The sequence below is a fragment of the Streptomyces sp. NPDC028635 genome (genome assembly GCF_040637635.1).
Taxonomy (GTDB): domain Bacteria; phylum Actinomycetota; class Actinomycetes; order Streptomycetales; family Streptomycetaceae; genus Streptomyces.
The window spans coordinates 1-42,355 of the sequence record NZ_JBEZWX010000049.1; the positions used below are offsets into that span (position 1 = coordinate 1).

Below are 42,355 nucleotides of genomic sequence, written 5' to 3' on the forward strand. Positions count from 1 at the left end.
GGCCACGGATGCGGCTCCCGCGCGCGCCACGGACGGGCGGAGGTCAGGCGGTGGCGCGCCGGCGGCCGGCGAACACGCCGTACGCCACACCCGCCGCGCCGACGACGATGCCCACGATGCCGAGCACGCGGGCGGTGGTGTCGGTGCCGGAGCCGTCGGACGCCTTGGTCTCGGCGGCGGTCTTCTCGGCGCCCGCGGCACTGTCGTCGGAGGCCTTGGAGGCACCGGACGCGCCGTGCTCGTCGTCCGCGGCGGCGGTGAGCTTCAGCACCGGCGCGGGGTTCTCGGGCTCGGCCTGGCCGTCCTGCGGCACCTCGATCCAGCGCACGACTTCCTTGTTGGAGTACGTCTGGATCGCCTTGAAGACGAGCTTGTCGGCGTCCTCGGGCAGTTGGCCGACGGAGAGCGGGAACTTCTGGAAGTAGCCCGGCTTGATGCCCTCGCCCTCGGCGGTCCAGGTGACCTTCGAGACCGCTTCGGTGATCTTCTCGCCGTGCATCGTGAGCGGCTTGGCCAGCGTCGCCTTGGTGACGTCGATCTTCCAGCCGGGGATCGCCTGCGGTGCCACGGAGGCCAGCGGGTGGTCGGCGGGCAGGGTGACCTCGACCTTGGTGGTCGAGGCGTTGTCGCGCTCGTTGGGCACCTTGAAGTCGACGACGGCGTAACCGCCCTTGGCGGCGGCGCCCTCGGGCTGCACGGAGACGTGCGCGAAGGCGGGCGTCGACAGGACGGTCAGACCGGCCACGGCGAGAACGACGGGGACGGCTGCACGGGAAACCTTCATGGAAGGGTGCACTCCACTTCGAGTGAGTCCGGCGGTTCGGAGAACCGGCCGGTGAGGAAGAGGGATCCGCACGCGCACGCGTGCGTGATGCGCCGCACGACGGCGCCGGCCTCTCGTCCTCTTGTGGAGTGGCGGTCGCGTCGCGCTAGGCGGCGAGGGTGAGTGCGGCGGCGGGCGGACCCCGCCGGATCACCGTGTGCTGGAGTGCGGTGGTGTGCGGGGCGGGCGGCGCGAACAGTGCGGTGCGCACCGGGCGCGGGCCCGTGGCGGGCGCCGTCGGCAGCCCCGCGAGCAGGGCGCGCACCAGCGCGAGCGCCGCGCGCAGGGACCGGATGAGCGCCCCTTCCGCGACCTCGTGCGCCGACAGCGCGGCCAGTTCCATGATCCGCAGCAGGGCGGTGTCGCCGCGGCGCAGCAGCCAGCCCGCGGCGAGCGCCGCGAGGACGTGCCCGAGCAGCATCGGCAGCGACGGCAGCAGGGCGGCGGGGGAGCCGGCGGCCGTGGACAGGGCATCGGCCGGATGGTGCGCGGGAGCGCCCTGCACGCGCGCGGTCGCGAGGATGCGCTGGGCCTGGACGGGGCTGAGCGGAGCCGCACCGGCCCCGCACACCAGCCGCGCGGCCTGCGCCACCAGCGACGCGTCCGAGGCCGGCGAGGAGCCCGCGGCACCCGGCACGGTCGCGGCCGCGTGCTGGCCCAGCCCGAACAGTGTGTGCAGCACGGTCTGCCCGGCCCCGAGCAGCGCGGCGATCCCCCACGCGGAACGCTCCCGGCCGGCCAGCGGCGCGGCGACGAGGAACACTCCCAGGAAACCCGCGCCCAGCGTCCACAGCGGGACCGTGGCGCAGGACGCGAGCGCGTGCCCACCGGCGGCCAGCACGACGCAGACCGCGGCGAACACCGCGGCCCGCAGAAGCCGGACGTCACGTCCGGCGCGCACTGAGCGCGGGGGGAGGGCAGTCATGGCGGGCCCATCATCGCACTGCTCCCACCGCCGCCGTACGGCAGGTCCACAAGATGCCGATTGCGCACTCGGGCCCCACATACACCGATTGCCGTCGTCCGCGCATCCCCCATATGGGCGGCATCACGTCAATTCCTGGCTTACTTCCCGGCACGGGCGGCAATACGTAACGGTATGTCGAGCCGCGGCCAGGAGGCTGGAGCATGAGCATCTGGTGGTCACTCCATCTGCGGCGCGAAGCTGCGAGCGTCCCCCTGGCCCGGCGCCTGCTGCTCGGGACGATGGAGACGGCGGGTGTCGACCCCGACATCTCCTACGACCTGTCCGTCGCCCTGAGCGAGGCCTGCGCCAACGCCGTGGAGCACGGCGGGCACCGGGGCCCCGGCGACTGCGCGGAGGCCTACCGCGTCACCGCCTACCTCGACGGGCAGATGTGCCGCATCGAGGTCGCCGACGCCGGTCCGGGTTTCACCGCCGCAGACCCGCCCCGCCCCGCGCACGACGACGCCGAGCACGGCCGGGGCCTGTTCCTCATCCGCGAACTCGCCGACCACGTCCACGTCGGCAACAAGCCCGGACGCGGCGGCGCGGTGGTGAGCTTCGACAAGATCCTCAAATGGCGCGAGGACGCGCCGCTGGTGGCCGTCTGACCCCGGCGGCGCGCCCTTCGCGAGAACGCCCGGCGCGTCAGCCCTTGAGCCGGGCCATCCAGGACTCCACCTCGTCCGAGCGGCGCGGCAGCGCGGCGGACAGGTTCCGGTTGCCGTCCTCGGTGACCAGGATGTCGTCCTCGATACGGACACCGATGCCGCGGTACTCCTCGGGCACCGTCAGGTCGTCGGCCTGGAAGTACAGCCCCGGCTCGACGGTGAGGACCATGCCCGGCTCCAGCGTGCCCTCGACGTAGGTCTCGGTACGGGCGGCGGCGCAGTCGTGCACGTCCATGCCGAGCATGTGACCCGTGCCGTGCAGCGTCCAGCGGCGCTGCAGACCGAGCTCCAGCACCCGCTCCACCGGGCCCTCCACCAGCCCCCACTCGACGAGCTTCTCGGTGAGCACGCGCTGCGCGGCGTCGTGGAAGTCGCGGAACTTGGCGCCCGGCTTGACCGCCGCGATGCCGGCCTCCTGGGCCTCGTAGACGGCGTCGTAGATCTTCTTCTGCAGCTCCGAGAAGCGGCCGCCGACCGGCAGCGTGCGCGTGACGTCGGCGGTGTAGTACGTGTGCGTCTCGACGCCGGCGTCCAGCAGGAGCAGGTCGCCGGAGCGGACCGGGCCGTCGTTGCGCACCCAGTGCAGGGTGCAGGCGTGCGGGCCGGCCGCGGCGATGGTGCCGTAGCCGACGTCGTTGCCCTCGACGCGGGCGCGCAGGAAGAACGTGCCCTCGATGTAGCGCTCGGACGTGGCCTCGGCCTTGTCGAGGACCCTGACGACGTCCTCGAAGCCGCGGACCGTCGAGTCGACGGCCTTCTGCAGTTCGCCGACCTCGAAGTCGTCCTTGACCAGCCGGGCCTCGGAGAGGAAGACGCGCAGTTCCTCGTCGCGCTCGGCGGTGACCTTGTCGGTCAGCGCCTCCTCGATGCCGGCGTCGTGGCCGCGCACGACGCGGACCGGGCCGGTGGCCTCGCGCAGCGCGTCGGCCAGCTCGCGGACGTCGGCGACCGGGAGGCCGTACAGCTTCTCGGACTCGGTCAGGGAGTGGCGGCGGCCGACCCACAGCTCGCCCTGGCCGGAGAGCCAGAACTCGCCGTTCTCGCGGTCGGAGCGCGGCAGTAGGTAGAGCGTCGCCTCGTGGCCCTCGCCGCGCGGCTCCAGGACCAGGACGCCGTCCTCGGTCTGGTTGCCGGTGAGGTAGGCGTACTCGACGGACGCCCGGAAGGGGTAGTCCGTGTCGTTGGAGCGGACCTTCAGGTTGCCCGCGGGGATCACCAGGCGCTCGCCGGGGAAACGGGCGGACAGCTGCGCGCGGCGCGCGGCCGTCTCGGCGGCCTGGGCGATCGGCCGCAGGTCGCGCAGCTCGGTGTCGGCCCAGCCGGACTTCATGTTCTCCGCCAGCTCGTCGGAGACGCCCGGGTAGAGGCCGTTCTTCCGCTGCTTGATCGGCTCGTCGGTCTCCGGGGTCTCCGGAAGCTCCTCCGCCACGGTCATCCTCCTTGGGTACGGCACTGGACCGCCTCCATCGTACGGTCGTACGGAAGGGGGCCCAGGGCGCTATGACCCATTACACGAGGTGACCTGCCGGCCTGCCCGGGGCGGCTACTCGAACCGCGCCGCCAGCAGCACCACGTCCTCCTCCGAATCGGCCGAGTCCAGCCCGTCCGGCAGGACCGTGCGCAGCACGTGGTCCACGAGCGCGTCCGGATCGCGCCGCAGCGAGCGGGGCACCCCGGCGGCGGCCGCGTGCAGCCGGGCGAAGGCACGGTCGACCGGGTCGCCGGTGCGGTGCAGCAGGCCGTCGGTGTAGAGCAGCACCGTCTCGCCGGGCTCGGCCTGCAGCTCCACGCTGGGCGCCTCCCAGCAGGCGAGCATGCCGAGCGGCGCGGAGACGGACGTCTCGACGAACTCGGTGCGGCGCTGGCCGACCAGCAGCGGCGGGCAGTGCCCGGCCCCGGCGAGGGTGATCTTGCGCAGGGCGGGCTCGCAGTACGCGAACAGGGCGGTGGCCGAGCGGGCGGGCTCGGTGAGACGCAGGAGCAGTTCCAGGTCGGACAGGACGGCGACCGGGTCCTCGCCCTCCATCACGGCGTACGCCCGCAAGCTGGCCCGCAGCCGGCCCATCGCGGCGACGGCGCTCGGCCCGGAGCCCGTGACCGCGCCGACCGCGAGGCCGAGGGCGGCGTCCGGCAGCGGCAGCGCGTCGTACCAGTCGCCGCCGCCGCGCGGACCGGTGCGGTGCCGGGCGGCGAGCTGGACCCCGGCGACGCGGGGGAGGCGGGACGGCAGCAGTTCCTCGGCGATGGTCGCCATGCACGCGCGCGTGCGCTCCACCTCCAGCAGCCGGGCGAGGTGTTCGGCGGCGCAGCGGGCGTACAGGCCGATCAGATGGCGCTGGCGCTCGACCGGTTCGGCCGGCTCGTCGTACAGCCAGACGGCGGCGCCGAGTCGGCCGCCGGTCTCGGCGGACAGGGGGAGGGCGTAGCTGGCGGCGTATCCGAGGCGGGCGGCGACCTCGCGGTGGCGGGGGTCGGGGCCGTCCCCGGCGAACAGGTCCGGCTCGGTGATCTCGTGGTCCCCGCCGGGCAGTCCGTCGAGGATGCGGCCGAAGGAGGTGGCGCTGCGCGGCACGGTCTCGATGTGGCCGAGGTCGGCGCGTCCGAGCCCGAGACCGATGGTGGTGTCGGGGCCCTGCCGGTCGGCGGGTTCGAGGACGACCAGTCCGCGCCGGGCGCCGACCAGGGCGGCTCCGGCGCGCAGCAGTTCCTGCAGGGCCTCGTCCAGGGAGGTCGTGCGGGCCAGGCGCTCGGTGAGTTCGTGCAGGGTCGTCAGATCGGAGACCCAGCCGGCGAGCCGGTCCTGGAGCAGGGCGCCGGGAGCGTGCGGCGGCGGCACAGGGGCGGTGCCCGCCGTGACGGGCGCGGGCGCGGCAGTGTGCGCGGGGGCCGGAACCGCTGCATCGATTCCAGCCACTTTCTGAGGATGAGGGGCGTTCATGGCAACCGGCTTTCCGACCGGTGCGTACTGCTGAAAAGCATCGCAAACCCCCATGTCTTCTGCGCCGCTAGCAGTGTCTCCACATGTACACGCACTCGTGAGGGGATGTCCAGCATTGTCCTGCTGGGATTACTGGTGTCCGTGGTGTTCACGGGCTTTGCGGGGCTCCCGGCGGTAACCCCTTGCGCAAGAGCGAAGTTGGCTGAAAACTGCCTCAGGTATCGGGTGATTGCGGTCGACTGGCCTTGCTCCACGGAGCGTCACAGCGGTCGTGATGGGTACGTACTCGGTATGGGCCGGGGTGGTGGGGGCCACCCGGAACCTGTTGTCCGGACCGGGCGTCTTAGCCACCGACGACCCAGCCCCATCCTCCCGTGGCGGAGGCGAAGCGAACAACGCGAGACGGCAAACGCCATACTTCGCCACCCCACGCCACGCCCATGCTTGTGCTGAACGCGGTATGGACGTCAGCGGCCGCACGAAAGCCGCCGAAGCTCGGCCCAGAGGGGTTCCCCGCGCGTCAGGCCGGGGTGTGATGCGCCAGCAGGTACGCACAGTGCAGAGATCGACACATGGTGTGACAAGGTCCTCGGTGTTGCCAGGCGTGCAACGGAAAGGAACGAGCGCTCATGCGCGAGATCCCCGGAAGGCGACGCAGGCTCCTGTCCCGTCTGTCCCGTCTGTCCCGGCGGAAGGGCGGGGGGCCTGAGTTGATCGGCGCGGCCCTGACATTCGCCACCCAGTGGGGGTGGCCCGTGCTGCCCGGTGTGGCGGCCGACCCCGAGGGGCGCTCGCGCTGCGCCTGCCCCGACCCGGAGTGCACGGTGCCCGGCGCGCACCCCTTCGACCCCGGCCTGCTCGCCGCGACCACCGACGAGCGCATGGTGCGCTGGTGGTGGACCAACCGGCCGACCGCGCCGATCATCCTGGCCACCGGCGGCAGCGCGCCGTGCGCGGTGAGCCTGCCCGCCCTGCCGGCCGCCCGGGCGCTCGCCGCACTCGACCGCGAGGGCATGCGCCTCGGACCGGTGGTCGCCTCGGACACCCGCTGGTCGATCCTCGTCCGCCCCTACTCCATGGAGCAGTTGGGCGAACTGCTGTACGCCAAGGACTTCGTGCCCGGCTCGCTGCGCTTCCACGGCGAGGGCGGCTACATCGCCCTGCCGCCCTCCGTCACCGGGCGTGGCCCCGTCCGCTGGGAGCGTGCCCCGCTGCCCGGCTCGGCCGCCCCCTGGGTGCCCGACGTCGAGGCCGTGGTGGACGCGGTGGTCGACGCCCTCACTCGTACGGGTGTGAGCGCGCCCGAGTTGTAGGGGTGTCGGACGCGACCGGATCCGTGCGCCCGGTCGCTGTCGTTATCGTCCCTTTCATGAACCTCCGCCTTGCAGCCCTCGCGGGCGTCGTGGCGTGCGCGGTCGCCCTGCCGCTGGCCGTGGCGTCGGCGGGCGGCGTGGGCGACGCCCAGCACTCGGTCGTACGCTCGCCGTCGTACGCCGGTGTCACCTACGACGACGAGAAAGCGACCGGTGCCGGTGCCTCCGGCGGCGCGGGCGCTTCCGCTCCCGGCGGCCCTTCCGCTCGCGGCTCCTCCGCCCGTGCCGGCGCCGGATCCGCCGAGGGGCAGGCGCCCTCCGCCGCGCCCACCCGGTCCCCGCTCCTGCTGGGCCTCGGCCTGGCCACCGCCGCCCGCTGCGGCCCCGAGGTCACCTCGCCCGACGGCATCGAGGCGCAGACCTGCGTGCTGACCCAGGGCGGGCAGACCTGGGCGCGCACCTACTACCGCAACACCACCGGCCGGGTGCTGGAGTCGGTGCTGAGTCTGATGGGGCCGGGCGGGCGCACGGTGCAACTGCGCTGCCCGGTGGGCGCCGAGGACGAGCCGGGGACCTGCGAGACGCCCCGGGAGCCGGTCCATGGCACCCCGGACACCTACACGGCCGTCGCGGAGTTCGCGCGGGCGGGGGGAGGCGGGTCGCTGCTGCTGCGGGCCGGAAGCAACGCGCCGCAGGACACGGGGAGTTGAGGAGCGACGCCGGACGGTGCACGGCGTCGCGTATGAAAAGACCCGGTTGCTGGCGACGGGGGATGCACCAGCAACCGGGCTACTCAGACCGTAACAAGAGATCGGCCCCAAGCAAATTCGATCTCGCGTTTCCCTGGGGTATTCGGACACTCACCGACGGGCCGCGACCGGGCCAATCGGACATCTGCGAGGCCCGGCCGCCGCCGCGCTCTGTGACGGGTGTCACCCCCACGGGGGTGCATGGGTCAACTGAGCGTGACCTGCCGGTTGGTCAGGCCCCCGCGGGCCCGGCGCTCCTGCGCGGTCAGCGGCTCCTGCACGGCCAGCGCCTCGGCCAGGCGCTCGGCGAACTCGGCGGCCGGCTTCTCCACGTCCGCCGCGGTGACCGACGACGGCAGGTCCCACACCGGCACGGTCAGACCGTGGGCGCGGAAGGAGCCGACCAGGCGCGTGCCCTCGCCGAGGCTGGAACCGCCCGCAGCGTGCAGCCGCGCCAGCGCGTCCAGAAGCTGCTCCTCCGGGTGGGGCATGACCCAGCGCAGGTGGTTCTTGTCGGGGGTCTCGCACCAGTACGCCGCGTCCACACCGGTCAGCCGCACGGTCGGGATCGCCGCGGCGTTCGCCCGCTCCAGGGAGGCGGCGACCTCCGGCGTGGCGTTCTCCGCGTCCGGCACCCAGAACTCGAAGCCGCTGTGCACCACCGGCTCGAACGCGCCCTTCGCGTCGAGCAGATCCTGCAGCCGCGGACCGTCGGCCGGGGCGCGGCGGCCCTGCACCGGCGTGCCCGGCTCCGCCTCGAGGGCGCGCAGCAGCGTGTCGGCCAGATCGCGGCTGATGTCGCCGGACGCCGTGTCGTTCTGCAGGCCGAGCAGGACCGAGCCGTCGTCGCGGCGCAGCGCGGGCCAGGCCATCGGCAGCACGGTGGCCAGGGTGACCGACGGGACACCCTCGGGCAGGGCGTCCTTCAGGGGCAGCTCGACGGTGGCCGCCGGGACGAGTTCGCGCAGCGCCACCCAGTCGCACTCGCCGGGCAGGCCCTCGAAGGGGCGGTGCACCAGCTCGGTCTCGGCCTGTGCCGCCGCCCGGCCGTGGCAGGCCTTGTAGCGCCGGCCGCTGCCGCAGGGGCAGGGCTCGCGGGCGCCGACAACCGGGATCTCTCCCTCGCTCAGCTGAGGGCGCGCGGCCTTCGTCTGGGGTCGCTTCTTGGCCATGTGGGTGTCTCCCGGATACGGCTCGTCTGGTACGGCGCGAGCCTAGCCGTTCACGCCATGACCGACGCGGCCCTGTGGACAACGCGGCGCGGACGGCCACGGACGGCGTGGACCCGGACGACGTGGGCCCGGACCGGGACGGCCGCGGGCGGCTCGGCGGACCCGGAGTCCCGCAGCCGTCGTGGGTCAGTCCAGGTCGTCGAAGGCGTCGGTGAAGTCGAGATCGGCCATCGCGGCCACCGGCGGCGCCGCCACGCGCGTGGCGAAGTCCTCGCGGCGGCGCCCGGCGTCCGGGTCGTACACGTCGTCGTGGACGACGACCCACACCGTGACCTCGCCGCGTACGCCGTCCCGGACACCCCAGTCGTCGGCGAGCGCGGTGATGATGTTCAGGCCGCGACCGCCGTGCGCGGTCACCGAGGGCGTGGCCGGGGCCGGACGGGTCGGTCCGCCGCCGTCGGTCACCTCGACCAGCAGCCGGCCGCCCGGGTCCACCCGCCACGCGGCCCGCACATCGCCGTCCCCGGCCAGCGCGTCACCCAGGGGGCGGCCGTGTTTGCACGCGTTGCTCAAGAGTTCCGAAAGGATCAGTACGGCATCGTCGATGACCGAATCGGCAACACCGCTGCTGCGCAACTGGTCACGCATCCGGTGCCGTGCCTTCCCCACGCCCGCAGGGCCATGGGGTACGGCCATGCTCGACGACGTGGGCACCTCCTGTGCCACCACCAACGCCACCCCCGAGACCTCCTTCGCCCCACGCCACGGTGTGTTTGCCCCATTGGCCTGTACCGGAAACCGGCCAATCATCGTCCGTGGACGCATTCACCACCGTCGAACACGGACCGAACGCGCCGGAGCACTCCCCGTAATCAAGTGGCTGGATTTCTTCGGTGTGGCCGAGAGGTGAGGATGGGACAGCAAGCGCGTGAGGGTCAAGAGGCATGGGTGACTGCTGAGACTGTCGTTACCGCCGTGTAGCCGACCGGATGCCGGGGGCGGGCCGGCGCGGGACTCCGGTGGATCAACGCCCCAGCTGGTCCAGCACCGCGCGCGGGCGGTTGGTGATGATGGCGTCCACCCCGAGGCGGGCGCACAGCTCCACGTCCTCCGGCTCGTTCACCGTCCACACGTGCACCTGCCGGCCGGCCTGCTTCCACCGCTCGACGTACCCGGGATGGCCGCGCACGATCCGGATCGAGGGGCCCGCGACGCCCACGCCCGCCGGCAGCCGTCCGTCGCGCAACCGCGGTGAGACGAACTGCATCAGATACACCGTCGGCAGCGTCGGCGAGGCGGCACGCACGCGGTGCAGCGAACGCGCGGAGAAGCTCATGACACGGATCCGTGACTCCTCGGGTGAGGCCGGCGCGTCCAGGCCGTACCGCTTGAGCAGGTGCAGCAGCCGCTCCTCGACCTGTCCGGCCCAGCGTGTGGGGTGCTTGGTCTCGATGGCCAGTTCCACTCGCCGTCCGGCGTCGGCCACGAGCTCCAGCAGCCGTTCCAGGGTCAGTACGGACGTCGCCTCGCGGTCCTCCGGCCGGAACTCCCAGTCCGGCTCCTCGTCCCGCCCGCGCCAGGCCTCGCGGGTCTTCCAGGAGCCGAAGTCCAGCGCGGCCAGGTCGGCGAGCTCCAGGGCGGAGACCGCGCCGCGGCCGTTGGACGTACGGTTGACGCGGCGGTCGTGCACGCAGACGAGGTGCCCGTCGGCGGTGAGGCGGACATCGCACTCGAGGGCGTCCGCGCCGTCCTCGATGGCCTTGCGGTAGGCGGCGAGCGTGTGCTCCGGCGCGTCCTCGGAAGCCCCGCGGTGGGCGACGACTTGGATGTGGTGGGGTCGTGCGTGGGTCACCGCGTCATGGTGCCACCGGGACGGGGTAGGCGGGGGACCGCGGGCGCGGTGAAAGCACGGTAAGCATATCGGTGATACACCCCTTTAGTCGGACAGGTCCTATATAAAGGGTGGTCAAAGGGTTGCCGGGAACCCACAGGCACCGCTTATGGCCCCCTGACGCCTCGTGGGAAAAGCTGACGGCATACAAATGCACATGCACAGCGGCCCGCGTGTGCCCAGGCCCGTGACCTGTGACCGTGACCGACAACGACAGCCGTGGATCGAGGAGAAGAGCTGTGAGCACCGAGAACGAGGGCACTGAGGTACCCCCGGCCCCGTCAGCACCTCCCGTGCCGGTGGAATCTCCCGCAGCCTCCGCCCACCCGCCCGCCCCGGCCCCCCAGGGCGACGCACCGGCGCACCCGGTTCCGCCGCGGACCGGCGCCACGGCGTCGTCGGAGCAGCCGCCGGCGGGCGCCGTTCCGACGGCGGAGCACCCCTCGGCAGGCGCCGCGGCGTCGCCCGAGCACTCCCCGACCCAGACAACCCAGTCACCTCAGGTGCCCCAGGCACCACAGATGCCCCCTGCCGCACCTCCGGCACCGGCGACCGCCCCCGCCGGCGCCGCGCCGCACCCCGGCACCCCCGGCTCCGCGCCGGAGGCCGGCTGGCCGCCCCCGCCCCCCGCCACCCCGGCGTACGCCGGTGGCGGCAGCGGCGGCGGTGACCCGGCGGCCGGGCACGGCTGGGGCGCGCCGTACCCGCAGCCCGCCCCGAAGGCCAGGTCCGGCCGCGGCGGCATGCTGGCCGCGGTCCTGGTGGCCGCGCTGGTCGCCGGCGGCCTGGGCGGCGGCCTCGGCTACACCCTGGCCAAGGACAACGACAGCACCGGCTCCACCACGGTCTCCGCGGCCACCAGCGGCGGTGACGTCAAGCGTGACCCGGGCACGGTCGCGGGCGTGGCCGCCAAGGCGCTGCCGAGCACGGTCACCATCCAGGCCGAGTCCACCAACGGCGAGGGCGGCACCGGCACCGGGTTCGTCTTCGACACCCAGGGCCACATCGTCACCAACAACCACGTCGTCGCCGACGCCGTGAACGGCGGCAAGCTGACGGCGACCTTCCCCAACGGCAAGAAGTACGACGCCGAGGTGGTGGGCCACGCGCAGGGCTACGACGTCGCCGTCATCAAGCTCAAGAACGCGCCGTCGGACCTCAAGCCGCTCCCGCTGGGCAACTCCGACCAGGTCGCCGTCGGCGACGCGACGATCGCGATCGGCGCGCCCTTCGGCCTGTCCAACACGGTGACGACCGGCATCATCAGTGCCAAGAACCGCCCGGTGGCCTCCAGTGACGGCTCCGGCAGCCAGGCGTCGTACATGAGCGCCCTGCAGACGGACGCCTCGATCAACCCGGGCAACTCCGGCGGCCCGCTGCTGGACGCGGGCGGCAACGTCATCGGCATCAACTCCGCGATCCAGTCCACCGGCAGCGGCGGCCTCGGCGGCTCCGGCCAGTCCGGCTCCATCGGCCTGGGCTTCGCCATCCCGGTCAACCAGGCGAAGTACGTCGCCCAGCAGCTGATCAAGACGGGCAAGCCGGTGTACGCGAAGATCGGCGCCTCGGTCTCGCTGGAGGAGTCCAGCGGCGGCGCCACGATCACCTCGCAGGGCGCGGGCGGCTCCTCGTCGGTGGAGCCGGGCGGTCCCGCCGCCAAGGCCGGCCTCAAGGCGGGCGACGTGATCACCAAGCTGGACGACCGGGTGATCGACTCCGGGCCCACCCTGATCGGCGAGATCTGGACCCACAAGCCCGGCGACCAGGTGACGATCACCTACGAGCGGGACGGCAAGTCCCACACGGTCGAACTGACCCTGGGCTCCCGCGTCGGCGACAGCTGACCCGCCCACGGCGCCTGCCGACCCGTTAGTCTTGTCCCGCGCCGCCCCCACCGGGCGGTGCGGGGAGGCGTGCCCGAGCGGCCTAAGGGAACGGTCTTGAAAACCGTCGTGGCAGCGATGTCACCGTGGGTTCAAATCCCACCGCCTCCGCGTGCTGCACACGCAGAACGGCCCCCGACCCGGGTAGTGGGTCGGGGGCCGTTCCCTTGTCCGGTGCGGTGGCCGACCGGCTGTCCGGGCGGGAGGCCGACCGCCTGTCCGGGCCGGCGGCCGGGCGGCGTTCCCGCGTACGGGGGCCTCCGTCACGGCGCATGGCCCGTCAGGCGGGCTGCCGAGGCGATGGTCGCTCTGGCCTCGCGTTCGGTCAGGCCCGTGTCGCGGGCCGCGGCGATCAGGGGGGTCAGCAGGGTGGGGCCGAGGCCGTTCTCGTAGGCGCGGCAGGCGGCCCAGAACAGGCGGGTGTTGCGCTGGCCCTCGTGTGCGGCGAGGACGAAGTGGACCAGGCCCTGGCCGTGCGTGCCGGCCGGCCGGCGGGGCGGGTGGTCGTCGCGAGGGGGCAGCAGCAGGCGCAGCAGCGACGGCGGGCAGGGGGCCGGTGTCAGGTGGGCGCTGCCGGGGGCGACGGTGTACTCCCCGTGCTCGGTACGGGAGCCGGGACCGACCAGATAGCCGCCGGCGCCGCGGATGTCGATGCCGGGGGCGAGACGGCTCGCGGAGTTGGGGACCGCGGTGTCCGGGGGGCCGGTGAGCCAGAGGTGGCGTCCGCCCGAGGGGGTCAGGACGACGACCGTGGGCGGGATCGTGAACAGATGGCGCAGGGCCAGCTCGCGCAGGGCGGTGGTGGAGTCGGTGCCGGTCTTGGTGTCGAGGTCGATGCCGACCAGATGGTGCGGGGGCAGTCCGCAGGCGATGCCGTACCCCGTGGCCCAGGGGGCGGCGGCGAACAGTTCGCGGATGCGGCCGGGGTCGGTGGAGGCGTCGTACACGCCGTGGCCGAAGCGGCCGCACTCGCCGTGGCAGGGCGGCGTGCCGGCGGGGTCGTCGCGGTGGGGGGAGCGCAGGGCCGGGAGTTTCGTCCGGGACAGGGGGATGACGGCCAGGCCGCGTTCGGCGGCTGACAGCGCGTGGGCGAGGGCCAGCGTCCTGGCCTGCCGGTCGGTGGGGGCCATGGATTCATTTTCGTACGTGTGTTCGAGAATGGGAAGAGGGGGCCGGTTCCCCGGGCCGGCGACACGCCGAAGGCCGATGGAACGGCCGGAAGGGTGGCGGAACGGTTCACCTCTTGGGGTGCTTGGGGTGGGCCTGTCCGAGGTGTCTGACCTGTGAGTGAAGGGGCGGTGAAAGGTGGTGATAGGGGTTTATCGACTTGTCATCACGCTTGAGGGCGAATAGCGCCTTCCGGGCTGGTTCGCCGGGGATTCGGTGGGCAACTCTGATCTCGCGACGTCGTGCACAACCCTCGGGGCGGATGGCCAACTGCCCCGTGAACAGCCGTACTTGACGCGTTGCCGGCCGCCCGGCCGGTGCGTGGGTCCCGATGGAGGAACACACATGGCAAGCATCCGTACCGCCCGCGTTCTCGCCGCTGTCTCCGCCCTCCCGCTGGCCGCCGCCCTCTTCGCCGGCGTCGCGACGGCCGACAACGGTGCCATCGCGGACGACGGATCGAGCGCGGCCGTCACCAACGCCGTCCAGGGCATCGTGGGCAGCGGGGTCGGCGGCCACAACACCGGCAACTCCTCGACCACACAGCAGCAGGCGATCGGCTCCGGCGCCTCCAACCAGAGCAACACGGCCCAGGTGAACGGCTCGGCGTTCACCGCGGTCAACCAGGGCAACGAGAACGTCGCCGTCAGCTTCTCCCCGCTGTGGTGGTGAGCTGAGGGGGGCCGGCGCGTCAGCCGCCGGCCCCCCTCGGTGCCCGTTCGAGGTGTGCTCTGTGGGTGGTTCACAAGGTCCTGCGCGGCGGTGCTCCGGCACCGCCGCGCAGGCGTGCGTGCGGACAGGCCGACGCGGGCACCCCGCGCGAGGACCGGCAACCGCCGCGCAGGCGTGGAGGGCGCCGGCGGCCCGACCCTGGCGGCGGGGGGGGGGTCGTCCCTGGCGGCGGTGGGGGGTCGACCCTGGTGGCGGCGGGGGGCCGACCCTGGTGGCGGCGGGAGGCCGCCGTACCCGCATCGGGGCTGGTCCGGAGCCGTGGGGGCAGGACGTTCTCGGGGTTCGTCCCGCAGCCGCGTCCACCCGCGGGTCCACCTCTGGGAGGTGGGGTGAGCCCCACCCCTACAACCTGAGGGGGACTCGGCTTCGGGACCTGCGGGTGATCCCCGGCCACGCCGCCCGCTTCTAGCGTGGAGACATGACCACACCCGTCTGCACCAGCGCTTCGACGGCCGCGACGTGGGCGCCGCCGTACCCGTCCTTCTCGGCGTACGTCCGGGCCCGCCAGTCCGTGCTGCTGCGCGCCGCCCGCTCGCTCACCGCGAACCCGAGCGACGCGGAGGACCTGCTGCAGACCGCGCTCACCAAGACGTACGTCGCCTGGGAGCGCATCGAGGACCACCGCGCACTGGACGGCTATGTGCGCCGGGCGCTGGTGAACACGCGGACCTCGCAGTGGCGCAAGCGCAAGGTCGACGAGTTCGCGACCGACGAGCTGCCCGAGCCCGAAGCCTTCCCCGGGGACGACGACCCGGCCGAGCGGCAGGCACTGCACGACGCGATGTGGCGGGCGGTCATGAAGCTCCCGGCGCGCCAGCGGGCGATGGTCGTCCTCAGGTACTACGAGGATCTCAGCGAGGCCCAGACGGCGGAGGTGCTCGGCGTGTCGGTGGGTACGGTGAAGTCGGCGGTCTCGCGGGCGCTGGGCAAACTGCGCGAGGACCCGGAGCTGATACCGGCGCGCTGAGCCGGCCGGAGTCGCCGCTCACACCGGTGCCGTGACCCGCGACGCAGTGATCGATCACCGCTCCCTAGTGACATACCGCGTGGTATGTGCGCAGAATCAGCGCAACCGTTACCACCGCGTAGGCGACGTCGCCCGGGAGGACGCCGTGCAGAGCACGATGCAGGACGTACCGCTGCTGATCTCGAGGATCCTGACCCACGGGTCGGCGGTCCACGGCACCTCGCAGGTGATCACCTGGACGGGCGAAGGGGCACCGCAGCGTCGCTCCTACGCCGAGATCGGCGCCCGCGCCGCCCAGCTGGCGCACGCCCTGCGCGAGGACCTGGGCGTACGCGACGACGACCGCGTCGCGACCCTCATGTGGAACAACGCCGAGCACGTGGAGGCGTACTTCGCCATCCCCTCCATGGGCGCGGTCCTGCACACGCTCAATCTGCGCCTGCCCGCCGAGCAGCTGACCTGGATCGTCGGCCACGCCGCGGACAAGGTCGTCGTGGTCAACGGTTCCCTGCTGCCGCTGCTGGCCCCGCTGCTGCCGCACCTGAAGACCGTCGAGCACATCGTGGTCACCGGCCCGGGCGACCGCACGCTGCTCGCGGACGCCGCGCCGCAGGTCCACGAGTACGAGGAGCTGCTCGCCGGGAAGCCGACGGTCTACGACTGGCCGGAGCTGGACGAGCGGCAGGCCGCCGCCATGTGCTACACCTCCGGCACCACCGGCGATCCCAAGGGCGTGGTCTACAGCCACCGTTCGATCTACCTGCACTCCATGCAGGTCAACATGGCCCAGTCGATGGGCCTGACCGACCAGGACACCTCCCTGGTCGTGGTGCCCCAGTTCCATGTGAACGCCTGGGGCCTGCCGCACGCCACCTTCATGACCGGCGTCAACATGCTGATGCCCGACCGGTTCCTGCAGCCGGCTCCGCTCGCCGAGATGATCGAGAGCGTGAAGCCGACCCACGCGGCCGCCGTACCGACCATCTGGCAGGGCCTGCTCGCCGAACTGCACGCCAGGCCGCGTGATGTGTCGTCCCTGCACCAGGTCACCATCGGCGGCTCGGCCTGCCCGCCCTCCCTCATGGAGGCCTTCGACCAGCTCGGCATGCGGGTCTGCCACGCCTGGGGCATGACGGAGACCTCGCCGCTCGGCACGGTGGCCCGCCCGCCGGCCCACGCGGTCGGCACCGACGAGGAGTTCGGCTACCGGCTCACCCAGGGCCGCTTCCCCGCCTCCGTCGAGGCCCGCCTCACCGGCCCCGGCGGGGAGCGGCTGCCCTGGGACGGCGAGTCGGCGGGCGAGCTGGAGGTGCGCGGCCCGTGGATCGCCGGCGCGTACTACAACGGCCCCGACGCCGAAGCGCTGCGCCCCGCGGACAAGTTCAGTGAGGACGGCTGGCTGAAGACCGGTGACGTCGGCACCATCTCCCCCGACGGCTTCCTCACCCTCACCGACCGGGCCAAGGACGTCATCAAGTCCGGCGGCGAGTGGATCTCCTCGGTCGAGCTGGAGAACGCGCTGATGTCCCACCCGGACGTCGCCGAGGCCGCCGTCGTCGCCGTCCCGGACGAGAAGTGGGGTGAGCGCCCGCTGGCCACGGTCGTCCTCAAGGAGGGCTCGACGGCCGACTTCGAGTCGCTGCGCTCCTTCCTCGCCGAGGAGGGCCACATCGCCAAGTGGCAGCTCCCGGAGCGCTGGACCATCGTCGAGGCGGTCCCGAAGACGAGCGTCGGCAAGTTCGACAAGAAGGTCCTCCGCAGGAAGTACGCGCAGGGCGAGCTGGACGTCACGCAGCTCTGACGCCGGCGGCGTCCCCGGGGGAGGGGCCACCGGCCGCCTCCCCGGGAAGGGCACGCCACCGTCGTACGACGATGACGTGCCCTGCGCGCGGGCGGACGGCGGGTGAGTGCCCCGTCGGCCGTCCCCCGCTCGCTCGCTCGGCGGCGGAGTTCCCCGCCGGTGTCTTTCGCCGGCTCGGCGGGTGGGGTCCGGGGGCCCCGCCGTGGGGTGTCTTCCGTTCGGCCGCGCGGCGGGCGAGTCCCCCGCCGTCGGGCGTCCCTCGCTCGTCCGGCGGGCGGGTCCCCCGCTGCCGGGGCGTCCTCAGCCAAGGGCGCTCGGCGGCCGAGTCCCCTGCCGTCGGGCGCCCTTCACTCGCTCGCTCGATGGTGAGACCCCGCCCGGTGGCGAGACGCTCGCCCGGTGGCGGGACCTCGCCCGGTGGCGAGGCGCCCGCCCGGTGGCGGGACCTCGCCCGGTGGCGAGGCGCCCGCCCGCGGGAACCTCACCGGCGTACGGCCGTGGCGCTCCAGCCGAGTGTCAGCCAGGCCGCCGCCACCGCGCAGACGCCGCCCCAGCCGAAGTGGCCGAAGGCCGGGCCCGCCAGCGCCGAGGCGAGCGCGCCGCCGGCGAAGCCGCTGACCACGTAGGCGGTGTTGGCGGCGGCCGGGGTGGTCGTCGTGGTCAGCGCCAGGGTCTGGTTGGCGACGTGCGAGGCGACCAGGGCGGCGTGGATCGCGATCGCGGCAGCGAAGAGCGCGGCGATGAGCTGCCCGCCCAGCCAGAACAGCGGCACCGACACCGCGGCGACCAGATAGGCGGTACGGACGACCTTGCCCGCGCCGAACCGGTCGACCAGGCCGCCGGCCAGCGGAGCGACCACGCTGGCCGCGAGCCCGAAGAGACCGAACAGCCCGGCCGTCGCGGTCGACAGGCCGTACTCGGGACCGGTCAGCAGCAGGGCGAGCGAGGTCCACAGGGCGCTCCACGCCCCGAACATCCCCGCCTGCCGCACGCACGCCCGCCACAGGTCGGGCGAACGGCGCACCAGAGCGGGCAGTGCGGCGATCCCGGCGAGGAAGCCGGCACCGCCCTTGCGGGTCGACGGCAGGACGACCGCGGTCGCCAGGCCCAGCGCGAGCGTCAGCACGCCCGAACCCGCGAACACCCAGCGCCAGCCGAACGCCTGCCCGGCCAGACCGCCGACCACGCGGGCGGCGACGATGCCCGTGAACAGGCCCGCGATGACCGCGGCGACATGGAACGCCCGGCGGTCGGCGGGCGCGCGTTCGGCGACCAGCGGCACCAGCAGCTGCGGGATGACGGTCGCCGCGGAGGCGACGAACACGGCGGCCGCGAGCGCCCCGGTGCCGGGAGCGGCGGCTCCGGCGGCCAGCGCGAGGGTGGTCAGGACGGTGAGGGCGGTGACCAGCCGGCGCCGGTTGGCGGTGTCGCCGAGCGGGGCGAAGAACAGCAGGCCGACGGCGTAGCCGAGCTGGGCGACCGAGGCGACCCAGGCGATCGCCGGCGGGGTGGAGCCGAAGTCGCGGGCGATCAGCGGGAGCAGCGGCGCGGCGAGGTAGATGTTGGCGGCCGTCACCGCGGTGCAGACGGCGATCAGGACCAGGAAGAGCGCGGAGGAAGGGGGACGGGGGCCCGCGTCGCGCACCACGGGGCGGCTGACGTCGGTGGAGATCGAGGACATGGGGAGGGACTCCTTCGAGCCGGCTCTCACAACTAACTGGTTGGTTGGATGATGGGGCAACAGTCTGGAGGGCCGCTCGATTCCCTGTCAACCAAACAGTTGGTTACCCGAGGGGCTACCCTGTCGCCCATGGCAGCAAGGGACCCGGAGGCCACCAAGGCCCGCATCTTCGAGGCAGCCGTCGCCGAGTTCGCCCGGCACGGCATCGCGGGCGCCCGCATCGACCGCATCGCGAGCGAGGCGAAGGCCAACAAGCAGCTGATCTACGCCTACTTCGGCAACAAGGCGGAGCTGTTCTCGCAGGTCCTCGGCCGCTCCATGGTCGACCTCGCCGCCGCAGTGCCCGTCGACCCGGACGACATCGAGGGCTGGCTGGACCGCCTCATGGACTACCACGCCGCCCACCCGGAACTCCTGCGCCTCCTCTACTGGGAGGGCATCGAGTACGGCACCGCCGAGCTGCCCGACGAGGCCGAGCGCCAGGACCACTACGCCGCCAAGGTCGCCGCGATGCGCGACGGCCAGGAACGCGGCGTGATCAGCGACGCCATCCCGCCCGCCGACCTGCTGTTCCTGCTCATCGCCCTGGCGAACTGGGTCACCGTCGTCCCGCAGATGAGCCGCATCCTCGTCGGCGCCGACGGACCCGACCGGACCCGCCTGCGCGCCTCGGTCAAGGCGGCGGCGCGCAGGCTGATCGCGCCGTAGACCGTCCGGAGACGGGCCCACCGCGCCGTGGACCGTCCGGAGACGGGCTCACCGCGCCGTGGACCGTCCGGAGACGGCAGGTCAGTTGGTGCCGATGCGGGCCAGCAGGTCGACGATCCGCGTCTGCACCTCCGTGCTGGTGGACCGCTCCGCCAGGAACAGCACCGTCTCACCGGACGCCAGACGCGGCAGGTCCGCCTGGTCGACGGCGGCGGTGTAGACGACCAGCGGGGTGCGGTTGAGCTGCCCGTTGGCGCGCAGCCAGTCCACGATCCCGGCCCGCCGGCGGTGCACCTGGAGCAGGTCCATCACCACCAGGTTCGGCCGGAACTGCCCCGCCAGCGCCACCGCGTCCGCGTCGCTCGCGGCCCGCGCGACCTGCATCCCGCGCCGTTCCAGCGTCGCGGTCAGCGCCAGCGCGATCTCCGCGTGCTCCTCGATGAGCATCACCCGCGGCGGATGCTGCTCACTGTCCCGCGGCGCGAGCGCCTTCAGCAGGACGGCCGGGTCGGCGCCGTACGCGGCCTCCCGCGAGGCCTGTCCGAGGCCCGCGGTCACCATCACCGGCACCTGAGCGGCCACGGCGGCCTGCCGCAGCTGCTGCAGCGCGGTCCGGGTGATCGGCCCGGTCAGCGGATCCACGAACAGCGCGGCCGGGAACGCCGCGATCTGCGCGTCGACCTCCTCGCGCGAGTGCACGATCACCGGCCGGTAGCCGCGGTCGCTGAGCGCCTGCTGGGTGCTCATGTCCGGCGCCGGCCACACCAGCAGCCGGCGCGGGTTGTCCAGCGGCTCCGGCGGCAGCTCGTCGTCCATCGGCAGCGGCGGGGGCGCGTCCGCGACCTCCACCGCGCCGCCCGGACCGTCCAGCGGCTCGGGACCCTCGGCGGCGTTCTCGTCCGGCGCCCCTATGGCGTACGACCGTCCCGCGCCCTCGGTGCCCGGCGGCACAAGGCGCGCCTGCCCGGCGAGAGACGGCTGCGGCACCGGGGTGCCGGGGCCCACGGGACCGGCGGGGGCCGGCCGCTGGGCGGGTGCGCCCGGCGGGGTGGGTGTGGCGGGTGCCGGACGCGCGGCCGGCGCGGACGGGTCGGCCGCCGGATGCGGACGGGCCGGCTGCTCGGCGGCGCCGGTGCGGGTGGCGGGGTCGGGCGGCGTGCCGAGCTTGCGGCGCCGGCCGTTGCCGCCCGGCGCGTGCGGCGGAGGGGTGGCCGTGCCGGGACGCATGGGCTGCGCGGCACCCGGGACCTGCGCCTGGGCGGCCTGCCGGGTGAACGGCACGCCCTGTCCCAGCGTGCGCACGCTGATCGCCCGGCCCTGCGTGGAGTTCGGATCCACCTGGCCGGGAGCCTCGGCGGGCAACGGCTGCGCGGCCCGGGAGGCGGGGGTGCCGGCGGGGGGTGTGGGGGCGCCCGTGGCAGGTACGGCGGTGGCGTCCGCCGGGGGCACGGGGGCGCCCGTGGCAGGTACGGCGGTGGCGTCCGCCGGGGGCACGGGGGCGCCCGCGTTCGGCGGCACCGGGGCCGTGCCGGGGGCGGGCACCGGTCCGGTGGCGTGCGGGGGTACGGCGGCGGGCGCGGCCGGGGGTACGGCGGTCCCGGCGCCCGGCGTGGCGTGGGCGCCCGGGGCGGCGTCGGCGGCCGGCCACTGCTGCGGGGCGGGAGTGCCCTGCGGCGGGGTGCTCTGACCGGGGGCGGCCTCGGCGGGGAGCGGCTGGTGGGCTGCGTCCGGCACGGCGAGCGGGTGCGGAAGGCCGTGCGCCGGGACGGGCTGGGCCGGTGCCGCCCCGCCGGTGGCCTGCGCGGGGATCGGCCGGCCCGGGCCGGTCTGACCGCCCGGCCGGCCGGGGTCCGGCTGCTCGGCCGGGCCGGGCACGGGGTGCGGCGGGGCGACGGCGGCCTGCGGCGGGACCGCGGCCTGGGAGACGGCGGCCTGCGGGGCGACGGGCATGCCGGGGGCGCCGTGTGCCGGGGCCGGGTGTCCCGGGGTGCCGGGCACGGGGAGGGGTCCGGCCGGAGCGGCGGCCTGCACCGGAGCGGCCTGCACCGGAGCGGGCTGACCGGGCTGACCGGGCGTGGACTGAGCGGGGATCGGCCGGGCCGGGTTCGGTTGTCCGGGGGTCGGCTGTCCCGGGGGCGCGGGGGCGGGGAGCGGCTGCGCGGCGGCGTCCTGGGTGCCGGGCTGCCCTGCGCTCTGGGGTGGAACGGGGGCGCTCTGGGGCGGAACGGCCGGGGCGCCGGGAGCTGCGGGTCCGGCGGGGACCGGCGCCGCGGGGCCGACCGGGGTCGCCGAGACCGCCGCCTCCGCCGTACCGGCCGGAGCCCCTGGAGCCACCGGAGCGCCGGACGCGACACCGGGACCGGCGGGACCGGCGGGGGGCGCCGCCGTACCGGAGGCGTCGGTGCCTCCACCGGTGCCCGGGGCTCCCGGGGTGTCGGTCGGCTGGGCGGCCGCGCGGCGGCGTCGGCCGGTCGGAGCGGTCGTCGGGTGCGGCTGCGGCGGCGTGTGGTCACCGGAGCCGTCCTGCGGCGCTCCGTCGTGGCGCCCATGGGCGACGAGGACGTCCGCGGGCACACCGGGCCCCGGAACCGGAACCGGAACGGCCTGCGCGGCACCGGGCTGGACACCGGCGCCCGGCGCGTCGGGACCGGCGAGCGGCACGGCGGCACTGCCCGCCGGGGCCACCGGATGGCCGGCCGGGGGGACGGGAGCCTCGGCCGGGGCGAGGGGGCTGTCCACCGCCGCAGCGGGACCGCCCGCGGGTCCCTCCGCGGGAGCGTCCGGCGCGGCGTCGGCCGGGCGGTCGGCGTCGGCGGGCGGAAGCGCGAAGACGGTGCGTGGCGCGGCCTCCTGCGCCGCGGCGCGTTCCTGGGCGGCCGCGAGCGCACGGCGGCGCCGCCCGGTCGGCTGCGGCGCGTCCCCAGCGTCCCCCGGGCCCCCGGCGTCGCCCGCCTCCCCCGCGTCTGCGGTGGCCGCGGGCAGCGCGGGCGGCAGGGCGTTCCGCTCACCCTCGACGGCACGCCGGGCACGCCGTCCGGACGGCGCGGGCACACCCTGCGGGGGCACGGTCCCGCCCAGCCCGGTGCCGACGGCCGCGGTCCCGGCGGCATGCTCGTCGGCGGTCATCACAGCGCCCTCGGCCGGCGCCCCCGCCGCGTCCGGGGCCGAGGCGGCGCGGCGTCGCCGCCCCGTGCCGCCGCCGGCCGGCTCCAGGGCCGCGCCCGCGTCCGGTGCCGGCTCCTCCTGGGGCGGTGCGGCCGCACGCCGGCGCCGCCGCCCGGTGCCGCCCGAGCCCTCGGCGGCGGAGCCGGACGGCTCCTCGGCGCCCTCGAGTTCCAGGAACGCGTCGGTCGACGAACGCCGGGCCCGCCGCCGCCCGCCCCCGGCAGTCTGGCCGTCGGCGGGGAACTCCTGCGAGACCGGGGCGCCGGGCTCGGCCATCCCGGCCGGGTCGGCCGTGACGGCTCCGGCGCCGCCGCCGAGCGGTACCTCGAGGACGTACGCGCTGCCGCTCATGCCCGGCACCTCGTGCGTCTGCAGCACGCCGCCGTGGGCGCGCACGATCCCGCGCACGATCGGCTCGTGCACCGGATCGCCCCCGGCGTACGGCCCGCGTACCTCGATCCGCGCGACCTCGCCGCGCTGCGCCGCCGCGACGACGACGGTGTTGTCCATGTAACCGCCCGCCGAGACGGGCGCGTTGCCGGTGGCGTCGACCCCGGCGACGTCCGCGACGAGATGCGCGAGGGCCGTCGCGAGCAGCCGCGGGTCGACCTCGGCCTCGATGGGCGGGGCGTGCACGGCGAACTGCACCCGGCCCGGACCGATCAGCTCCACCGCCCCGTCCACCCCGGAGGCGACGACGGCGTCGAGCATGACCTTGGTCCGCGTGATCTGCTGCCCCGCGGCGTCGAGCCGCTGGTAGCCGAGGACGTTGTCGATGAGGGTGGTGATCCGCGCGTAGCCGGCGCTGAGATGGTGGAGCACCTGGTTGGCCTCGGGCCACAGTTGCCCGGCGTCGTCCGCGGCGAGCGCCGACAGCTCGCGGCGCAGCTCTTCCAGCGGTCCGCGCAGCGAGGTGCCCAGGAGGGTCACCAGCTGGTCGTAGCGCGCGTGCAGCGCCTCGTAACGATCCTTCTCGCGCTCCCCGAGGGACGCGTAGCGCTCCTCGCCGGCCGCCAGTTCCTCGGCGTGCTTCTCGCGCAGCTCCTCCAGCTCCGTGACATGGCTCTGGCGCAGCGCGGTCAGGTCGGAGGCGTGCTCCTCCGAGAGCCGCTCCAGTTCCTCGGCGTGCGCCTTCTCCAGCGCCGCCTTCGCCTCCACCAGGGCCTCGTAGGGCCGCCGGTCGGTGAAGGTCATGACGGCGCCGACGAGCTGGTCGCCGTCGCGCACCGGCGCGGTGGTCAGGTCGACCGAGACCTGCTCCCCGCCCTTGGACCACAGCACCTGCCCGCGCACCCGGTGCTTGCGCCCCGAGCGCAGGGTGTCGGCGAGCGGCGACTCGTCGTACGGGAAGGGGGTGCCGTCGGCGCGCGAGTGCAGGACGAGGTCGTGCAGTTCCTTGCCGCCGAGGTCGCTGGCCCGGTACCCGAGGATCTGCGCGGCGGCCGGGTTGACGAGCACGATCCGCCCGTCGGTGTCCGTGCCGACGACGCCCTCCGCGGCGGCCCGCAGGATCATCTCCGTCTGCCGCTGCGAGCGCGCCAGTTCCGCCTCGGTGTCGATGGTCCCGGACAGATCGCGTACGACGAGCATCAGCAGCTCGTCGCCGGTGTAGCCGTAACCGTCGTAGGCCTGCTGGCCGTTCTCCAGATTCGCGCTGGTGACCTCGACCGGGAACTCGGTGCCGTCGGTGCGCCGGGCCATCATCCGGGTCGGCTTGGTCCGGGCCCGCGGGTCGATGTGGTCGGGCCGGCGCATCGAGCCGGGGATCAGCTTGGAGTCGAAGCCGGGCAGCAGGTCGAGCAGCCCGCGTCCGACGAGGGCGGTGCCCGGGGTCTCGAACGCCTCCAGCGCGATGGTGTTGGCGTTGACGACGGTGCCGTTGGCGTTGACCAGGACCAACGCGTCGGGCAGCGCGTCCAGTATGGCTGCGAGGCGAGCAGCGCCTCGGGATGGCCTGCTGCTCACGAGACGCTTCCTCCCTGTTACCGCACCTTGCCGACCGCTCGGGCCATCTTGCCAACCACCCCGCGGCGTGTCACGCCGGGGAGTCTACGGGGAGCCGTTGCGTCTGCGACGCGGGATGAGACGGTTGCCCGGCCGCCCCGGGGGCGGCCACCCCGCGGCCGGCCGCCGGGCCCGGCCACACCCGTGTGCCGGTGCCCTGCCGGGCCAGTGACGCCCACCTGCCGGTCCGGTGCCGGTTCTGTGTGCGTCGCGTGTGAGCCCGGGTGACTCCCGCGGGACCGCGGCGCGAGTCCTTCCTCGGTGCTGCTTCCCGCGCCGCCTTCAGCGCCGCTTCCGGTAGTGCTCCGGTGCCGCTTCCGTGCCGCTTCCGTGCCGCTTCCCTGCCGCGTCAGTCCCGCAGGTCGGGCAGCAGGGGTACGAACCGGTCCCACCGCCCGATCTCGCACCCGTCACCGCGGTCGAACCGGGCGTCGACCGGGCGCCCGGCCCAGGTGCCGGTCACATGGGCCGTGGCCGGGCCGCCGTACTGCATGGTGCACATCGTGCCCTCGGGCACGGGCGCGAAGGTCTCCTGGCCCCACCGGGTGTTGCGGTCCAGCGCCTGGCAGGCCCCGGCCGCGTCCGGATGGGTGCCGCCGTCCGGGTGGCAGAACACCTCGTACGTCCCGTCCCGCCCCTGGCCCGCGCCCTGGACGGTGACGACGAGGTGATCACCGCTGGCGGGCCGGTCCTCGTCCCGTACCGGGGGAGGCATCAGCGAGTCGCTGCCGGTCCGGCCGTACGCGAGCGAGGGCGCCGCGGACAGCGAGCCGGCCGCGACGGTGACGGCGGTGAGGACGAGGAGGCGGCGCAGTACGCGGGGTACCGACTGGGTGACGTGTGACATGACCTGTCTAACGCGTCCCGCGACGGGACGTTGCGCCGCGCGGCAAGGGCTTTGCCCTCCGGCCCGACTGCCTAGTACCGTGGGAGCCGATTGGTGGCACGACGCTCGACTGTGTCATCATCTGCACGCACCACTCGCGCTCGCGCGGGCGGCTGTGCTGGAGGCGTCGCCTAGTCCGGTCTATGGCGCCGCACTGCTAATGCGGTTTGGGCCTTAAAGCCCATCGAGGGTTCAAATCCCTCCGCCTCCGCGCTCGATCACCGAAGCCCCGGTCCCCAAGGACCGGGGCTTCGTCGTTCCCGGGCGCAGCGCTCCTGCCCAGCCGAACCTGCGTATTGGGCGTTTCCGCAGGTCAGGCAGGGTCTGCCTAACGGATTTCACATGTCGGCGGCAGTCATGTAATGTTCTTCCTGTCGCCGCGAGCGGGCCGAAAGGAACGGGAGCGGGGGCAAAACAAAAGAACAAGCACTCGTAGCTTAACGGATAGAGCATCTGACTACGGATCAGAAGGTTGCAGGTTCGAATCCTGCCGAGTGCACACAGACCGAAGGCCCCGGATCACTCCGGGGCCTTCGGCGTTCCCGGACCGGGCTTCCCGGAGCACCCTGGCCGAGGTCACGAGTGCTCCCAGCAGTGGTGACGAGCGCTGGGCAGAGGTGACGAGCGCCCCGCTGATTGCAGGGCACATGACAAACTCGGCGCCGTCACCGCCTCCGTCTGCGTCTTCCGTGACGTGGAGCGCGGCAGAACGCTGATCCTGCCGCCCTGCGGTGTCTCCCAGGAACGGCTCGCGCTCTGGGGGCCGTCCGTCGAAGTCGCCGTTCCGAGGGAAGACGACCCGACCCGATGGCAGGCGCGCACCCTCGCGGAGGTGAACCCCTACTACTGGGGTCTGCAGTTCGCCGGGGGCCACTGGCCTTCCCCCGCCCAGCATTCCTGACGAGCGCTCCGCCGCCGCGGCTCCGGTCGCCTGCCCGTGAGGTACGGGCGTGAGGTACGGGTCAGTCGCGGCGGATGTCCAGGGTGCGGGCGATGACCGCCCGGGCGATCTCGGTCGTGGTGCGGTCCTGGGCGAACGCCCGGGCGCGCAGCAGGAGGGCCGCCTCCTCGGCGCCGACGCCGAGCTGCACCATGAGCATCCCGGTGGCCTGGTGGACCTCCTCGTGGTCGGACTCCGCGCCGTCCAGCCAGGTCCCGGCACCGTCGGCACCGGCGGAACGGTGGCCGAGCGCGACGACGGCCACGGTCACCGCGTCGGCGACCATCAGCGCCGTGCCCACCTGATCCTCACTGGGCGCGCCCGGCGAACGCCGGTAGAGGTCCAGGGTGCCGAGTGCGGCGCCGGTGACCGTCAGCGGCAGGGAGAAGACGGCGCGCACGCCCGCCTCGGCGGCCTGGTCGCAGAACAGGGGCCACCGGCGGGTGTCCGGGACACCCGCCAGGTCGGTCGCGAAGACGGGGGCGCGCAGCCGGACGGCCTCCGCGCAGGGGCCCTCGCCCAGGGTGTACTGGATCTCCGCCACCCGGGTGGCCACGGCGTCGCTCGCGCACAGGACGACGCCGGTGTCCGCGTCCCGCCCGAGGACGGACACCGACACACCCGACACCCACGGCAGCAGCTCCGTGCAGGTCCGGCACAGCGCGTCCGGCACCTCGGCGGGCGGCAGGCCCCGGACGCCGGCGACGAGTGCCCGGGCGACACGGCCACGGGACGCGGTCCGCTGTTCGCGATCGTCGTCCTCGTCCGCGCCGTCACCGGTCACCGCCACCGCCCTCACCTCCCCGCGGCCCTGTCCACCACCGGTCCCACCGATCGACCGGTTCCACCGATCGCGCCGCACGGACCGGACGCCTGCGGTGGCGGCGACCGGCACGGGGAAGCGGGCGGCGGTTCACGCCGTCCGGGTCTCCTGCGGCCGAGTGCGGGAAACCTGCGGGGCCCGGGCGACGGCGGTGGCGTTGTCAGTGGCTGCCTCTACGCTCGGCGGTGATGGCACAGGTGTGGCGATGCACGGGGATGCGGTGGGCGGACCGCGGCCCCGAGCTGGTGTGGGACGGGGACCGGCGCTCCGCGCTGACCTGGGACAAGACGGTGGCCTTCGGTGTGGAGGACGGGGGTGGGCGGACCTGCGTGGGGGCGCGGGGGCATCCGTGTCCGGGGCGGACGCGGGTTCCGGCGCGCAGTACGGGCGCGCGGTGCGAGGAGTGCGCGCGACTGGAGCGGGCGCACTCCGTGGCGGCGGACACCCTGGCCGGCGACCCGCGGCCGTATCACGTGTATCTGGCCTGGTTCGGCCCCGGCCTGGTCAAGGTCGGGATCACCGCGGTCGAGCGCGGGGCCGCCCGGCTGCTGGAGCAGGGGGCCGTCTGTTTCAGCTGGCTGGGGGCGGGGCCGCTGATGGCGGCGCGGCGGACGGAGGAACTGCTGCGCTCCGCGCTCGGTGTCCCCGACCGGATCGCCTACGCCGAGAAGCGGGCCGTGCGGGCGTGGCTGCCGCGCGCCGAGGAGGAGCGGGCCGCCGAGGTCGTGGCCCTGCACGCGCGGGCGGTGGCGCTCGGCGGGTGGCCGGAGTCGCTGGCGCGCGAGCCGTGCCGGGTCACCGATCACGCGGAGGCGTTCGGGCTGGGCCGGCTGTCGGCGCCCCTCGGGGAGGTGCGCGGGCTGGTCGCGGGAGGCGTGGTGCGCGGGGAGCTGGTCGGGGCGGCCGGACCGGACCTGCATCTGCGCACGCCGCGCGGCGACGTCGTCCTCGACACGCGGCTGCTGCCGGGGTGGGGGCTGGTTCCGGCGCCGGGACGCGAACTGTCGGTGCCGGTCGTGGCGTTGCGGGGGGAGACGCCCGCGCAGGACGGGCTGTTCTGACCGGGCTGTTCGACCGTGGCGCAAGGTCTGTTCGACCGTTGGGTAAAAGGTCTGGTGGACGCCGTCGGGAGCGATCACGCTGAGCGCATGAGTGATCCTCAGACTGTCTCCCGACCTCTTCCCGAGTCTCCCGCCCGGTCCGTCCCGCAGCCCGGTCCCGGTCCCGTCCCCGGTCCCGTCCCCGTGCCCGCCCACGAACCGCCCTACTACGCCGTCGTCTTCACCTCGGTCCGCACGGCGGACGAGGAGGGGTACGCCGAGACCTCCGAGCGGATGGAGGAACTCGTCGGCAAGGTGCCCGGCTATCTCGGGATGGACCACGCCCGCAGCGTCGGCGGGCTGTCGATCACCGTCGGCTACTTCCGGGACGGCGCCGCCCTGGAGGCCTGGCGCGGCGACCTCGAACACCAGCGGGCCCAGCGGCGCGGGCGTGCGCAGTGGTACGACCGGTACAGCCTGCACGTCGCCAAGGTGGAGCGCAGCCACAGCTACGAACGCCCCGCCGGCGACTGACCACCCACCCTCGGCCCACCTGCCGGTGTCCTTCCTGTCAGCCCCCTGTGCGTTTCTCAGGAAAATCACAGACGGGCGAAAGCCTCCTCTCAGAGGCCCCGGACAGGGTGGTCACCATGACCACGACCTCGCCCCAGGGGCGCACCGAACTGCTGAGGCCGGACGGGAGCCCCGTCCGGGTGCTTGTGGTGGACGACGAGCTGTCGATCACCGAGCTGCTGTCGATGGCACTGCGCTACGAGGGCTGGCAGATCCGCAGCGCGGGGGACGGGCACGGCGCTCTCCGGACCGCGCGGGAGTTCCGGCCCGACGCCGTCGTGCTCGACATGATGCTGCCCGACATGGACGGGCTGTCCGTGCTCGGGCGGCTGCGCCGCGACCTGCCGGACGTGCCCGTCCTGTTCCTGACCGCGAAGGACGCCGTCGAGGACCGGATCGCCGGCCTCACGGCGGGCGGCGACGACTACGTCACCAAGCCGTTCAGCCTGGAGGAGGTCGTGGCGCGGCTGCGCGGGCTGATCCGGCGTTCCGGCGCCGCCGACCGGCGCGCGGACTCGGTACTCGTCGTCGGCGACCTCATGCTCGACGAGGACAGTCACGAGGTGTCCCGGGGCGGCGACCACATCCACCTCACCGCCACCGAGTTCGAGCTGCTGCGCTTCCTGATGCGCAACCCGCGGCGCGTCCTCAGCAAGGCGCAGATCCTCGACCGGGTCTGGTCCTACGACTTCGGCGGCCAGGCCAACGTGGTCGAGCTGTACATCTCCTACCTGCGGCGCAAGATCGACGCCGGACGTGAGCCGATGATCCACACCCGGCGCGGCGCCGGGTACCTGATCAAGCCCGCCGTGCCCGCCGCGTCATGAGCGGACGGCGACGGCCGCGGACACGGTGGCGGGCGCGACAGCCACGCACACTGCGGACGCGGCTCGTCGTCGCGTCGGTGGTGCTGATCGCCGTGGTGTGCGCGGTGATCGGCACGGTGACGACGCTGGCGCTGCGCGGGCATCTCTACGAGCAGCTGGACCAGCAGCTCCACGAGGCCGCCGCCCGCGCCGGGGGCGGTTTCGCGCCACCGGGTGCGGACAAGGGCGGTGCGACACAGGACGGGCGCCGGCCGGTCAGCCCGACCGACCCGGCCGAGTTCGTCACGCACGGCCCGCAGCCCGCGGGCACGGTCGCGGCCAAACTGGTGAACGGCACCCTCACGGACGCGCAGCGCGGGGTGAAGTCCGAGAACGACTTCCAGATGAGGGCGGAGTCGCTGACCGCCGCCCAGACCGCCGCGCTCGCGAAGGTCCCCAGGGACCACGCGATCCACTCGGTGGAGCTGCCGGGGCTCGGCGACTACCAGGTGACGTACGCCCACGGCCCGAACGGCGCCTTCTACGTCGCCGTTCCCACCAGCCAGACCGACTCCACCGTCACCACCCTGATCCTCGTCGAGGTCAGCGTCACCGCCGCCGGACTGGTCGCCGCCGGGATCGCCGGTTCCGTGCTCGTCGGCGTCGCCACCCGCCCGCTGCGCAAGGTCGCCGCCACCGCCACCCGCGTCTCCGAACTCCCCCTGCACTCCGGCGAGGTGAACCTCTCCGAACGCGTCCCGGAGTCCGAGTGCGACCCGCACACGGAGGTCGGCCGCGTCGGCGCCGCCCTCAACCGCATGCTCGACCATGTGCACGGCGCCCTGCACGCCCGCCAGCGAAGCGAGACACGGGTACGGCAGTTCGTCGCCGACGCCAGCCACGAGCTGCGCACCCCGCTCGCCTCCATCCGCGGCTACGCCGAGCTGACCCGGCGCGGCCGCGAACAGGTCGGCCCCGACACCCGGCACGCGCTCGGCCGTATCGAGTCCGAGGCCGGTCGGATGACCCTGCTCGTCGAGGACCTGCTGCTGCTCGCCCGTCTGGACGCCGGCCGGCCCCTGCGGTTCGAGCAGACCGATCTCGTGCCGCTCGTCGTCGACACCGTCAGCGACGCCCGGGCCGCCGGACGCGACCACGTGTGGCGCCTCGAGCTGCCCGACGAACCCGCCGCCGTCTCCGCCGACCCGGCCCGGCTCCAGCAGGTGCTGGTCAACCTGCTCGGCAACGCCCGCACCCACACCCCGCCCGGTACGACGGTCACCGCGCGCGTGCGGCCCGCCGGACCCTGGCTGTGCGTGGACGTCGAGGACGACGGGCCGGGCATCCCGCGCGACCTGCTGCCGCACGTCTTCGAACGGTTCGCGCGCGGCGACTCGGCCCGCTCGCGGGCCACCGGCTCCACCGGGCTCGGACTCGCCATCGTGCGGGCCGTCGCGGCCGCGCACGGCGGTGCCGTGACCGTGGACAGCGTGCCCGGCCGGACCGTGTTCACCGTGCGCCTGCCCGCGCTCACCGCGCACCCGGCGCAGGACTCACAGGCCCGGCACAGCGCCACCACACGGGTGCAACAGGGCGCCTGACCACAGTCGTTCGCATGCGAACCGACTCTTCTCCCGGCACCCTGCCGGCGCGGGAGCACCTCCCGGCCGCCCCAGCCGGAACGCCTGTCCTGGACGTGGTGATCCCCGTCCACAACGAGGAGAAAGACCTCCGGCCGTGCGTCGAGCGACTGCACGAGCACCTCACGCGGACCTTCCCCTACGCGTTCCGCATCACCATCGCGGACAACGCGTCGACCGACACCACCCCGCAGGTGGCGGCGCGGCTGGCGGAGACCCTCGCGCCGGTGCGGGCCGTCCGGCTGGAGCTGAAGGGCCGCGGGCGGGCCCTGCGGACCGTCTGGTCCGCCTCGGACGCCCCCGTCCTCGCCTACATGGACGTCGACCTGTCCACCGACCTCAACGCCCTGCTGCCGCTGGTGGCACCGCTCATCTCCGGCCACTCCGACCTCGCGATCGGCTCCCGGCTGAGCCGGAGTTCGCGGGTCGTGCGGGGCGCCAAGCGGGAGTTCATCTCCCGCACCTACAACCTCATCCTGCGCGGCTCGCTCCAGGCCCGCTTCTCCGACGCCCAGTGCGGCTTCAAAGCGATCCGGAGGGACGTCGCCCAGGTGCTGCTGCCGCTCGTCGAGGACAGCGGCTGGTTCTTCGACACCGAGATGCTGGTCCTCGCCGAACGCGCCGGCCTGCGGATCCACGAGGTGCCGGTCGACTGGGTCGACGACCCCGACTCGACCGTGCACATCGTCAGGACCGCGACCGACGACCTCAAGGGGGTGTGGCGGGTGGGCAGGGCGCTCGCCACCGGGACCCTGCCGCTGGACCGGCTCACCCGGCCCTTCGGCGACGACCCGCGCGACCGTGACATCGAGGACGTCCCCACCGGACTCGCCCGCCAGCTCGTCGGCTTCCTCGTGGTCGGCGGCCTGTCGACCGTCTTCTACCTCCTGCTCTACAGCGGCTTCCGGGCCGTCACCGGCCCCCAGCTCGCCAACGCGCTCGCCCTGCTGGTCTCGGCGATCGCCAACACCGCCGCCAACCGCCGGCTCACCTTCGGGGTGCGCGGGCGTGGCGGGGCCGTACGCCACCAGGCGCAGGGACTCGTCGTGTTCGGCATCGGGCTGGCCCTGACCAGCGGCTCCCTGGCCGCGCTCGGTGCGGCCACCGCGCGGCCCGCGCACTCCACCGAGCTGGCCGTGCTGATCGCCGCCAATCTCGCGGCGACCGTGCTGCGCTTCCTGCTCTTCCGCGCGTGGGTGTTCCCCGACCACGAGCCCACGCCCGACCCGAAGGACCGCCGATGACCACCCACCGCACCGACGACGTGGCCGCCTGGGGTCCGCCCCCGACCGCTCCCCCCGGTCCCGTGCGGGCTCCGTCACCGCCCCCGGCGGCCGTGGCATCCGCGCCGGCCGCAGCGTGCGCGGACCGGCCGCGGGACCCCCGCTGGGCACGCCCCGCCTTCCTCGGCCTGCTGCTGGCCACCGCCCTGCTCTACCTGTACGACCTGAGCGCCTCCGGCTGGGCCAACTCCTTCTACTCGGCGGCGGTCCAGGCCGGCAGCAAGAGCTGGAAGGCGTTCTTCTTCGGCTCCCTCGACGCCGCGAACGCCATCACCGTCGACAAGCCCCCGGCCTCACTGTGGCCGATGGAGCTGTCGGTGCGGCTCTTCGGTCTGAACTCCTGGGCGATCCTCGTCCCCGAGGTACTGATGGGCGTGGCCACGGTCGCCGTCGTGTACGCGGCGGTACGGCGCCGGTCCGGCCCGGTGGCGGGCCTGATCGCGGGTGCGGTGCTCGCGCTGACGCCGGTCGCGGCGCTGATGTTCCGCTTCAACAACCCGGACGCGATGCTGGCGCTGCTCATGGCGACCGCCTGCTACCTCATCGTCCGGGCGCTCGAGGACGGCCGGACCACGTGGCTGGTGTGGGCCGGTGTCGCGATCGGCCTCGCCTTCCTGGCCAAGACCCTCCAGGCGTTCCTGATCCTGCCACCGCTGGCGCTGGTGTACGCGGTCTGCGCGCCGGTGCGGCTCCGCAAACGGTTCGCCCAACTCGCTGCCGCGACCCTGGCGTTGGTCGTCTCCGGCGGCTGGTGGGTCGCGATCGTGGAGCTGTGGCCGGCGTCCTCGCGCCCGTACATCGGCGGCTCGCAGAACAACAGCTTCCTGGAGCTGACCTTCGGCTACAACGGCCTCGGCCGCATCAGCGGCGACGAGACCGGCAGCGTCGGCGGAGGCGGCGGTCCCGGCGGCACCGGCGGCGGCATGTGGGGTGCGACCGGCTGGAACCGGATGTTCAACTCCGAGGTCGGCGGCCAGATCTCCTGGCTGCTGCCGACGGCCTTGATCCTGCTGGTGGCGGCGCTGTGGGCCACGCGCAGGGCCGGCCGTACGTCGGTGACGCGCGGCGCGTTCCTGGTGTGGGGCGGCTCGCTGCTGATCACGGCGGCCGTCTTCAGCTACATGGCCGGCATCTTCCACCAGTACTACACGGTGGCGCTCGCCCCCTACCTCGCGGCCGTGACCGGCATGGGCGCCGCCCTGCTGTGGGAGCGGCGCAAGGAGACCTGGGCCGCGCTCGCGCTGGCCGCGTCCGCGGTGGCGGCCGCGGTCTGGGGGTACGTGCTGCTCCAGCGCACGCCGGACCATCTGCCCTGGCTGAAGTGGCTGGTACTGGTCGGCGGCCTGACCGGGGCGCTCGGCCTGATCTTCGCGGGCCGTGTGCCACGGCGGCTCGCGCTCGCCGCCGCGGCCGTGAGCGCGTTGGCGGCGCTGGCGGGTCCGACGGCGTACACGCTGAGCACCGTCGCCTCCGCGCACACCGGCTCCATCCCGACGGCGGGCCCGGCGGGCGCGAGCATGATGGGCGGCCGGGGCGGACCCGGCGGCGGCACGCGAGGCGGTTTCCCCGGCGGCGCGCTGCCGGGCCGGCAGGGTCAGCAGGGTGGGCAGGGCGGGCAGGGCCAGGGCAACGGCTTCCCGGGCGGCGGCATGCCGGGCCAGAACCAGAGCCAGAACCAGAACCAAGGCGGGAATCAGAGCCAGGGCCAGAACCAGATGCCGGGCGCGCCGAACGGCGAGGGCTTCCCCGGCGGCCGTGCGGGAGGCGGCGCCGGCGGGCTGCTCAACGGCGCGAACGTCTCCGCCGAGGCCGAGAAGCTGCTGGAGACGGACGCCTCGAAGTACACCTGGGTCGCCGCGTCCATCGGCTCGCAGAACGCGGCAAGTTACCAGCTGTCCACCGGAGACCCGGTGATGGCGATCGGCGGCTTCAACGGCACCGACCCGTCGCCGACGCTCGACCAGTTCAAGAAGTACGTCGAGGAAGGGAGGATCCACTACTTCATCGCCGGGGGCATGGGCGGCATGGGCGGCGGCAACGGCACGTCGTCCCAGATCACCTCCTGGGTGGAGAGCACCTTCAAGAAGGTGACGGCCGGCTCGGCCACCTTCTACGACCTGACCCGGAAGGCCGACGGCTGAGAAAACGCGTTGTACACCGTATAGTGATGGCTATACGGTGTACAACATGTCCGCCGTTCCCCCTTCCCCGGCCGCCACGGCCCACCCGCAGCGCTGGCTGATCCTCGGCGTCATCTGCCTCGCCCAGCTCACGGTGCTGCTCGACAACACCGTCCTCAACGTCGCGATCCCCTCGCTCACCCGGGAGCTGGACGCGTCGACCTCCGACGTCCAGTGGATGATCAACGCGTACTCGCTGGTGCAGTCCGGCCTGCTGCTCACCGCGGGCAACGCCGCCGACCGCTACGGGCGCAAGAAGATGCTGGTCGCCGGCCTCGTCCTGTTCGGTGCCGGTTCACTGACCGCCGGACTCGCCGACAGCACCCGGCAGTTGATCGCCGCCCGGGCCGGCATGGGCGTCGGTGGCGCGCTGCTCATGACGACGACGCTGGCCGTGGTGATGCAGATCTTCACCTCCGAGCAGCAGCCGAAGGCCATCGGCATCTGGGCCGCGGTCAACTCCCTCGGCTTCGCCGCCGGACCGGTCATCGGCGGATTCCTGCTCAACCACTACTGGTGGGGCGCCGTCTTCCTGGTCAATCTGCCGGTCGCGGTGCTCGCTCTGGTCGCGGTCGTCGCGCTCGTGCCCGAGTCCAGGAGTCCCCACGGCGACCGCCCGGACCTGCTCGGCGCGCTGCTGTCCACGATCGGCATGGCCGCGCTGGTGTACGCGATCATCTCCGGCCCCGTGCACGGCTGGACCTCCTCCCGGGTGGGGGCGAGCGCGGCCGTCGCCGTGGCCGTCCTCGCGCTGTTCGCCTGGTGGGAGAGCCGCATCCCGTACCCCATGCTGGACCTGGGCTTCTTCCGCGACCGCCGGTTCACCGGCGCGGTCGCCGGGGCGGTGCTGGTGGTGTTCGGCATGGGCGGTGCGCTGTTCCTGTTCACCCAGCACCTCCAGTTCGTCCTCGGCTACGGCCCCCTGGAGGCCGGCCTGCGGACCGCGCCGCTGGCGCTGACCGTCGTGGCCCTGAACTTCACCGGGGTCGCCGCGCGCTGGACGGCCCGGATCGGCGGACCCGGGGCGGTCCTGCTGGGCATGGTGCTGATGTCCGCGGGACTGGTGTCCATCGCCGCGCTCGCCGCGCACGGCTACGCCGGGACACTGCTCGGGCTGCTGCTCATCGGCGCGGGCACGGCGATCGCCAGCCCGGCGATGGCCCACGCCATCATGAGCTCGATCCCGCCCGCGAAGGCCGGTGTCGGCGCCGCCGTCAACGGCACGCTGGCGGAGTTCGGCAACGGCCTCGGGGTGGCCGTGCTGGGCGCCGTACTGAACGCGCGGTTCGCGGCGCTGATCCCGGTGGCCGCCTCCTCCCTGCCGGCCGCGCTGGCCGCGGCGCACGGCGCGGGCGAACGGCAGCGCATCGTGGACGCCTTCTCCTCCGGCCTGCAGAGCAGCCAACTGGTCGGCGCCGGCGCGGTCCTGCTCGGTGGATTTCTCGCCGCCGCGTTGCTGCACCGCGCCCAGCGGGAAGAGGCGAGGGCAGACGCCGATGTGGTCGCGGCCTAGCATCTTGACCGGTGACGGAATCGAGGAAGGTGCGCCATGGCGAAGGCAGGCCAGGAGGCCAAGGGGGCCGCGCGGACCAGCGTCTGGCTGGACGGCAAGGCGCGCCGCGGGCGGGGCACGGGCCAGCCGTCGGGACTCGACCGGGACCGGATCACCGAGGTCAGCGTGCGGCTGCTGGACGCCGAGGGGCTGGCGAAGTTCTCCATGCGCCGGCTGGCCGCCGAGCTGAACGTCACCGCGATGTCCGTCTACTGGTACGTCGACACCAAGGACGACCTGCTGGAACTCGCCCTCGACGCGGTGTACGGCGAGATGGAGCTGCCCGACCCCGCGGCCGGCGCCGACTGGCGCGAGCACTTGCGCGAACTGGCCGAGCAGTACCGCGCGGTACTGGTGCGCCACGCCTGGGTGTCGCCGCTGATCGGCCGGTACCTCAACATCGGTCCGAACAACCTGGCCTTCTCCCGGGTGGTGCAGCAGGTCGTGCGCCGCACCGGCCTGCCGGTCCACCGGCTCACCAGCACCATCTCGGCCGTCTTCCAGTTCGTGTACGGCTACGGCACGCTCGAGGGCCACTTCAACACGCGCAGCGCGGCCCTCGGCATGTCCCGCGACGAGTACTTCCGGCAGTCGGTGGCGGAGGTGAGCGAGTCCGCGGCCTACGCCGAGGTCCTCCAGGAGTCCAAGGAGATCATGGAGGCCCGCGGCGGCGACACGGTCGAGGAGATGATGGAGCGGGACTTCACCTACGCGCTCGACCTGCTGATCGCGGGCATCGAGACGCTGGTGGAACGCGGCTGAGGCTCAGCCCTCCTGCTCCGCCAGCCGGGCCGGGAAGCCGCCCGTGGCGATCGGCCCCCACCGCTGAGGCGTGATCCGGATGATCGACTTGCCCTGCTTGACCATGGCCTGCCGGTACTCGTCCCAGTCCGGGTGCTCCCCGGCGATGGTGCGGTAGTACTCCACGAGCGGCTCCACGGAGTCGGGCGCGTCGATCACCTCGGCGGTGCCGTCGATCTGCACCCACGGCCCGTTCCACTCGTCGCTCAGCACGACGACGGCGACCCGCGGATCGCGCTTGGCGTTACGGGTCTTGGCCCGCTCCGGGTACGTGGAGACCACGATCCGCCCGGAGTCGTCGACCCCGCAGGTCAGCGGGGAGGCCTGGGGGCTTCCGTCACCGCGCCGGGTCAGCAGCAGGGCGCGGTGACGGGGACGTACGAAATCCAGCAGCTCGTCCAAGGACACACGGGTGTTGGTCGCGATGTTCGGTGCCATGGCGCCAGCGTAGGCCGCCGGCGCCCGCATCTGCCTGACCCTGGCGTGCCTACGCCTGCGGCAGGGTGTCGCCCTGGACCGCCTGGATGTCCAGCTCGACCTTCAGGGTGGTGCCGATGGCGGCGATGCCCGCCTGGAGGACCTGGTTGTAGTTCATCGCGAAGTCCTCGCGGTGCAGCTCGGTCGTGGCGCGGAACGCGGCGCGGGTGCCGCCCCAGGGGTCGGCGCCGGAGCCGAGGTAGGCGAGGTCCAGGTCGACCGGGCGCAGCACGCCGTGCATGCCGAGCTCGCCGTGGACGGTCCAGCGGTCCGGCCCGGCGGCCGTCAGGCCCGTCGACCGGAAGGTGATCTCCGGGTACGTGCCGACGTCCAGGAAGTCCGGCGAGCGCAGGTGGTCGTCGCGCATCTTGTTGCCGGTGTCGATGGACGCGGCCTGGATGACGGCCTCGACGCGCGACCCGGTGACGTCGTCCGGGGCGATCTCGACGCGCCCGGCGAAGTCCGTGAAGCGGCCGCGCACGCTGGAGATGCCCAGGTGCTGCGCGACGGCGCCCACGGACGAGTGCACCGGGTCGATCGTCCACGGCCCGGGCGGGGGCAGCTCGGTGCCGCCCTGCCGGGCCAGTGTCACCGTGCCGACCTCGGCGCGCCCGCTCGCGGTGACGATCGCGCTGGAGGCGGTCGGCGCGTAGCCGACGGCGGTGACGATGACGGTGTACGCCCCGGGAGCCAGGGCCGCCTCGTCGCGTACGGCGCCCTCGGCGTCGGCCTCGGCACGCAGCACCTGCGTGCCGGTCATGTCGGTCACCGTGACGACCGCGTGCGACACGGCCCATCCGTCCCGGGTGCGGATCCTCGCGGTCAGTCCCATCCCGTTTCTTCTCCCTGCGAAGCTGTGCAAATCGGTCGTAAGAGTCCGGCCCGCGGCGGGGGCGCACCTCCGCTCGAAGTGCGCGCGCCCGCCGCGGGCCGGGGTCGGACTACTCGCCGGGGTGGGCGAGTTCGATGTCGTGGCCGTCCACGCCGCCGCCGTTCACGGTCAGGGCGGTGGCCACCGGCGGGTAGCCCGTCGCGATGACGGTGTACTCGCCGTTGTCCAGGTCGGTGAAGGCGTACGCCCCGTCCGACCCGGTGGTCGCGGTGGAGACGACGTTGCCGGCGGCGTCGACCAGGGTCACCCGGGCGTCGGCCAGCGGGCCGTGCGGCGCCCGGACGACGCCCTGGACCTCGGCACCGGTCTCCAGGTCGACCTCGACGCGGGTCACGCCCGTGCCGCCGACCTCGACGGGCAGCGCGCGCGGCCGGTAGCCGGCGGCGTTGACCGCGATGGTGACCGTGCCCGGGACCAGCTCCGCGAAGGAGAACTCGCCCTGCTCGCCGGTGGTGGCGCTGGCCAGCAGATCACCGCGCACATCGGTGACGATGACCATCGCGTCCTTGACGAGCAGCGCCGACTCGGCGGCCCGCACCACACCGGTCAGACCGCTGGTGCCGCTGAGCAGGATGTCGTAGGAGACGGGCTCCTCGCCCACCACGACGGTGGACGCCTGCGGCTGGAAGCCGTCGGCGGAGGCGATCAGGACGTACGACCCGGCACCCGGCGCGTGGACGGCGTAGGAGCCGTCGGCCTGCGCCACCGAGCGGCCGAGCTGCCGGCCGGCCAGCGAGATCAGCGTGACGGCGGCCTGCGGCACGGGCGCGCTCTCGGCGCCCCGCACGAACCCGCGGACCGGGACGCCACCGGCGGGCTCGTCCCGCTCGATGGTGGCGACGGCGGCGAGCCTCTGCGTGCCGGCCGTGCCGTCCGTGGCGGCCTCGGTGTCCGAGGCGGCCGACGCCCAGTTCGGGGTCTTCTCCTGCGCGGGCTGGACCGGCGTGACGGCGCCCTCGGCGACGACGGGGGCGGCGGCCGGGGCCGCGGCCTCGGTGTTCGCCTCGGCGGCCTGGGCCAGGGCACCGGTGGTACGCAGCGGGACCTCCTTGATGAACAGGGTCACGAGGAAGGCGAGGAAGGCGATCGGCGCGACGTACAGGAAGATGTCGCCGATGCCGTGCCCGTAGGCGCTCTCGAGCCAGTTGCGGATCGGGGCGGGCAGCGCGTCCATGTCGGGCAGCGTGCTGCCGCCGGCGGCCTTGGCCGCGGCCAGCTGCTCCTTCGGGCTGAGCTGCCCGATGGTGTCCTTGGCGTAGTGGCTGATCCGGGTGGTCATCACCGAGCCCAGCACGGAGACGCCGACCGCACCGCCGAGGGAGCGGAAGAAGGTGACCGTGGAGGACGCGGAGCCGAGGTCGCTCGGGGCGACCTGGTTCTGGGTGGACAGCACCAGGTTCTGCATCATCATGCCGACGCCGAGACCCATCAGCGCCATGAAGATCGCCAGGTGCCAGTACGGGGTGTCGTAGCGCATCGTGCCCAGCAGGCCCAGGCCCGCCGTCAGCAGCACACCGCCGGTCACCAGCCAGGCCTTCCACTTGCCGGTGCGGGTGATGACCTGACCGGAGACCGTGGACGACACGAACAGGCCGCCGATCATCGGGATCGTCATGACGCCGGACATCGTCGGCGACTTGTCCCGGGCCAGCTGGAAGTACTGGCTGAAGAAGACGGTGCCCGCGAACATCGCGATACCGACGAACAGCGAGGCGATCGAGGCCAGCGTGATGGTGCGGTTCTTGAACAGGCGCAGCGGGATGATCGGCTCGCTGGCCTTGGTCTCGGTGAAGACGAACAGCAGCGTCAGCAGCACCGCGCCACCGACCATGACACCGGTCTGCCACGACAGCCAGTCGTACTTGTCGTCGGCGAAGGTGACCCAGATCAGCAGCAGGCAGACGGCCGCGGTGATGAAGAAGGCGCCGGCCCAGTCGACCTTGACCTTGCGCTTGGTCTCCGGCAGGTGCAGCGTCTTCTGCAGCACGAGGAGCGCGATCAGCGCGAACGGCACACCGACGTACAGGCACCAGCGCCAGCCGAGCCAGTCGGTGTCGGTGATGACACCACCGATGAGCGGACCGCCGACGGTGGCGACGGCGAAGGTCGCGCCGAGGTAGCCGGAGTACCGGCCACGCTCACGCGGGGAGATCATCGCGGCCATGATGATCTGCGCCAGGGCGGACAGACCACCGGCGCCGATGCCCTGCACGGCACGCGCGGTGATGAGCATGCCGGGGTTCTGCGCCAGACCGGCGACGACCGAGCCCGCGATGTAGACCACGAGCGCTATCTGGACCAGCGCCTTCTTGCTGACCAGGTCGGCGAGCTTGCCCCACAGGGGAGTGGTGGCCGTCATCGCCAGCAGCGAGGCGGTGACGACCCAGGTGTACGCGCTCTGACCGCCGCCGAGGTCGGTGATGATCTCGGGCAGCGCGTTGGAGACGATGGTGGAGGACAGGATGGCGGCGAACATGCCGAGCAGCAGCCCGGAGAGCGCCTCCATGATCTGCCGGTGCGTCATCGGAGCGTGGTCGCCGGAGGCGCCTCCCCCGTGCTTGGCATGAGCCCGCACACCGGCTGGTGTGGTCGTTGCCATGGGCTTCCTTTACTTACGTGCTTGCGGGTGTACGGGTGGTCGTCTCGAGCACGGGTGGCCTGAGGGGCGCTCGGCAGTCGTCGAAACTGGCCCGCAGCCTCTGCATCAGCCGGGTGAGCTGCGCGACCTCCTCGTCGCTCCAGTCACCGAGCCGCTCGGCCAGCAGCCGGGTGGTGGCCTGCGAGAGATCGTCGAGCTTGAGGTTCCCCGCCGCGGTGAGCCGCACGATGCGCGACCGCTTGTCCGCCGGGTCGGGGGAGCGCTCGATCCAGCCCCGCTCGGCCACGTGCGCCACATGCCGGCTGGTGACCGACATGTCCACGGCGAGCAGCTCCGCGAGCTTGCTCATGCGCATGTCGCCGTACCGGCCGAGCAGCGTCAGTACGGCGGCCGAGCCGCTGGGGCAGTCGGAGGGCAGGATCCGTCCGAGCTCCCTTTTGACGGCGCCGAAGGCGCTGAACTGACGGATCAGCTCCTCGTACTGCGCCTTTGCGGCCATCACGCCTCCCGTGTTCGTTGCTTAGGGCAACCATAGGCTTGGTTGGTTGCCACAGGCAAATAAAACGGGAGCGCTCCGCATAAAAACTTGGCAAAGACAAGTATTACGAAAGTAAACGTGCAGGTGAGGATGGACGCGGGGGTGGTCGGCCCCGCACTTGGGCCGCACCGGCAGATTCGCTAGTGTCTCGGCCCATGGCTAACACCCAGGGCCCCCAGGGCAATTACGACCCCGCCGGCAGCACCCAGATGTTCCGCGCGTTCGTCGACGAGGCCCCCCAGGGCCGCCGACAGGAGACCGCCCCCGCGTCCTCCGGCCCCCGCCTCGGCCTGATCATCGGCATCATCGCAGCGGTGGCGATCGTGGCGGCGGTGGCTTGGCTGGCGCTGAAGTAACCACCCCGGCGCGGGGTGCGTTGTCAGGTGCGGGCGCGTTGTGGCTGGTCGCGCAGTTCCCCGCGCCCCTAGGGGGTTGCGGTCACCGCCCGCCCAGGACGGACCACCCTGCCCGCGCCCGAAGGGCCGACGGCCCGCACCGGAACCGCAGGGGCGACCGCCCCGCACCCACAGGAGCCGACGGCCCGCACCGACCCGGGAAGGGGCGACGGCCCGCAGCCGCCGACGGCGGGAAGGGGACGGGGTGGGGGGTGTCCGCCCGCAGCGGCCGGCACCGGCGGAGGGCGCCCTCGTCGGGAACGGGCGGTGATCGTGCTCATCTCTAGAAGTACCCCTCGCG

Annotated in this window: 34 protein-coding genes and 3 tRNA genes; 21 read left to right on the top strand and 16 right to left on the bottom strand. The window is 73.5% G+C overall.

Annotated elements, in window-relative coordinates; translation table 11 throughout:
• Positions 1–43 precede the first annotated feature (43 nt).
• Positions 44–784 (bottom strand): YcnI family protein, encoded by a 741-nt coding sequence (locus AB0E88_RS32080; RefSeq protein WP_361637953.1) that lies wholly within the window; start codon positions 782–784, stop codon positions 44–46.
• 145 nt (positions 785–929) lie between these two features.
• Positions 930–1,748, bottom strand: a complete 819-nt coding sequence (locus AB0E88_RS32085; protein ID WP_361637955.1) for a hypothetical protein — start codon at positions 1,746–1,748, stop codon at positions 930–932.
• A 203-nt stretch (positions 1,749–1,951) separates the two neighbouring features.
• Here AB0E88_RS32085 and AB0E88_RS32090 point away from each other — a divergent pair, with 203 nt between their 5' ends.
• Positions 1,952–2,398: an ATP-binding protein gene (locus AB0E88_RS32090; RefSeq protein ID WP_361637958.1), complete on the top strand. Its 447-nt coding sequence runs from the start codon at positions 1,952–1,954 to the stop codon at positions 2,396–2,398.
• 37 nt (positions 2,399–2,435) lie between these two features.
• Here the strand turns inward: AB0E88_RS32090 and AB0E88_RS32095 are convergent, their stop codons facing one another.
• Both AB0E88_RS32095 and AB0E88_RS32100 read right to left on the bottom strand, forming a co-directional pair.
• Positions 2,436–3,893, bottom strand: coding sequence for an aminopeptidase P family protein (locus AB0E88_RS32095; protein ID WP_361637960.1), 1,458 nt, complete (start codon positions 3,891–3,893; stop codon positions 2,436–2,438).
• A gap of 108 nt (positions 3,894–4,001) precedes the next feature.
• Entirely contained in the window at positions 4,002–5,396 is a 1,395-nt protein-coding gene (locus AB0E88_RS32100; protein WP_361637961.1) for a PP2C family protein-serine/threonine phosphatase, read from the bottom strand.
• 629 nt (positions 5,397–6,025) lie between these two features.
• Here AB0E88_RS32100 and AB0E88_RS32105 point away from each other — a divergent pair.
• Both AB0E88_RS32105 and AB0E88_RS32110 read left to right on the top strand, forming a co-directional pair.
• Positions 6,026–6,709, top strand: a complete 684-nt coding sequence (locus AB0E88_RS32105; protein WP_361637962.1) for a bifunctional DNA primase/polymerase — start codon at positions 6,026–6,028, stop codon at positions 6,707–6,709.
• A 56-nt stretch (positions 6,710–6,765) separates the two neighbouring features.
• Positions 6,766–7,419 carry a hypothetical protein gene (locus tag AB0E88_RS32110; RefSeq protein WP_361637963.1) on the top strand — a complete coding sequence of 218 codons (654 nt, stop codon included), beginning with the start codon at positions 6,766–6,768 and terminating at the stop codon, positions 7,417–7,419.
• A gap of 245 nt (positions 7,420–7,664) precedes the next feature.
• On the opposite strand, the gene AB0E88_RS32115 is transcribed toward AB0E88_RS32110, so the two are convergent.
• From AB0E88_RS32115 to AB0E88_RS32125, 3 genes are all read right to left on the bottom strand, one after another.
• Complete coding sequence (locus AB0E88_RS32115) at positions 7,665–8,630, bottom strand: DUF5926 family protein (RefSeq protein WP_361637965.1); 966 nt, start codon at positions 8,628–8,630, stop codon at positions 7,665–7,667.
• A gap of 186 nt (positions 8,631–8,816) precedes the next feature.
• A complete protein-coding gene (locus AB0E88_RS32120; RefSeq protein WP_361637967.1) occupies positions 8,817–9,455 on the bottom strand; it encodes an ATP-binding protein in 639 nt (212 codons plus the stop codon).
• 199 nt (positions 9,456–9,654) lie between these two features.
• Entirely contained in the window at positions 9,655–10,482 is an 828-nt protein-coding gene (locus AB0E88_RS32125) for a glycerophosphodiester phosphodiesterase (RefSeq protein ID WP_361637969.1), read from the bottom strand.
• 278 nt (positions 10,483–10,760) lie between these two features.
• Here AB0E88_RS32125 and AB0E88_RS32130 point away from each other — a divergent pair, with 278 nt between their 5' ends.
• Together AB0E88_RS32130 and AB0E88_RS32135 are read left to right on the top strand one after the other, a co-directional pair.
• Positions 10,761–12,365 carry a trypsin-like peptidase domain-containing protein gene (locus tag AB0E88_RS32130; RefSeq protein ID WP_361637971.1) on the top strand — a complete coding sequence of 535 codons (1,605 nt, stop codon included), beginning with the start codon at positions 10,761–10,763 and terminating at the stop codon, positions 12,363–12,365.
• A gap of 63 nt (positions 12,366–12,428) precedes the next feature.
• Positions 12,429–12,515, top strand: a tRNA-Ser gene (locus AB0E88_RS32135).
• 152 nt (positions 12,516–12,667) lie between these two features.
• Here the strand turns inward: AB0E88_RS32135 and AB0E88_RS32140 are convergent.
• Positions 12,668–13,534 (bottom strand): bifunctional DNA primase/polymerase, encoded by an 867-nt coding sequence (locus AB0E88_RS32140; RefSeq protein ID WP_361637973.1) that lies wholly within the window; start codon positions 13,532–13,534, stop codon positions 12,668–12,670.
• 382 nt (positions 13,535–13,916) lie between these two features.
• On the opposite strand from AB0E88_RS32140, the gene AB0E88_RS32145 reads away from it, so the two are divergent.
• The 3 genes from AB0E88_RS32145 to AB0E88_RS32155 all read left to right on the top strand — a co-directional run bounded on the left by AB0E88_RS32145 (position 13,917) and on the right by AB0E88_RS32155 (position 17,071).
• Positions 13,917–14,243 (top strand): hypothetical protein, encoded by a 327-nt coding sequence (locus AB0E88_RS32145; protein WP_361637974.1) that lies wholly within the window; start codon positions 13,917–13,919, stop codon positions 14,241–14,243.
• 478 nt (positions 14,244–14,721) lie between these two features.
• Positions 14,722–15,270: a SigE family RNA polymerase sigma factor gene (locus AB0E88_RS32150; protein WP_361637976.1), complete on the top strand. Its 549-nt coding sequence runs from the start codon at positions 14,722–14,724 to the stop codon at positions 15,268–15,270.
• Positions 15,271–15,427: 157 nt separating this feature from the next.
• A complete protein-coding gene (locus AB0E88_RS32155; protein WP_361638011.1) occupies positions 15,428–17,071 on the top strand; it encodes a long-chain fatty acid--CoA ligase in 1,644 nt (547 codons plus the stop codon).
• Positions 17,072–17,552: 481 nt separating this feature from the next.
• On the opposite strand, the gene AB0E88_RS32160 is transcribed toward AB0E88_RS32155, so the two are convergent.
• Entirely contained in the window at positions 17,553–18,752 is a 1,200-nt protein-coding gene (locus tag AB0E88_RS32160) for an MFS transporter (RefSeq protein WP_361637978.1), read from the bottom strand.
• A gap of 129 nt (positions 18,753–18,881) precedes the next feature.
• Between AB0E88_RS32160 and AB0E88_RS32165 the strand changes: the two genes are divergently transcribed.
• A complete protein-coding gene (locus AB0E88_RS32165; protein WP_361637980.1) occupies positions 18,882–19,460 on the top strand; it encodes a TetR family transcriptional regulator in 579 nt (192 codons plus the stop codon).
• Between the two features lie 81 nt (positions 19,461–19,541).
• Here AB0E88_RS32165 and AB0E88_RS32170 read toward each other — a convergent pair whose 3' ends face one another.
• Together AB0E88_RS32170 and AB0E88_RS32175 are read right to left on the bottom strand one after the other, a co-directional pair.
• Positions 19,542–24,590 carry a PAS domain-containing protein gene (locus AB0E88_RS32170; RefSeq protein ID WP_361637982.1) on the bottom strand — a complete coding sequence of 1,683 codons (5,049 nt, stop codon included), beginning with the start codon at positions 24,588–24,590 and terminating at the stop codon, positions 19,542–19,544.
• Between the two features lie 388 nt (positions 24,591–24,978).
• Positions 24,979–25,476 carry an SSI family serine proteinase inhibitor gene (locus tag AB0E88_RS32175; RefSeq protein WP_361637984.1) on the bottom strand — a complete coding sequence of 166 codons (498 nt, stop codon included), beginning with the start codon at positions 25,474–25,476 and terminating at the stop codon, positions 24,979–24,981.
• 159 nt (positions 25,477–25,635) lie between these two features.
• Between AB0E88_RS32175 and AB0E88_RS32180 the strand changes: the two genes are divergently transcribed.
• From AB0E88_RS32180 to AB0E88_RS32190, 3 genes are all read left to right on the top strand, one after another.
• Positions 25,636–25,726 (top strand) — tRNA-Ser (locus AB0E88_RS32180).
• A 215-nt stretch (positions 25,727–25,941) separates the two neighbouring features.
• Positions 25,942–26,014, top strand: a tRNA-Arg gene (locus AB0E88_RS32185).
• A 195-nt stretch (positions 26,015–26,209) separates the two neighbouring features.
• Positions 26,210–26,416, top strand: a complete 207-nt coding sequence (locus tag AB0E88_RS32190; protein WP_361637986.1) for a hypothetical protein — start codon at positions 26,210–26,212, stop codon at positions 26,414–26,416.
• Positions 26,417–26,477: 61 nt separating this feature from the next.
• Here the strand turns inward: AB0E88_RS32190 and AB0E88_RS32195 are convergent, their stop codons facing one another.
• Positions 26,478–27,245 (bottom strand): GAF and ANTAR domain-containing protein, encoded by a 768-nt coding sequence (locus tag AB0E88_RS32195; protein ID WP_361637988.1) that lies wholly within the window; start codon positions 27,243–27,245, stop codon positions 26,478–26,480.
• 221 nt (positions 27,246–27,466) lie between these two features.
• Between AB0E88_RS32195 and AB0E88_RS32200 the strand changes: the two genes are divergently transcribed.
• The 8 genes from AB0E88_RS32200 to AB0E88_RS32235 all read left to right on the top strand — a co-directional run bounded on the left by AB0E88_RS32200 (position 27,467) and on the right by AB0E88_RS32235 (position 37,114).
• Positions 27,467–28,339, top strand: a complete 873-nt coding sequence (locus tag AB0E88_RS32200) for a DUF2797 domain-containing protein (protein ID WP_361637990.1) — start codon at positions 27,467–27,469, stop codon at positions 28,337–28,339.
• 87 nt (positions 28,340–28,426) lie between these two features.
• A complete protein-coding gene (locus AB0E88_RS32205) occupies positions 28,427–28,852 on the top strand; it encodes an antibiotic biosynthesis monooxygenase (protein WP_361637991.1) in 426 nt (141 codons plus the stop codon).
• Positions 28,853–28,968: 116 nt separating this feature from the next.
• Positions 28,969–29,718 (top strand): response regulator transcription factor, encoded by a 750-nt coding sequence (locus AB0E88_RS32210; protein WP_361637992.1) that lies wholly within the window; start codon positions 28,969–28,971, stop codon positions 29,716–29,718.
• Entirely contained in the window at positions 29,715–31,298 is a 1,584-nt protein-coding gene (locus tag AB0E88_RS32215; protein ID WP_361637994.1) for a HAMP domain-containing sensor histidine kinase, read from the top strand. The genes AB0E88_RS32210 and AB0E88_RS32215 overlap by 4 nt, the downstream gene beginning before the upstream one ends.
• A gap of 14 nt (positions 31,299–31,312) precedes the next feature.
• On the top strand, positions 31,313–32,581 hold the full coding sequence (locus AB0E88_RS32220) for a bifunctional glycosyltransferase family 2/GtrA family protein (RefSeq protein ID WP_361637996.1): 1,269 nt from the start codon (positions 31,313–31,315) through the stop codon (positions 32,579–32,581).
• Positions 32,578–34,761, top strand: coding sequence for a glycosyltransferase family 39 protein (locus AB0E88_RS32225; RefSeq protein WP_361637998.1), 2,184 nt, complete (start codon positions 32,578–32,580; stop codon positions 34,759–34,761). Before AB0E88_RS32220 ends, AB0E88_RS32225 begins: the two co-directional genes overlap by 4 nt.
• A 46-nt stretch (positions 34,762–34,807) precedes the next feature.
• Entirely contained in the window at positions 34,808–36,313 is a 1,506-nt protein-coding gene (locus tag AB0E88_RS32230; RefSeq protein WP_361638000.1) for an MFS transporter, read from the top strand.
• A gap of 36 nt (positions 36,314–36,349) precedes the next feature.
• Positions 36,350–37,114 carry a TetR/AcrR family transcriptional regulator gene (locus AB0E88_RS32235; RefSeq protein WP_361638002.1) on the top strand — a complete coding sequence of 255 codons (765 nt, stop codon included), beginning with the start codon at positions 36,350–36,352 and terminating at the stop codon, positions 37,112–37,114.
• A gap of 3 nt (positions 37,115–37,117) precedes the next feature.
• Here the strand turns inward: AB0E88_RS32235 and AB0E88_RS32240 are convergent, their stop codons facing one another.
• From AB0E88_RS32240 to AB0E88_RS32255, 4 genes are all read right to left on the bottom strand, one after another.
• Positions 37,118–37,591 carry a PPOX class F420-dependent oxidoreductase gene (locus AB0E88_RS32240; RefSeq protein WP_361638003.1) on the bottom strand — a complete coding sequence of 158 codons (474 nt, stop codon included), beginning with the start codon at positions 37,589–37,591 and terminating at the stop codon, positions 37,118–37,120.
• Positions 37,592–37,640: 49 nt separating this feature from the next.
• A complete protein-coding gene (locus AB0E88_RS32245; protein ID WP_361638005.1) occupies positions 37,641–38,462 on the bottom strand; it encodes a YceI family protein in 822 nt (273 codons plus the stop codon).
• A gap of 109 nt (positions 38,463–38,571) precedes the next feature.
• Complete coding sequence (locus AB0E88_RS32250) at positions 38,572–41,121, bottom strand: MFS transporter (protein WP_361638007.1); 2,550 nt, start codon at positions 41,119–41,121, stop codon at positions 38,572–38,574.
• Between the two features lie 13 nt (positions 41,122–41,134).
• Positions 41,135–41,620 carry a MarR family transcriptional regulator gene (locus AB0E88_RS32255; RefSeq protein ID WP_361638008.1) on the bottom strand — a complete coding sequence of 162 codons (486 nt, stop codon included), beginning with the start codon at positions 41,618–41,620 and terminating at the stop codon, positions 41,135–41,137.
• A 194-nt stretch (positions 41,621–41,814) separates the two neighbouring features.
• Here AB0E88_RS32255 and AB0E88_RS32260 point away from each other — a divergent pair, with 194 nt between their 5' ends.
• Positions 41,815–42,015: a hypothetical protein gene (locus tag AB0E88_RS32260; RefSeq protein ID WP_361638009.1), complete on the top strand. Its 201-nt coding sequence runs from the start codon at positions 41,815–41,817 to the stop codon at positions 42,013–42,015.
• The last annotated feature ends 340 nt before the right edge of the window (positions 42,016–42,355 follow it).

Bases quoted from the DNA above. Each gene is read 5' to 3' on its own strand.
- AB0E88_RS32080 (WP_361637953.1), bottom strand. From the start codon at position 784: ATGAAGGTTTCCCGTGCAGCCGTCCCCGTCGTTCTCGCCGTGGCCGGT.
- AB0E88_RS32085 (WP_361637955.1), bottom strand. From the start codon at position 1,748: ATGACTGCCCTCCCCCCGCGCTCAGTGCGCGCCGGACGTGACGTCCGG.
- AB0E88_RS32090 (WP_361637958.1), top strand. From the start codon at position 1,952: ATGAGCATCTGGTGGTCACTCCATCTGCGGCGCGAAGCTGCGAGCGTC.
- AB0E88_RS32095 (WP_361637960.1), bottom strand. From the start codon at position 3,893: ATGACCGTGGCGGAGGAGCTTCCGGAGACCCCGGAGACCGACGAGCCG.
- AB0E88_RS32100 (WP_361637961.1), bottom strand. From the start codon at position 5,396: ATGAACGCCCCTCATCCTCAGAAAGTGGCTGGAATCGATGCAGCGGTT.
- AB0E88_RS32105 (WP_361637962.1), top strand. From the start codon at position 6,026: ATGCGCGAGATCCCCGGAAGGCGACGCAGGCTCCTGTCCCGTCTGTCC.
- AB0E88_RS32110 (WP_361637963.1), top strand. From the start codon at position 6,766: ATGAACCTCCGCCTTGCAGCCCTCGCGGGCGTCGTGGCGTGCGCGGTC.
- AB0E88_RS32115 (WP_361637965.1), bottom strand. From the start codon at position 8,630: ATGGCCAAGAAGCGACCCCAGACGAAGGCCGCGCGCCCTCAGCTGAGC.
- AB0E88_RS32120 (WP_361637967.1), bottom strand. From the start codon at position 9,455: ATGCGTCCACGGACGATGATTGGCCGGTTTCCGGTACAGGCCAATGGG.
- AB0E88_RS32140 (WP_361637973.1), bottom strand. From the start codon at position 13,534: ATGGCCCCCACCGACCGGCAGGCCAGGACGCTGGCCCTCGCCCACGCG.
- AB0E88_RS32145 (WP_361637974.1), top strand. From the start codon at position 13,917: ATGGCAAGCATCCGTACCGCCCGCGTTCTCGCCGCTGTCTCCGCCCTC.
- AB0E88_RS32150 (WP_361637976.1), top strand. From the start codon at position 14,722: ATGACCACACCCGTCTGCACCAGCGCTTCGACGGCCGCGACGTGGGCG.
- AB0E88_RS32155 (WP_361638011.1), top strand. From the start codon at position 15,428: ATGCAGGACGTACCGCTGCTGATCTCGAGGATCCTGACCCACGGGTCG.
- AB0E88_RS32160 (WP_361637978.1), bottom strand. From the start codon at position 18,752: ATGTCCTCGATCTCCACCGACGTCAGCCGCCCCGTGGTGCGCGACGCG.
- AB0E88_RS32165 (WP_361637980.1), top strand. From the start codon at position 18,882: ATGGCAGCAAGGGACCCGGAGGCCACCAAGGCCCGCATCTTCGAGGCA.
- AB0E88_RS32175 (WP_361637984.1), bottom strand. From the start codon at position 25,476: ATGTCACACGTCACCCAGTCGGTACCCCGCGTACTGCGCCGCCTCCTC.
- AB0E88_RS32200 (WP_361637990.1), top strand. From the start codon at position 27,467: ATGGCACAGGTGTGGCGATGCACGGGGATGCGGTGGGCGGACCGCGGC.
- AB0E88_RS32205 (WP_361637991.1), top strand. From the start codon at position 28,427: ATGAGTGATCCTCAGACTGTCTCCCGACCTCTTCCCGAGTCTCCCGCC.
- AB0E88_RS32210 (WP_361637992.1), top strand. From the start codon at position 28,969: ATGACCACGACCTCGCCCCAGGGGCGCACCGAACTGCTGAGGCCGGAC.
- AB0E88_RS32215 (WP_361637994.1), top strand. From the start codon at position 29,715: ATGAGCGGACGGCGACGGCCGCGGACACGGTGGCGGGCGCGACAGCCA.
- AB0E88_RS32220 (WP_361637996.1), top strand. From the start codon at position 31,313: ATGCGAACCGACTCTTCTCCCGGCACCCTGCCGGCGCGGGAGCACCTC.
- AB0E88_RS32225 (WP_361637998.1), top strand. From the start codon at position 32,578: ATGACCACCCACCGCACCGACGACGTGGCCGCCTGGGGTCCGCCCCCG.
- AB0E88_RS32230 (WP_361638000.1), top strand. From the start codon at position 34,808: ATGTCCGCCGTTCCCCCTTCCCCGGCCGCCACGGCCCACCCGCAGCGC.
- AB0E88_RS32235 (WP_361638002.1), top strand. From the start codon at position 36,350: ATGGCGAAGGCAGGCCAGGAGGCCAAGGGGGCCGCGCGGACCAGCGTC.
- AB0E88_RS32240 (WP_361638003.1), bottom strand. From the start codon at position 37,591: ATGGCACCGAACATCGCGACCAACACCCGTGTGTCCTTGGACGAGCTG.
- AB0E88_RS32245 (WP_361638005.1), bottom strand. From the start codon at position 38,462: ATGGGACTGACCGCGAGGATCCGCACCCGGGACGGATGGGCCGTGTCG.
- AB0E88_RS32250 (WP_361638007.1), bottom strand. From the start codon at position 41,121: ATGGCAACGACCACACCAGCCGGTGTGCGGGCTCATGCCAAGCACGGG.
- AB0E88_RS32255 (WP_361638008.1), bottom strand. From the start codon at position 41,620: ATGGCCGCAAAGGCGCAGTACGAGGAGCTGATCCGTCAGTTCAGCGCC.
- AB0E88_RS32260 (WP_361638009.1), top strand. From the start codon at position 41,815: ATGGCTAACACCCAGGGCCCCCAGGGCAATTACGACCCCGCCGGCAGC.